Source organism: Halobellus clavatus, assembly GCF_900107195.1.
In the GTDB taxonomy this organism is placed as follows: domain Archaea; phylum Halobacteriota; class Halobacteria; order Halobacteriales; family Haloferacaceae; genus Haloquadratum; species Haloquadratum clavatum.
This window is the reverse complement of the sequence record NZ_FNPB01000003.1, coordinates 276,709-329,000: the sequence shown is the minus strand read 5'-3', so window position 1 is coordinate 329,000 and position 52,292 is coordinate 276,709. Positions and strand designations below refer to the sequence as shown.

The 52,292-nt window shown below is 65.5% G+C and carries 41 protein-coding genes and 1 pseudogene (1 of these 42 running past the window's edge); 22 read left to right on the top strand and 20 right to left on the bottom strand.

The features are described 5' to 3' along the window. Positions 1-310 (top strand): annotated as a pseudogene (locus tag BLU74_RS07130) (IS4 family transposase); the annotation flags it as partial. Between the two features lie 821 nt (positions 311-1,131). On the opposite strand, the gene BLU74_RS19290 reads toward BLU74_RS07130, so the two are convergent. After that, positions 1,132-1,380, bottom strand: a complete 249-nt coding sequence (locus tag BLU74_RS19290) for a hypothetical protein (protein ID WP_245705751.1) — start codon at positions 1,378-1,380, stop codon at positions 1,132-1,134. After that, entirely contained in the window at positions 1,381-1,995 is a 615-nt protein-coding gene (locus BLU74_RS19285) for a DUF7342 family protein (protein ID WP_245705750.1), read from the bottom strand. Between the two features lie 254 nt (positions 1,996-2,249). Between BLU74_RS19285 and BLU74_RS18880 the strand changes: the two genes are divergently transcribed. From BLU74_RS18880 to BLU74_RS07105, 4 genes are all read left to right on the top strand, one after another. Beyond that, on the top strand, positions 2,250-2,402 hold the full coding sequence (locus BLU74_RS18880; RefSeq protein ID WP_175454583.1) for a hypothetical protein: 153 nt from the start codon (positions 2,250-2,252) through the stop codon (positions 2,400-2,402). Beyond that, positions 2,399-2,788, top strand: coding sequence for a type II toxin-antitoxin system VapC family toxin (locus BLU74_RS07115; RefSeq protein ID WP_089766569.1), 390 nt, complete (start codon positions 2,399-2,401; stop codon positions 2,786-2,788). Before BLU74_RS18880 ends, BLU74_RS07115 begins: the two co-directional genes overlap by 4 nt. A gap of 128 nt (positions 2,789-2,916) precedes the next feature. Continuing rightward, positions 2,917-3,111, top strand: a complete 195-nt coding sequence (locus BLU74_RS07110; RefSeq protein ID WP_089766568.1) for a hypothetical protein — start codon at positions 2,917-2,919, stop codon at positions 3,109-3,111. A 953-nt stretch (positions 3,112-4,064) separates the two neighbouring features. Further along, complete coding sequence (locus tag BLU74_RS07105; protein ID WP_175454582.1) at positions 4,065-5,399, top strand: hypothetical protein; 1,335 nt, start codon at positions 4,065-4,067, stop codon at positions 5,397-5,399. Between the two features lie 319 nt (positions 5,400-5,718). On the opposite strand, the gene BLU74_RS07100 is transcribed toward BLU74_RS07105, so the two are convergent. Both BLU74_RS07100 and BLU74_RS07095 read right to left on the bottom strand, forming a co-directional pair. After that, entirely contained in the window at positions 5,719-6,318 is a 600-nt protein-coding gene (locus BLU74_RS07100) for a hypothetical protein (protein WP_089766566.1), read from the bottom strand. Between the two features lie 257 nt (positions 6,319-6,575). After that, positions 6,576-7,586 (bottom strand): NADP-dependent oxidoreductase, encoded by a 1,011-nt coding sequence (locus BLU74_RS07095; RefSeq protein WP_089766565.1) that lies wholly within the window; start codon positions 7,584-7,586, stop codon positions 6,576-6,578. A 504-nt stretch (positions 7,587-8,090) separates the two neighbouring features. Between BLU74_RS07095 and BLU74_RS07090 the strand changes: the two genes are divergently transcribed. After that, complete coding sequence (locus tag BLU74_RS07090) at positions 8,091-9,344, top strand: inorganic phosphate transporter (protein ID WP_089766564.1); 1,254 nt, start codon at positions 8,091-8,093, stop codon at positions 9,342-9,344. A gap of 231 nt (positions 9,345-9,575) precedes the next feature. Beyond that, a complete protein-coding gene (locus tag BLU74_RS07085; RefSeq protein ID WP_089766563.1) occupies positions 9,576-10,781 on the top strand; it encodes an inorganic phosphate transporter in 1,206 nt (401 codons plus the stop codon). Between the two features lie 11 nt (positions 10,782-10,792). Here BLU74_RS07085 and BLU74_RS07080 read toward each other — a convergent pair whose 3' ends face one another. Continuing rightward, positions 10,793-11,224 carry a universal stress protein gene (locus BLU74_RS07080; protein WP_089766562.1) on the bottom strand — a complete coding sequence of 144 codons (432 nt, stop codon included), beginning with the start codon at positions 11,222-11,224 and terminating at the stop codon, positions 10,793-10,795. Positions 11,225-11,361: 137 nt separating this feature from the next. Beyond that, a complete protein-coding gene (locus BLU74_RS07075) occupies positions 11,362-13,386 on the bottom strand; it encodes an ATP-binding protein (RefSeq protein ID WP_245705749.1) in 2,025 nt (674 codons plus the stop codon). Positions 13,387-13,599: 213 nt separating this feature from the next. On the opposite strand from BLU74_RS07075, the gene cutA reads away from it, so the two are divergent. The 5 genes from cutA (at position 13,600) to BLU74_RS07050 (ending at position 17,071) form a co-directional block, all read left to right on the top strand. Further along, a complete protein-coding gene (gene cutA / locus BLU74_RS07070; protein ID WP_089766590.1) occupies positions 13,600-13,935 on the top strand; it encodes a divalent-cation tolerance protein CutA in 336 nt (111 codons plus the stop codon). Positions 13,936-14,000: 65 nt separating this feature from the next. Then, positions 14,001-14,306, top strand: a complete 306-nt coding sequence (locus BLU74_RS19280; protein WP_245705748.1) for a DUF7999 family protein — start codon at positions 14,001-14,003, stop codon at positions 14,304-14,306. A 53-nt stretch (positions 14,307-14,359) separates the two neighbouring features. Continuing rightward, positions 14,360-14,767: an acyl-CoA thioesterase gene (locus BLU74_RS07060; protein WP_089766560.1), complete on the top strand. Its 408-nt coding sequence runs from the start codon at positions 14,360-14,362 to the stop codon at positions 14,765-14,767. A 171-nt stretch (positions 14,768-14,938) separates the two neighbouring features. Then, the gene (locus BLU74_RS07055) at positions 14,939-15,856 is read left to right on the top strand and encodes a cell division protein CdpA domain-containing protein (RefSeq protein WP_089766559.1); all 918 of its coding nucleotides are present in this window, start codon (positions 14,939-14,941) and stop codon (positions 15,854-15,856) included. 186 nt (positions 15,857-16,042) lie between these two features. Beyond that, entirely contained in the window at positions 16,043-17,071 is a 1,029-nt protein-coding gene (locus tag BLU74_RS07050) for a disk-shape morphogenesis protein volactin (protein ID WP_089766558.1), read from the top strand. Between the two features lie 171 nt (positions 17,072-17,242). On the opposite strand, the gene BLU74_RS07045 is transcribed toward BLU74_RS07050, so the two are convergent. The 3 genes from BLU74_RS07045 to BLU74_RS07035 form a co-directional block, all read right to left on the bottom strand. Then, entirely contained in the window at positions 17,243-17,707 is a 465-nt protein-coding gene (locus tag BLU74_RS07045; protein WP_089766557.1) for a hypothetical protein, read from the bottom strand. A 41-nt stretch (positions 17,708-17,748) separates the two neighbouring features. Beyond that, positions 17,749-18,228, bottom strand: a complete 480-nt coding sequence (locus BLU74_RS07040) for an SRPBCC family protein (RefSeq protein ID WP_089766556.1) — start codon at positions 18,226-18,228, stop codon at positions 17,749-17,751. A 64-nt stretch (positions 18,229-18,292) separates the two neighbouring features. Next, positions 18,293-22,840, bottom strand: a complete 4,548-nt coding sequence (locus tag BLU74_RS07035) for a DUF7997 domain-containing protein (RefSeq protein ID WP_089766555.1) — start codon at positions 22,838-22,840, stop codon at positions 18,293-18,295. A gap of 141 nt (positions 22,841-22,981) precedes the next feature. Between BLU74_RS07035 and malA the strand changes: the two genes are divergently transcribed. The 3 genes from malA to BLU74_RS07020 all read left to right on the top strand — a co-directional run bounded on the left by malA (position 22,982) and on the right by BLU74_RS07020 (position 28,103). Continuing rightward, positions 22,982-25,099 (top strand): alpha-amylase MalA, encoded by a 2,118-nt coding sequence (malA, locus tag BLU74_RS07030; protein WP_089766554.1) that lies wholly within the window; start codon positions 22,982-22,984, stop codon positions 25,097-25,099. Between the two features lie 22 nt (positions 25,100-25,121). Further along, positions 25,122-27,788 (top strand): glucosylglycerol hydrolase, encoded by a 2,667-nt coding sequence (gghA, locus tag BLU74_RS07025; protein ID WP_089766553.1) that lies wholly within the window; start codon positions 25,122-25,124, stop codon positions 27,786-27,788. Between the two features lie 63 nt (positions 27,789-27,851). Continuing rightward, positions 27,852-28,103, top strand: a complete 252-nt coding sequence (locus BLU74_RS07020; RefSeq protein WP_089766552.1) for a hypothetical protein — start codon at positions 27,852-27,854, stop codon at positions 28,101-28,103. Here BLU74_RS07020 and BLU74_RS07015 read toward each other — a convergent pair. The 7 genes from BLU74_RS07015 to BLU74_RS06985 all read right to left on the bottom strand — a co-directional run bounded on the left by BLU74_RS07015 (position 28,087) and on the right by BLU74_RS06985 (position 39,066). Then, on the bottom strand, positions 28,087-30,306 hold the full coding sequence (locus BLU74_RS07015; protein ID WP_245705747.1) for a DUF7846 domain-containing protein: 2,220 nt from the start codon (positions 30,304-30,306) through the stop codon (positions 28,087-28,089). The genes BLU74_RS07020 and BLU74_RS07015 overlap by 17 nt on opposite strands. A gap of 2 nt (positions 30,307-30,308) precedes the next feature. Next, the gene (locus BLU74_RS07010) at positions 30,309-31,547 is read right to left on the bottom strand and encodes an ABC transporter ATP-binding protein (protein WP_394327867.1); all 1,239 of its coding nucleotides are present in this window, start codon (positions 31,545-31,547) and stop codon (positions 30,309-30,311) included. Further along, entirely contained in the window at positions 31,534-33,138 is a 1,605-nt protein-coding gene (locus tag BLU74_RS07005) for an ABC transporter permease (RefSeq protein WP_089766550.1), read from the bottom strand. The genes BLU74_RS07010 and BLU74_RS07005 overlap by 14 nt, the downstream gene beginning before the upstream one ends. Before the next feature lie 25 nt (positions 33,139-33,163). Beyond that, positions 33,164-34,336, bottom strand: coding sequence for an extracellular solute-binding protein (locus BLU74_RS07000; protein ID WP_089766549.1), 1,173 nt, complete (start codon positions 34,334-34,336; stop codon positions 33,164-33,166). A gap of 102 nt (positions 34,337-34,438) precedes the next feature. After that, complete coding sequence (locus tag BLU74_RS06995; protein ID WP_089766548.1) at positions 34,439-36,211, bottom strand: sensor histidine kinase; 1,773 nt, start codon at positions 36,209-36,211, stop codon at positions 34,439-34,441. Positions 36,212-36,225: 14 nt separating this feature from the next. Continuing rightward, on the bottom strand, positions 36,226-37,701 hold the full coding sequence (locus BLU74_RS06990) for an ATPase domain-containing protein (RefSeq protein ID WP_089766547.1): 1,476 nt from the start codon (positions 37,699-37,701) through the stop codon (positions 36,226-36,228). Positions 37,702-37,893: 192 nt separating this feature from the next. Next, positions 37,894-39,066: an alpha-1 4-glucan-protein synthase gene (locus BLU74_RS06985; RefSeq protein WP_089766546.1), complete on the bottom strand. Its 1,173-nt coding sequence runs from the start codon at positions 39,064-39,066 to the stop codon at positions 37,894-37,896. Positions 39,067-39,174: 108 nt separating this feature from the next. Here BLU74_RS06985 and BLU74_RS06980 point away from each other — a divergent pair, with 108 nt between their 5' ends. Next, positions 39,175-40,800 carry an FAD-binding domain-containing protein gene (locus BLU74_RS06980; RefSeq protein ID WP_089766545.1) on the top strand — a complete coding sequence of 542 codons (1,626 nt, stop codon included), beginning with the start codon at positions 39,175-39,177 and terminating at the stop codon, positions 40,798-40,800. A gap of 14 nt (positions 40,801-40,814) precedes the next feature. Here BLU74_RS06980 and BLU74_RS06975 read toward each other — a convergent pair whose 3' ends face one another. Further along, positions 40,815-43,220 carry a DEAD/DEAH box helicase gene (locus tag BLU74_RS06975; RefSeq protein WP_089766544.1) on the bottom strand — a complete coding sequence of 802 codons (2,406 nt, stop codon included), beginning with the start codon at positions 43,218-43,220 and terminating at the stop codon, positions 40,815-40,817. A gap of 260 nt (positions 43,221-43,480) precedes the next feature. Between BLU74_RS06975 and BLU74_RS06970 the strand changes: the two genes are divergently transcribed. Beyond that, positions 43,481-43,909, top strand: coding sequence for a DCC1-like thiol-disulfide oxidoreductase family protein (locus BLU74_RS06970; RefSeq protein WP_089766543.1), 429 nt, complete (start codon positions 43,481-43,483; stop codon positions 43,907-43,909). Positions 43,910-43,911: 2 nt separating this feature from the next. Continuing rightward, positions 43,912-44,454 carry a GIY-YIG nuclease family protein gene (locus BLU74_RS06965; protein ID WP_089766542.1) on the top strand — a complete coding sequence of 181 codons (543 nt, stop codon included), beginning with the start codon at positions 43,912-43,914 and terminating at the stop codon, positions 44,452-44,454. A gap of 245 nt (positions 44,455-44,699) precedes the next feature. Here the strand turns inward: BLU74_RS06965 and BLU74_RS06960 are convergent, their stop codons facing one another. Further along, complete coding sequence (locus tag BLU74_RS06960) at positions 44,700-45,689, bottom strand: PLP-dependent cysteine synthase family protein (RefSeq protein WP_089766588.1); 990 nt, start codon at positions 45,687-45,689, stop codon at positions 44,700-44,702. A 120-nt stretch (positions 45,690-45,809) separates the two neighbouring features. Between BLU74_RS06960 and BLU74_RS06955 the strand changes: the two genes are divergently transcribed. Both BLU74_RS06955 and BLU74_RS06950 read left to right on the top strand, forming a co-directional pair. After that, positions 45,810-46,202, top strand: a complete 393-nt coding sequence (locus tag BLU74_RS06955; protein WP_089766541.1) for a thioredoxin family protein — start codon at positions 45,810-45,812, stop codon at positions 46,200-46,202. Positions 46,203-46,253: 51 nt separating this feature from the next. Beyond that, positions 46,254-47,645, top strand: a complete 1,392-nt coding sequence (locus BLU74_RS06950) for a PAS domain-containing sensor histidine kinase (protein ID WP_175454581.1) — start codon at positions 46,254-46,256, stop codon at positions 47,643-47,645. A gap of 59 nt (positions 47,646-47,704) precedes the next feature. On the opposite strand, the gene BLU74_RS06945 is transcribed toward BLU74_RS06950, so the two are convergent. Then, positions 47,705-49,957, bottom strand: coding sequence for a thioredoxin domain-containing protein (locus tag BLU74_RS06945; protein WP_089766540.1), 2,253 nt, complete (start codon positions 49,955-49,957; stop codon positions 47,705-47,707). Positions 49,958-50,095: 138 nt separating this feature from the next. Between BLU74_RS06945 and purD the strand changes: the two genes are divergently transcribed. Together purD and BLU74_RS06935 are read left to right on the top strand one after the other, a co-directional pair. Further along, positions 50,096-51,394, top strand: a complete 1,299-nt coding sequence (purD, locus tag BLU74_RS06940; RefSeq protein ID WP_089766539.1) for a phosphoribosylamine--glycine ligase — start codon at positions 50,096-50,098, stop codon at positions 51,392-51,394. A 101-nt stretch (positions 51,395-51,495) separates the two neighbouring features. Next, complete coding sequence (locus BLU74_RS06935) at positions 51,496-52,188, top strand: acyltransferase (protein ID WP_089766586.1); 693 nt, start codon at positions 51,496-51,498, stop codon at positions 52,186-52,188. Here the strand turns inward: BLU74_RS06935 and BLU74_RS06930 are convergent. Continuing rightward, positions 52,185-52,292, bottom strand: partial view of a mechanosensitive ion channel family protein gene (locus BLU74_RS06930; protein ID WP_089766538.1) — the final stretch only. 741 nt of this gene lie beyond the right edge of the window; 108 of the gene's 849 nt are visible here — the last part of the coding sequence; its start codon lies off the right edge, out of view; it ends in the stop codon at positions 52,185-52,187. The two genes, BLU74_RS06935 and BLU74_RS06930, sit on opposite strands and share 4 nt — an antisense overlap.

Sequence of the window (52,292 nt, the reverse complement as noted above, 5' to 3'; positions counted from 1 at the left end):
CGACACGAGCGACCCGGATGTCGTGAAGATTCTGTTGTACGCGGCGTTGCTGTCACTGCTGGTGAGTCGTGATCTGTTGGGTCTGGTCACCGAGCAGGCCGCCGATGAAATCGTGTTTCCGCCGGAACGCTGGGCGGCGACCTTCCGGTCGCACGCCCAGCTCATCCTCCACGAACTCGGCGAGTTCCTCGGCTACTCGCCACCGCCACTGCTGGAGCGACTGATCGAAGACGCACAGAAGATCCACCAACAACGACCGATCCTGCAAGAGACGCTCGCTACCGCTACGCAACCGAGGTGTGAGTCTTAGCTAAAGACGAATGATCGACGGGCCGGTACACCCCTGGGGCAGCTGTATCGACGAGGTAGCCGTCTTTCATTAGCTTCCTGTTCACCCGCTCTAAGTAAAAGGCTGTGCCAAACCGTTTTCCTAGATCCTCCCGAGTACGTTTGAGTAAAGCGGCTCCGAGGATTGTTTTTCTAGACGTCTATATGGTATCTGAGTAAACGCCTCTGCGGGTCTGTTTTCTAGATCTCTGTCGGTCGCGTTTGAATAAACGGATCGTGGGTGCTCTTATCTTAAATCAGGATTCTACTGACTGCTTCAATTCTCTGATTGCCTCTTTGATTTCTTCGGAGATGGATTCTTTCGGGATATTTCGCGCGATTAGCATACCGTGCTGATTCTTATCATATTCCTCTCCGAGGTGTTGGAGGAATATTTGTTTAGTACCTCGGCCTTGTCCGGTTTGTCCGAATTTTCCTCAATAATCTCCGACGGCGGTATCTGGATTCCCTCGAGCGCTACGGATTGATCGAGCAGCGAGGCTCGACGCGGGATTCGAGCTACGAGATAGCAAAGCCGTAGGTCACCGGGGTATTATTGCTGTTCTTCTCTGGATGCCTCCCGGTTCCTTCCGATCCGCTACGGCGGATTCTCGGCCTCGTTCAACAGCGCGAGCGAGTCGGCCTCGTACGCGCGGCGCTAGAGGCTATGCACCGCTCGCGCGACGACCGTCGGTTCGGAGGCGACGATGCAGGACGGCTCGGGATCGCTCGAACGAGCCTCCGGCGGTGCGTGGAAGTGTCTGTCCGGAGCGTTCGGCTTCGGGTGGTGGTCGAACCGGAAGTTCACTCCTCGGTGGTCCGTGTAGTGGAAGCAGTAATACCGCGCTGGACCCACCGGACGTCGAAGCGACACCAGTCGGCGTCTCCGATCCCGTCGGCAAACCGTATTTCGAGGGCCGTGGGGTCCAATCGGCTGTCGAACCCCGCGTCTTCGACGAGGCCGTCGACGCTACGGAACACCTCCCGGATCTGTTCCAGTGCGACGTCGTCTAACGGTCCCACGTTCCCCTCGACGTCCGTTTCGGGGGCCATCTACGCGGTCGAGTGGGTCGAGTCGCCGCCCAGCGCGCCCCGTTCTTCGACGGACGAGCCCGTCTCCGACGCCCGGGCAGCCGCCGAGCGGCTATCGTCCGGGTCGAAGTCGTAGAGCGACAGCGCCGCCTGCGCGATATCGAGGTTCTGTTCGACCTGCTGCCAGCGGGCGACGTCCTCCCAGCCGTCCTCACCCGGTTCGAGGTCGAGCGTGAGTTCGTCGACGTCGTCGACGTCGTACCGCTCGCGGAACTCCTGCAGCTCGGCCTTCAGGTCCCGAATCGCCTCCCGGATCTCGGCCTTCGTGTGTTCCCGGTGGATGTCGGCGATCCGGCGCATCGCCAGCATCTGCGGGGCGCGCATATAGCGCGTGCCGGCGTCGGTCGCGATCGTCTTCACGCGGCCGGTCTCCGCGAGCGCGGACAGGTGCTTCCGCGCGGTCGGATCGCTCACGCGAGCCCGCTCGCCGATCCGGCTCGCGGCCTGGGGCTCGGTGGTCACGTCGATGACCTGGCGAACGCGCTCGAAGGTCGTCGTCTCGGCCTTCCAATCGTCGACGGCGGCCTCGTTGACGCCGCCCTGCCAGCGATCACCGGGGGCGTCGGGAGCAGTCATGCCTCCGTGTTGGGCTGGGTGATTAAAATATTTTTCTGGAGATAAGTATATTTTAAAGGGTCAGAGCATCTGCTGTAACAGACCGGTGTTCTGCATCGGTGCGTGAGTATTCCGGACCGCCTCAAACGAGAGGACCGAAGACTGCTGTGTTCCGCCAGCCCTGAACCTGCTGGGGCGTGGGTCGGTCGATTTCGCCGCGGATCTTTCCCTTGTTCACCAGCAACTTTTTCCAAATAGTAGTACAATCTGAGGGTATGAGCCTCACTACGGAAGACTTTCGGGAGTTCCTCGGATCGGATCCAGAGGACGATGAAACGGTCGCGCTTGGTGATGCGCTCGCAGAGCTCGCGATCGACGCCGAGGTTGATTCCGTCAAGGCTGTCCGCGACGTCCGCGAGCGGTTATGAAACTGCTTCTCGATACGAACGTTCTCGTCGCCGCGGTGATGCGAGATACTGAGCGATCCGACACCGCAGTGGAGTTACTTAACGAAGCGGAGGAGACGTACGTTTCAGTTCTGGGTCTAATGGAACTCCGGAGCGTGCTCACAAAGAAAAAACAGATCGAACGCGACCGGATCACCCAGATCGAGAACCGTATTACGTCCCGCACAACGGTCACGTTCCCCGATGCGTCAGATATGATATCGGCCAATCAACTCCAGTCGGAAACGCTCCTCTATCCGATGGATGCCCTCATCCTCGCGGCCGCTGAAGCCGTCGATGCGACGCTCGTCTCCTTCGATTCCGAACTTCGCGAGCACGGAGCCGAACACCCTGCTGACGTTCTGTAGCCTGGGAGTAACACATACTGCTATCACGGAGTAACTCTCGGGACTTCTTGACCGCGGTTCGGTAGAGTCGTTCGACTTTCGCTCACGCCCCCCACAGCCGCTTATCAGTACACTCGGTAGTGAGAGCTATGTCGCACTCCGAACACGGCAGTCAGTCCGACCCGAGAACGCAGTTCTCCCTCGACCTCGCGGCGCACGGCTTCGAGCCCGGTGCGACGGCACCGAGGCGCGTCGCCGTCGATTTCGTCCGCGACAGTCGAGGATTCGCCCTGGACGTCGGCACGGAAGCCCGCGGGTATCGCGTCGAGTTTGCTGCTGAATAGACCCACCCTTTTCAGCAATTCGTTTCCGACAGATTCTGAGTGCGTGACGATCCGATGTGATAACCGTTTGTCTGCACTGAGCGGTTCCTGTTGGATATTTGATGGCTTCTCTGACACCCTCTGGTTATACTGTCAATCGCCTGTTTTCCCTGTTCTGTAACGCTAGTTCCGCAGCGTACCGGACGAACGGCGCTGGATACTCAAGCTCTCTTTGAATCAGTGGTTCGACTGAGCAATCCCCAACACACTGGTGATCACCGTACTGGGCCCGATTCGGTGCAACCAAACAAGCGGAGTTGCAGCGGTCTACCAGATCAAGAGGGAGAGGGAGTAGCGGCTGTTCCCCTCAGGATGAGTGTCCTGTCGTTGGAAAGACAGTAGACCATCGTCGCTAAGCAGCGAGGGATTGGCTTCTGGAGCGGACTCACCGTCTACGAAATATACAAACCTGTTCTCACATATGCTGGGTTATGCGCGTTAGTCGTCGCCACTTCTGTTCGACCGTCGCGATCGGTTCGTCGGCGACGCTACTCGGTACTGCCTCAGCACAGACGGACATCTCCGTCACCGGTACTGTGCAATCGGCAGCGGGAGCCGATTTGAGCGGTGTCGAACTTCGGTTTTCACACGAGAATACCGGTGCCCGCCGCACCGTCACACTCTCCTCCGACGGGGGCTTCGATCTGAGTCTCCCGGAGGCTGGCACGTACAGAACGACGCTATCCAACACGGAGAACCCAACCGATGGCGTACCCCTGATATACTCGTTCGAGAGCGTGGTAGTGGACAGTACTACCAACACGGTCGATCTCACTGTTCCCCGAGCAGACGAGATTCAGATTCGGTGTGTCGACTCGGAAAGTTCCCCAGTTGCGCGACTCCCCGTAAACTTCCGAGCGGCGAACGGCACCGGAGCGTCTCCGGGGCTGTTCACGACGACCGAACAGGGCTATGTGTCACGCTTCGGGGCCGATCGGCCCGGCGTCGAACTGGCCGGAGAGACCCAAGTCGAGGTTCAACCACCGGCGAATCCTGAGACGTCGATCGAGCTGGGTACCGTCTCGGTATCTCAGTCCGACGAGTTCGAATTTACGATCACGAATCCGGAACGGTACACCTACAGTTTCCAGTTGATCGAGGGCAATCCCGACGCGGGATTTCATTTCCCGTATTTTATTTATACGCCGCCGCTCGCTGCGGACGCGAACGACGACACTACTCTAACCCGTCCGTTCGTCGTGGGATTCAGGCTGAAAGACGTCGACACGACATGGGAGCAAAACGTCGCAGAGGGGCGAGACTTCATTCGGTCAGGTCGTGTCCGGACCATCGCTGACGAACTGCGTGCGCCCGCGCTCGTTGCGTTGCTGCCGACGAATCCGCCGGATGAATCGTTCGAGCTGCTGGACCACAACGCTCTGCAGGTCACCGAGCCTCCATACGAACGGCTCGATCGCCAATTGCTGTCGATGATCAGTGATGCACGGGAGCGACTGGCCGACGAGCCGTACGAGATCGCCACGAAGATTCATCTGCTTGGGTTTTCTGACGCGGGACGGATGGTCGATCAGTTCACGATGTTACATCCCGACCGAGTGAATGCTGCGTCCAGCGGTGGCAACGGATTCGCCACGATTCCACAAGATCGGCTCACCGAGGATATTCCGAGAAGGCGTCCCCCGACGATGGAGACGCTTCGGTGGCCCGTGGGTACTGCCGATCTCGAACGATTGACGGGTGAAGCGTTCGATTCCGAGTCGTGGGTGGACGTAGATCAATTCCGATACATCGGCGCCGAAGATCAGGGAGATCCCGAGGATCTCGAGCACCCCAGCGATTACACGCACGCCAAGTCGTATCGTCACTTCGGTGACTCACGGCAACAGTTGCTCCTCGACATTTTCGGCTGGAAACAAGTCGACGAGCGGTTCGAGACCAGTCGAGAGATATTCGACACCGTCGGGGCAACTGCGGACTTCACCGTGTACGACGGCGTCGGGCATTCTGTCCCGGACACCGTGCGAAGAGGGGTTCTGGACTTCCATCGACGATCGATGAGAGACGAATACGGGCCGATACCCGACACCGAGACACAGGGCGACGCCCGGGACTCGAGCAGTGCTGAAACACGAAGCGACTCCGTGGACTCGAGCGGTAACGACACACAGGACGAGGAGGCCGTGTCGGTCACCGGCCCCGGGTTTGGGCTTCTGAGTGGTGTTGTGGGCGTCGCCGGCGCGGGGTATCTACTCAGATCGTGGTTACTGGAACAGGACTCCGATTCGTGAGAGGCGAACTACAGCAAGGAACGAGCGGCTGGCGTCAGGTGCCCCGGAATACGTATCTCACTGCTGGATAGGGGTTTATACGAGTGATCTCCGAGCGACACGCACTGTAATCAACGACTGATTTCGAGCAGCTATCGAGAGATAGCGAGCCCGGTCGGTGCTAGTGTTGTATACGTTGAGACCTCTTGCGGGACCATTATCGTCTGAACAGGCGCTGTGTACCTGTCTGCTATTGGTATGTCTCATCGACTGATGATCAGTTTACCAACCACCTCGGTGGATGGCCCACGTCGGACCGACGCGTCAGACTCGGTTCTCACTACCCGCCGAGCGACGAAAAGTCGCCTTCGCGAGTGTAGACGTAAGCGGGAGAGCGCCAGAAGCCCTCGTCGATCGCCTCGTCGTCACTCACCTTTCGTAGTGCTGTCATCTGGAACGGCTCATCGAGCTTGCGGCCGTGCTCGACGATGTACGTCGTCGTATCGAGTTCCTCGTTGTAGTCCGCATAATCGTCGTCCTCACTGACTTGAGATCGAAATTTCTCTGCCTTCTGGGACTCGGGGTCCGGATCGAGGATGAGATCTGTGATGATTCCCGTGTGGGTCACCATATCGCCGGTCCGATAATAGATCGGCAGTTGGCCGTGGGCATCGAATGCTGCGGCCGCGGAGACGAGTCGGCTCCCGGACCGATGGGTGATCTTCTCACGGGTGACGAGTTCGTCGAGCCGATCCGAATAGTTCTTGGAGAGAATTGCGACGTTGCGCTGCGTTCGGACCTTCCGCTGGAGGCCCGACCACTGCGTTTGGTTACTTGTGAGCGTAGATTTGTCCAGTTTCTTTGCCTCGCCAAGATGTTGCATCATCTCGTCGAGGGAGGCTCCATCCGCTGACTCGGCGGAATCATCTGGATCATCCATTGTCTATCGGTGGATCGCATCCGCGTATAGATGTTTGGTGAGAGACGGCAGAGTCCTGTGGAATTCAAACCGTTCTTCGATGCCTATCCTGGTGAACGGTTGAATTGAAGCGGTGAGATTCCACGAGACTGCCAGTGTGCATCTCCCGACAAGAAGATTGAAACAACGACTCCCGGAGAACACGCGAATCCGCGTCTATACGACCAGCCACGCACGGCGACTGGTGGTGCTATCGGTACCGAGTGGCTGCAGTACAGTCAGTCGCGGACGTGGACCACTTGCTTCCCGATGTTGTCGCCGGAAAACAGACCGAGGAACGCATCTGGAGCGTTCTCTAAGCCTTCCACGACTGATTCGCGGTGCTGGATCTGGCCGCTTGCAACCCACGTTGCGAGCTGTTCGCTCGCCTCTCCGAACCGTGTCGCGTAGTCAGCGACGAGCAGGCCCTGCACCTTCGCGCGTGGTGCGATGAGCTGTGGCAGCTTCCGTGGCCCGGTCGGCAGCTCCTCGTCGTTGTAGTGCGCAATCTGTCCGCAGACGGCCACGCGAGCGTCGAGGTTCAGTTTCGTGAATACGGCGTCGGTGATCGGTCCGCCGACGTTGTCGAAGTACACGTCGACGCCGTCGGGTGCGGCCTCGTCGAGCGCAGCACCGTAGTCGTCGGTCTCTTTGTAGTTGATCGCCGCGTCGAACCCAAGGTCGTCGGTGAGCCAGCGAGTCTTCTCGTCCGCCCCGGCGAATCCGACGACGCGGCAGCCGTTCAGTTTCGCGATCTGTCCGACGACCGATCCGACCGCACCTGCGGCCCCGGAAACGACGACGGTATCGCCGGGCTTGGGGTCGCCGACCTCGAGCAACCCGAAGTACGCGGTCCGCCCCGGCATTCCGAGGACCCCGAGGTACGCGGGCAGGTCGGCGGTCTCGGGATCGACGAGGGCGACGTCATCTGCGTCGAGGAGACTGTACTCAGCCCAGGATCCGTTTCCGGTCACAAAGTCGCCGACGTCGTACTGCTCGCTGTGGCTCTCGACGACCTCGCCGACGATACCTCCTTGCAGAACGTCTCCGACGTCCCAGGGCTCTGCGTACGATTCACTGTCTCGCATCCGGCCGCGCATATACGGATCGACAGAGAGGTACTCGACACGGACGAGTAGTTCGCCGTCGGAGGGCGCTGGGACGGGATCTTTCCTCAGTTCGAAACAGTCCCGGTCTGGTTCACCGGTCGGTCGCTCTCCGAAGTACCAACTACGGTTCACGGGTTCCATATCGTTCTTCGATTCGGTGTGTGCAAGAGCCTTCGGGAGGTCGCCGAAACGGCCTTCGGGAGGTCGCCGAAACGGCCTTCGGGAGGTCGCCGAAACGGCCGCACTGATCGCAGACGAGATCGACTCCGCGGGACTGTCCTTCGCCCGGGGAGGACGGCCTCGATTTTCGGCCGAACTGTCGGACATCGAGAGTCTCGTCCACAGAGTTCCGCAGCCACCGATTTCTCTCCTCAGGCGCTGAGACGATGGTGATCTGCTGTGTTGGTTCGGTTGTCTCCACACTCGCTGTGCGATTCGAAGACCCCAGCCGTGAATTCGCCAGTACGAAGTGAAGGCCCCTCAGAGTCGGATTGTACCCTGATTCCGACATCGGATCACGGGGACGGACACCGCGCAGTGAACGTGAACAGAATCGATACCCACCGGAGCCACGTCCCGAACGGTCGAATACAAATAGGTGGGTCATTATGTTTGGATCTGAAACGGGGCTGACAACACAGTCATATGGTTACGCTACTCCTCTTCGTTGGGCTACTCGTCGCCGCGTTCGTCGGGTTCAACATCGGTGGCTCCTCGACCGGCGTCGCGTTCGGTCCGGCCGTCGGGAGCAAATTAGTCAGAAAAGTGACCGCGGGAGCACTCTTCAGCGTGTTCGTGTTCGTCGGCGCGTGGACGGTTGGACGCAACGTCATCGTCACGATGAGCGAAGGGATCGTGCCCGCCGCACAGTTCACTCCCGTGGCCGGCGTCGGCGTCCTGTTTTTCACCGGCGCTTCGCTCTTGGTCTCGAACATCTACGGCGTCCCCGCCTCCACCTCGATGACGGCAGTAGGAGCGATCGTCGGGCTCGGCCTCGCGACGGGGTCGCTCAACGAGGCTCTGATGTTCACGATCGTCTCCGCGTGGATCGTCGCCCCGCTCATCGGCCTCGGGATCGGGGCCGTCATCGGCCGGTACATCTACCCGCAACTCGAGGCTCGCCTCTCGTTTACGCGCCTCGAACGACAGTTGGTACAGATCGATCGGTCCGATCGATTTCCCCGCGTCCGGCTCAACGAGAACGCGTCCCCGCGTGACCTCGTTGGATCGGCGCTGGTGCTGGGCATCGCCTGCTATATGGGGTTCAGCGCGGGGGCCTCGAACGCGGCCAACGCGGTCGCGCCACTGGTCGGCAACGGGGCCGTCACGGTCGAACAGGGCGTTCTCCTCGCCGTCGGTGCGATCAGCGTCGGAGGATTCACGATCGCCAGGCGAACCCTCGCGACGGTGGGCGACGGAATCACGGACCTCCCGATCCTGGCGGCGCTCATCGTCTCCACCGTGGGGGCGACGATCATCACCGTCCTCTCGTACTACGGCATTCCGGCGAGTCTCGCGGTGAGCACGACTTGCTGTATCATCGGCCTCGGGTGGGGCCGAGCGAGTCGTGCCGCCACCCTCGCGGAACTCGCCACGCCGCCGAGTGAGGCGGAACCCGGCCCGAGTCTCACGACCAATGCGCTCGCTGCACCGTCGACGAAGGAGGCGGCTCCGGGGGGACCGACGGTGGGTGAACTCGCGACCGGGGAGGCCCCCGAGGCCGACGAGATCCCGGACGAAACCCCGTCAGTTCCATCGATCGGCGAGGAGGACATCGAGGAACTGACCGCCGAGAGCCTCTTCGACCCCGCTGCGACGAGCCGGATCGTCGTTCTCTGGATCCTGACTCCGACGATCTCCGTCGTGGGGTCGTACCTCCTCTTTAGGCTTCTGCTGTGAGCGGTTCCACCGATGAGTCGACCGCTGGGGTGGGTGAATGCGAAAGCCTCGATGACTATTGTGTGGGGCTTCGATGACCAGTGCGGGGCTTCGATGGTCAGTGCGGGGCTTCGATGACCGATCCGGAGAGTGACGTCTTCGCTCCGTTGACGCGCCGGACGAACGTTTAATGCCCTCGTCCATCGATTTGTCTGGTATGGTTCGTACCCCCGTCCGTGGAGGGCGCTGAGCGTGGCGGGAGTCCTCTTCTGGACGCTGGTGGTGCTGGCGACACTCACCAGTCTCGCCACAGCGTGGGCGCTCGGCGCCAACAGCAACTCGCCCCCGTTCGCCCCGGCGATCGGCGCGAACGCGATTTCGACGATGCGAGCGGCCTTCCTTATCGGGATTCTCGCCGCGCTCGGCGCACTCACCCAGGGCGGAGCGATATCCGAAACCGTCGGCGCGGGGCTCATCAACGGCGTCCAGATCACGTCCCTGGCGGCGACGGCCGGCCTGCTGACCGCGACCGGATTTATGGCGTTCGGCGTGTACACCGGCTATCCGGTTCCGGCCGCGTTCGCGACGACGGGGGCGATGGTCGGCGTTGGCCTCTCGCTCGGCGGTGATCCCGCCGTCGACACGTATCGCCGCATCGCCGTCTTCTGGGCTCTCGTACCGCCCGTGTCGGGCGGTCTGGCCTACCTCACTGCGACGCTCCTTCGCCGGGATGATATCCCAGAGACCGTCGGCGTCCCGGTGCTCGCGGCGGTCGTCGGCGGCATCGTCGCCAACGTCCAACTGGGAGTCATCCCCTCGCCGCCGGATGCCTCACAGAGTTCGATCGCGGGGTTCATTGCGCGGCAGATCACGACGCCGACGGTCGCTGGGATCGATCCCTTGGCTGTTGTCGTGACGCTGCTGGTGGCTGCAGCGGGATTCCGCTTCATCCGCAGACGGACGCAGACGTCGGTCGAGGACGGCATCCGCACGTTCCTCGTCGTTCTCGGGAGCGTCGTCGCCTTCTCCAGCGGCGGGAGTCAGGTCGGGCTGGCTACCGGCCCACTCGAGAACCTCTACGGAGCCGAACTCGGCCTACCCGGGATCGTCCTGCTGTCGCTCGGTGCGGTCGGTATACTCGCGGGTGCGTGGATCGGCGCGCCCAGGCTGCTCCAGGCGACATCGCGCGAATATGCACAGCTGGGGGTGCGGCGCTCGATCGCCGCGCTGGTCCCCGGCTTCATCATCGCTCAACTGGCCATTGCGCTAGGAATCCCGATCTCGTTCAACAACATCATCATCTCTGGGATCATCGGTGGCGGGCTCGCGGGTGGCTCTGCGGGTGTCTCGCGCCGGAAAATCGGCATCACCATCAGCTTCTGGCTCATCACACTCGCTGGCTCGACCGCGATCGGGTTCGGCCTCTACAGGGCCTTCGCCGCCGTGCTCGGTGGGTGACGAGAACCGAATCAGCGGACGACCGTCACGGTCATCGGCGCCTCGCCGACGACCCGCGTCGCCACGGTTCCCAGCAGCCGACGGGCGATGCCGCTCCGCTGGCCGCCGTGTCCACCCATCACGATGTGGTCGACGTCGTGGGCGGTGCTGTACTCGAGAATCACTTCGGCTGGGTCACCCGTCTCCACGGCTGTCTCGATCGTTCGATCCACCTCTGCGGCCTGCGTTCTCGCCCGTTCGACGAGGCGATCGGCCCGCTCTTGTGCGGTCTCACGGCGATCGGCCCCGGGGTCGAGGATCCCTCCCTCGCTCATCGCCCCGTCGAGCGGCGTCACCACGTTCAGGACTGTCACCCGACAATCGAAGAGTTCGAGCGCCTTCTTGAACGCCTTGTCAGCCAGCGGAGACCCATCGAGGGGGACGAGAACGTTCGACGGTGGCATACGACGAATTGAACGCCCCGGCATATATCGCCAGTGGTCGTCGTTCCCCGGGTACTTCCACACCTCAGGAACCAGAGCCCGGAGGTCCTGAGCCTTGTCTCCCCTGCTTGACGAAGTGGTTGGGACCCAGATGGCGGCTACGCTTCCTGGTATCTGGGGAGACGGATCGTCACTGCCGTTCCCGCAGATGACGACTCCGCTTTCGTCTCACCGTCGAGGCTCGTGACGATCCAGTACACCAGCCAGAGTCCGAGCCCATCGCCGTGGACGAGCGAGGTTTCGGTGTTCGACCGCAGGACTTCCTGTTCCATCTCGGGGAGGCCGGGCCCGCTGTCTCTGACGGTGATCGCGACACTCGTGTCATCGACCGTGACGTCGATATCGACGGACGGAGGGTCCTCACCGTGTTTTGCGGCGTTGTCGAGGACTTCCCACAGCGCGGTTTCCAGACGCTCGTGCGTGTTCGCGACGACAGTGTCGGGGGCCTCGATCGTGATTTCCGCCTCCGGATACTGGAGCTGGATCTGAGAGACGGTGCGATTCAGGACCGGGACGATGTCGATCGGTTCGAGGTCGGGCGAGAGATCCCGGTTGTTCTCGATCTCTCGGGCGGATTCGCTGAGGTCGAGCAGCCGATCTGCTGTGTCCCCGATGTGTCTGGCCTTCGTCGCGTCGTCCCCGTCGAGTTTCTCTTCGAGCATCGTTGCGTAGCTGGTGATGACGTTCATCCTGTTTCGCAGGTTGTGCCGGAGCACCCGATTGATGACGCTGATGAGCCCCTCGCGCTGTCGCCGCTCCGTCGCGTCACGGACCATCAACTGCACGCCGATGATGTCGTCCGGCGTGCGGTCCTCGCGTGGGACGCTCCCGTCGTAGATCGGGACGGCCCGGATGTCGGTGAACACGGTCGTCCCGGCCGCCGTTTCCAGCGGGAAGTCACGCACCTTGTTCGATTCCCCGTTCAACACCGGCTCGATCTGTTCCCAGGCCCGGTCGGTCGACGCTTCGTTGGGAATCGTGGCCGAGATTTGGTTGCCTTCGAGTTCGGCCGGCGAGTACCCGAGGAACTCCTCGATTGACGGCGAGACGAAAGTGAACCGGCCGTCGAGATCGACCCGGAACACGAAGTGCTCGTCGAGTTTCCGCTCCCGTTCGGCGAGTTCGCGCCGCTGGCGTTCGGTCTGTGTCACGTCGGACAGTTGGATCACCTGCGCGCCCGTGTCACCGAGTGTGAGAGATCCCGTCGAGACGAAGTAGTACCGCGCTTCCTCCGCCTCTTCACTTTCGTCCGCGTCTTGACGCTCGATGATCTGGTCGTCGCCGTCGATCACGTCCGTGACATCCGGAGCGACCGCTGAGAGGCGGTCGCCGGTCGATCCGTCGAGTTCCGGGATTACCTCCCGAGCCGCGTTCGTATAATCGCGAATCCGGCCGCGTTCGTCGAGGTAGATCGACAGATCCTCGCTGCTCGCGGTCCGTTGGACCGCGAGGAAGCGGCGGTCGAATACGAACAAGACACCGATGGCGAAGGCTGCGACACCGATGGGCGCATAGATGACCTCGATCAGCCACGGCGTGAACTGCGACCCGATATCTAACACGACTGGCAGCCCCAGCAGTGCTGTCAGGCCACTGAGTGGACGGGTGTTGTACCCCGACTCCAAGAACAGTTGAAAGATGAGGAACAGTCCGACCGCCGACAACACGTACGACAGGCCGGTCGCAGTCCAGTGAAGCACGTTGTGCTCGATGGCGAGGTAGGTGAACGGTGCTGTCACTTCGGTCGTGCTGAAGTACGCTCCGTGTATCGGGTTCGTGACCTTGACCAGGACCACGGAGACGAACACGACGACACTGAGCCGCCGAATCGACCTGTTTCGATGATACGTCTGGCCGGTGTACGCCGAACAGAAGTACAGCCACGCCCAGACCGTCGCGAACCCGATGGCGAGTCCGACGATGTACGCCGGTTCACGGAGCGGTTTGGGGAGTACGAAGAACGCCGTCTTGAGGAGTGCCCACGTGCCGGACGTGGCGAGGAGCCATACGAGTCCACGTCGGACCGAGGGATCGTCGAACTGTCGCGCACGCGTGATGGCAGCGAGACACAGGATGCCGCTGAGGGCGAAGACGCCCACGTAGAGTTGTCCGACGGTGTTCACAGTTGGGATAGCGTATCAGATCATAGGTCTTGATAAATAAATAGCGTTCGTTACCAACCACCCGGTCACCTGGAAATCTGGAGCGGAAGAGACACCGCAGAAGCGCAACGCTGCGTCCGCCCAGTGCGCGGCCACCACTTCGGTGGCTTCGGATCTCTGCAGGTCTCGATCAGCGACGGTGATTTACGCGGATCGGTCCCAATCGTCGATCCGATGCCGACAGTCTACATCACAGCCCCTCGCGATGCCGCCCGAGAACTCGCCTCGTTCCTCGTCGAAGAACGGCTGGCGGCCTGCGTGAATGTCGTCGACTGCGAGTCGTTCTATCGGTGGGACGGGACCGTCCACGAGGGCGACGACGAGTCGATCCTCCTCGCGAAGACGACGGCCGAACGGTATGGGGACCTGAAGACCCGGCTCGAAGCGGTTCATCCGAACGACGTCCCCTGCATCGAGCGGTTCGACGAGGCGGACGTGCTCGATAGCTTCGCCGGCTGGATCGATGAGGAAGTCCGCGAGCCGTCACCAGAGAACTCTGAGACTACGTAGCGCTCCGGATCCACCCGTATCACTCATATATTCGCTTAAGCGGGTAGCGACGTCTGACGTTCGTAATGGCCCGCGCAGATTCCCCAGTGCGCGTCGTCGTGCTGCGGCCGATGAACGATCACGGCACGATGACCGTCGAAGTCCCTGAATCGAACGAGATCCGACACATCTGTGCGTACGAGACACCGGAGATCAGGCGGACGCTCGGGACGCTCCCCGTCGAGGCCACGGTCCCAGTCGAACTGTCTCGAATCGGTGTCCGCGGGGACGTGTGGCGCGCGGTCGGCCTCACCGCGCGGCAATCGGCGACTGGAAGCCAGCCCGTCGCGTCGGCCGAGTGCGACGGAGGCCCCCAGGCGAACGGTCCGTAAGCCGTCTCGGGCTCGATCGGTCATCTTTCCCGTTGGCGGATCGAGACGGCAGTATGTCTGTCGATTCCGCTGGATTCCCGTACGTGACGACACACGAAGTCCGGTTTCGCGACCTTGACGCCGTCGGCCACGTCAACAACGTCGTGTACGCCACCTACTGCGAGCAGTGTCGCGTCCGGTACCTCGAAGCAGAACTCGACGAGCGGGCCGCCGACATCAGCGTCGTCGTCGCGCATCTCGAACTCGACTACCGCCAGCCCATCGGGGGGATGGGAACCGTCTCGGTCGCGATGGAGCCTACGAGCGTCGGCGAGTCCTCGTTCGAGTTAGCGTACGAACTCACGTTCGAGGGCGAGGTCGTGGCCACTGGCTCATCGGTGCAGGTCGTCGTCGACCCTGAAACCGGCGAATCGAGACCGCTCCCGGACCGCTGGGTTGAGGCACTCGACGCCGGGGTCTGATCACTCCCCGACGCCGGCGTTCATACGGGGTCCTCTTCGCCGGATGATGAGCGCTTTCGGCGGACCGCTGCACCGTTGATCGGCGGGAGCGGCGGGCCCCGTCTGACGGCCCGCCGTGGACAGCCTGACGAGGGGCGAAATTATATGACGCTCGTCCCAATCGGTGTATATATGGAACGAACCCGGCCTGGAGCCTTCCTCCACTCCCTGTACCGCCGGTACGTCGGACCGGTACGCGACAGCCGCGACCTCTATGCAGGGTTCGGGATATTCTTCACCGGTGTCGGACTCGTCGTCGTCTCGATAACCGCCTTCCTGTGGAGCACCACGCTCCCGCCCAGTGGGACGTTCAAGTTCGTCGTCCGCGAACTTGCGGTGACGGCGGGGGCCTGCGGACTCCCGCTGGTCCTCTTCGGGATCACCGTCCTGCTCCCGGTATCGCGCAGAATCGACGCGGCGTCCGCCGTGGGCGTCCTCGCCTGTGTGGTCGCCGCCGTCCGGTTTACGCAGATCTACCCGCAGGCGTGGTACACCTACAGCAGCACCGTCGTCGGGGTGTACGCCCTCGGTGCGGTCATTGTCGTGGCCACCGCCGGGACGGCGCTCTCGGGCTACCACGTCGAGCGGGCGACGGTCCGGACGGAGACCGAACTCTCCGGCGAGGCCGAGACAGGGGCATCGGGATCCAAATCTGAGTCGACAGCGACTGAGAGTACGGAGATCACGGACGAGCAGGTCCGTCGTGACATCGAGGACGCGATGGAAGACGCCGAGATCAACTGGGGCGGCGTCGAGCGCGACAGCGGACAAACCCTGACGCTCACCGACTCGTCCCTCGACGACGCCGACAGCATCGGCCTCGACAACGCCTCGGCGAACGAGTCCCGCGGCGGGAGCGTCGACGACGCGGTGGCGGGTCTACAGGGCCTCCGCGGTGGACAGCGCAAGACCGCCACGAGCGAATCAGACACCTCCGAACAGGCGAATGCGCTCGCAGAACTGCGGGCCAAGCAGCGCGAGCGGGAAGAACAGGAGCAAGAGGACACCTCCGGCGGCGTGATCGACAGCCTGCGCAACCTGTTTTCGTGAGGCCGGCTGTCTCACGGTCCCGACTGGTAGCCAGTCCATAAGCCGTCCGGACTTTTTGCGGTCCATAGCCGACCGGACTTTTTGCGGTCCATAGCCGACCGATACGCCGTCCACGGTGTGGGGTCCGTGAAATATGACAACAAAAAACACAGTGCAATTTTTGTGGTATCCAATCGAGTGTTATCTATGGCCAAAGGCCTGGACGTCGGTACGATGAACATCCTGTCATCGAGCCCTGAAGGTGACGGGACGAAGTTCGTACAACAGCGGAACTCCTTCGTCGAAATCGAGTATAGCGATATGGCCGAACAGATGTTGTCGCGGAGCGAGGTCCTCCACATCCGGAAGGATGACAAGGTGTACGTCGTCGGCGACGACGCCCTCAACTTCGCGAACATCTTCAACAAGGAGACGCGCCGACCGATGCAGCGCGGGATCCTCTCCAGCGAAGAGGCGTCGGCGATTCCGATGATCAAACTCATCACCGAACAGGTCGTCGGCGAACCCGACTCGCCGGGCGAGAACCTGTTCTTCTCCTCACCCGCCGATCCGATCGACTCGGAGCTCTCGACGCTCTATCACCAGAAGACGCTCGAGTCTATGCTGGGGGATATGGGCTACGAACCCGAGCCGATCAACGAAGGGATGGCCGTGATCTACAGCGAACTGGCAGATCACAACTTCACCGGACTCGGTGTCTCCTTCGGTGCCGGGATGACGAACGTCTGTCTGGCCTACTACGCGGTGCCGGTGATGAAGTTCTCGATCGCTCGGGGTGGTGACTGGATCGACCAGCAGGCCAGCCAGGCCACCGGGACCCCGGTCGACAAAGTGACCTCGATCAAGGAGGACGACTTCGCGCTCGACTTCCAGACCGACGTCGGCGGCGTCGAGGGCGCGCTCTCGATCTACTACGAGAACCTCTTGGACTACGTCGTCGAGAAGCTCTCCGCAGAGGTCGACGAGGAGGACGTTGAGGAGGATCTGGACGTGCCAGTCGTCGTGACCGGCGGGACCTCGAGCCCGGACGGATTCGAGAAACTGTTCGAGCAACACCTCGAGGACGTCCAGATTCCCTTCTCGATCAGCGACGTCCAGAGCGTCGACGACCCGCTCTACAGCGTCGCGCGCGGGGCGCTCGTGGCCGCTCGTTCGGAGGAAGAATCCGACGGCCCCGGGGCCGCCGGAGTGGGCGCGCCGGAACCGGAGGACTGAGCCCCAGCGCTTTCGGATCGACGCCGCGGCCGCGATCGCGGCTGCGACCCCGATTCGGTGGAGTTGGCCACTGGTGCCTGAGCCTCCACCTGGTGTCTGACCCTCCACCTAGTGCCTGAGCCTCCACCTAGTGCCTGACCGCCGAGTACCGACAGGCGAGACCTGTCGGCATCAGGTCGTGCTCTCGTCGGCGGACCCGTTCGCAGATTCCACATCCTCGCTTTCTTCACCCTGTTCCGGTCCGGACCCTCCGCTCTCCCCGTCTTCGGTTCGCGCCTCCGTTCCGGCTGGTGACGGAGACGCGTCGGATTCCTCGGATGCCGACTCATCACGCTCTTCAGCCTCGGCCTCGTTGGAGCTCTCGGACGCCGACGTGTCGCCTTCCTCATCTGCTGCTGCTTCCGATTCGAGGCTCTCGGATGCTGACTCGTCCCCGGCGTCTCCTGGGTCCGATCGAGAGGCGGCCGACCGCCTGAATCGTTCGACGGCTTCGTCCCAGGATTCCGCAGTTTCGGGCGACGATTCGAACTCCGAGGTGACGCCTGAGAACCGACAGTGCTCGCAGTACGCCGCTTCGCTGTCTCCACCCGCGATGGCGATCGTCGTCAACGGGGTGCCGCAGCGGGGACAGTCCATACCTCTCCGTTCAGGCCCCTGGTAGTTCAATATAGTCGCCGTTACTCCAGCAGCGCTTTCGTCTTCCGGTGTCGCCCCCGAAACATCGGCTCGAATCCGACGACGGCGAGCGGAGAGACCGATCGACCGATCCCACCGCCCGGGAGTTCGTACTCGACCTCGTCGTCGATGATGGTCTCCTCGCCGTCGGCGACGAACCGGTGGGTGTGGATCCACGTCGCGAACGGGCCGCCGCGCATCTCGTCGCGGAACATCGCCTGGTCGATGCCCTCCTCGCGCTCGGTGATCACCGAACGCCACTCCTGCCGGGGGGCGATCCCGAACGGCTGCATCGACATCTGGATCTCCGACCCCTCGGTCAGGAGCTCGGGATCGGGGTCGCCGTCCGGCCCGGTCACCGCTTCGATCTGGAGGTTCATCCAGTCGGGCGTGAGCGCTTCGAGGCCGGAGACGCGTGAGTGAAAGTCCCAGACTGCGGAGAGTGGTGCGTCGACGCGCGTCAGTCGTGAGTACGTGGCCATACCGGAGAGAGGAGCCACCGGGGCAAAAGCGCCGCGGCGGATTCGGCGTCGCTGTCGGCGGCGATTACAGCGTGAGCCGGGTCACGTTCGTCCCGGCGACCGAGAGGTCCTCGTCGCTCGCGGCGGCAACGGTGATCTGGTTCTCGCCGTGTTCGATGTCGAGAGAGGCCTCGAAGGATCCCTCGTCGGGGTCGACAACCTGCGTCTCGGTCGGGGTTTTCACCGCGACGACCGCCCCGTCCGTCCGGCCGGAGACGACGATTTCGTCGCCCATAAACCGCGTGCTGACCTGGAGACGCGGCGCGTCCTGGCGATCGGTTTCGAGGAAGCGTTCGCGGATGACCGACGGCATCTCGATGGGTTCGCCGGCGTCGACGCTGTGGGCGAGTCGGACGTACTGCGCCATCGACCAGGCCAACGGGGTCGCCGCTCCGGTTCCCTCCCCGAACGCCCAGTTGTACTCCGTGCTGTGCTGTCGGTCCCACACCTGCTCGGCGAGCATCCGCCCGGAGTTCGCAAAGCCCGCCATCGTCTCGAGCATATTCTGCGGTTCGAGCGCCTCCTCGTCGGGGTCGTGGAGGAGTTCGTACTCGCCGCGCTCGCCCGTGAAGATCGGCCAGAGTCGGCCCTTGCCCTTGGCCTCGATCGACCACGGAGCCCCCTCCTCGTCGACGGCCCGCTCGCCGTAGCCGTCGCCGTTGTACCGGTAGAACGCCGGACCGTGCGGCGTGTCGACCCGGATGGTGTCGTCGACCTCCTGTACCGAGTTCACCATCGTGTCGTCGTCAGCGGGCTTGATCCCGAGTCGCGCGAGTTCGAGGAATCCCGCGTCGATGATCTCGCGCTCGTCGAGCGTCGGACCGTTGTTCGCGAGCGTCCGGAGGTGACCCGCGTCGGGGTCACCGTCGCGAGTGATCCGGACGTAGTACGGCGTGTTCGTGTGGCGCTTCGACCCCGTTTCGGTCGCGGTCCACTCCTCGACGCGGTCCCTCCAGTCGTCCGCGAGGGACTGCCAGATGAGCGCGTCCGCGTCGTGGCCCTCCTCCCGAGCGATGTCGGCCGCGCACGTGAGTCCGGCGATCTCGGCGGCGATCGAAGACGGCGAGTAGCCCGCTTCCTCCTCCCAGCGCTCCTGGGCCGTCGGCGGTCCGTTGCGGGCGACGTAGTCGGCCGAGCGCTTGACGTTGCTGTAGTCGTACCCGGCGTCATCGAAGCCGACGCCGTGCTGGCGGAGCATCCAGGCCATCACCGCCGGGAACGAGATGTTGTCCATCTGCTCGCCGCCCCAGCGAGTCCGGCCGTTCAGGTAGGTGTTCTGCGGGATGAACCCGCGATCGTCCTGTTGGTACTGATAAATGTACTCGAGCGCCAGCCGGCCTGTCTCGATGTCGCCGACCGCCTCGAAGGCGGTAAACACCTGATAGAGGTCGCGCGACCAGACGAAGTTGTAGCCGTACCCCTTGGCCTCCTCGGCGGTGACGGCCTCGCCCCACGGCACTGACGGCGAGGCGATCCCGGCCCCCAAGAACGTCTTGTCCTCGACGGCGCGAAGGCTCATCAGACAGGCCTTGTACTGGTTTGTGAGTCTGTCGTCGCCGCGGACCGACTCCGGGAAGTCCTTGTCCGCGAGGAACGAGGCCCAGGCGTCGATGTACCCGGCCCGAACCGACCCGTACTCGCGGCTGAGGGCCCCTGCGGCCTCGCCGAGCGCGGCCGCCGTGTCGGCGTCCTCGGCGAAGCCGAGTGCCAGTCGGTTTCCGACGGTCTCGCCCGTCCCGACCCGGCCGACCAGCACGACGTTCTCGTCGTCGACGCTGCTCTCGGGCGTCGGAGCGGTGCCGTCGGAAAACAGTTCCGAGAGGTACTCCGAGCCGGCGACGCCGACGGTGGCCCACTCGAACCGGTTCGCCGCTGCCATCGCCGCGGCGACGCTGTACTCGTCGCCCTCCTCGTCGATGAGGAGCGGTTCGGTGTCGCCCTCCTGATCGTAGGCGCTCGCGTCCCGCGCGACGAGATGGTAGCCGTTCGGCCCGCCGAGGCGAAGCCCCCGGTCAGTCGTGCCGGTGTTGACGAGCGCGGCGTCCGCCACAGCGTACAGTTCGTACTCGTTGTCGTCGTCGGCCTGGAAGTCGACGTCGACGAGGACGGCGTCGTGTTCCGGATCGGGCACGTACTCGGCCTTGAGCGTCCACTGATGACCCCGTCCGTCGCCGGTCTCGGCGATCACGTGTCGGTAGAGCAGCGCGTCGTCGTCAGCGACCTCGACTCGCCGCTCGATGGTGTCGGCGTCGTCGTCGCGACGCGTCTCGTTGTGCGTCCGTGCGGTGTAGTTCGAGTCCTCGTCGACGACGAGGAAATCCAGCGTGCGGAGGTTCATCAGGTCGACGCGCGGGAACCGGACCTCGGTCAGGGATCCTTCGGTGAGCGTGAACCAGATCCGGGAGGGATCCGTCTCAGTGTGGTCCGGTACCGTCGCGACTCCGTACTTCTCGCCGGTCGTCCAGCGTGGACGCCCTGACGGCCCCGAGGGGGCCGCCTTCGGAGCCGGAAGCGCGTCCTGTTCTCCGAGCACGCCCGTGGCGCGGAGTCGCAGCGCGTGCGACCAGCCGAGGGGGACCGCACTGTCGGCCGTCCCGTCGTCGAACACCTGCTCTGCGAGGTACCCCGCATCGCTGGCGAACGGGCCGTCGGCCCCGAGGAGTTCGTAGAGTTCGGTGGCCGTCTCTCTGAACGCCGCCCCGGCCTCCTCGTCTCCGTAGGATTCGAGCAGTTCGGCGAAGTCGGCCGCGGCGTTGGCCCCCCACGCGGTGGACACTGACCACACCTTCTCGTCGTCCTGCTCGGCGCTGCGCCAGTAGTCGCCCTCGAAGCGGATCAGCCCCTCGACGTCGCCGTCGTCGGATTCCCGACGGAGGTCGGTGAACGCTCGATCCAGATGCATCTTGAGCCGCTCGAGTTTCGCGGCCGGGATCTCGTCGACCTGGTCGAGTTCGTCGTAGGCGGCGAACGCTTCGACGAGCGCGAACGATCCGGAGTCGAGGCGGGCGTCGCGGTCGTCGCCGTCGCGGAGACGAAGCGCGTACACCTCGTAATGGTCGTCCCACAGCCGATCGAGGCCCTCGAACACGGCAGTGGCCTGCTCCCCGGCGCGGCGTTTAAGATCGTCGTCGACCGGGCCCGCCGCCACGGTCGCGTACGCGTGGAGGTAGGTGGCCGCCGTGTGGACGAAGCGCCCGGTCATATTCTCCCACGCGTTCTGACACGTCTCCGGCAGGCCGTCGTCGCCGAGCGTGTCGTCGAGGACGTCGACTCCGTCGCGGACTGCGTTCCGGATCCGCGCTTCGAGCCCAGCCGAGAGTTCCTTCGAGCGCTCTGTCAGGAGCGTTGTGAGGAACGAGACGACGCTGGCCGTCTGGTCGGCCTGATACTCGGGCACCCCGGACGCTTCGACGCGGGCGTTCGCCCACCCCGGCGCGAGCGATCCGTCGATGGCCCACGCGCGGTGCGGCCACGAGCCGTCGTCCAGTTGGGTATCGCAGAAGAACTCCGCAATCGCGGTGAGCCGCGCGCCGGCGTCGAGGCCGAGCAGGTCGTCGGCAGTCGCCAGACACCGGCCCACTTCTGCCTGATCACGGAACCAGGTGTAGCCGTACCCGCCGGTGTGGGTGTAGAAGGGGTCGAACTCGGGACCGGCGATCTGGGCCCCAGACGGCGCTGTCAGGAGAGACAGCGCACGGAGATCAGAGCGCACGGCACTGGGACGCGAGACGCCATCGGGGACTGACACCTCGGCGCGCTGGCGCGCGGCCGCACGGATGTCGTCGGCCGTCGCGTGTTCGAGCGCGCAGTGACGGAGGTCGCGGAGTGCGTCCTCGCGGTCGACCTCCTCGTGGTCGGATAACTGGGTGACGAGCGTCGTCTGAACGCCGCGATCTTCGGGTTCGAGCGGCGCGGAGACGACGATGTCGCCGCTGAGGTGGGTGTCTTCGTAGCGTTCGAGGACGGCGTCTCGGGGGAACTCGAAGGCGTCCTCGGAGAGCATCTCCTCGAACCGCTCGGGGATCTGGCCGCGGACGTCGTCGATGCCGGTCGACGCCGTGACGTAGTCGTGTTCGCGGCGGTGGAATACCTCGACGGCCTGGGCCTCGTTCGGGCCGCCCGTCTCGTGGATCAGTCGGCTGACTTTGGTCTCGCGGCCCTCCGGAGCCAGCGTGAGAAACGCCGTCAGGTGCGCGTCCGTGGGGATGGCCCCGCGGAGTTCGACGTGTGTGACGTGTGCCCGGCCGAGCGTCAGATCGTACTGGTGGACGGTGTAAGAGCCCGCATTGTACTCGGTCTCGACGAGGCTCGTCTCCCGGTAGTAGTGCTGTCGGACCAGCTCGAGATCGTCAAACCACCGTATTTCGCCCTCGGCTTCGATAGCGAACCGGGAACGGTCGATGCCGTACAGCCCTGAAAGCGCAGACGAGTAATCGCGAAGAGCGCCGTCGCCGCCGACGTAAACGAGCCGATCGCCGTGCCCGGAGAACGCGCCCCCGCTCGTGGGTAACTCCCCCGGAAAGCGCTTATCGCGGTCGCGCTTATACTCGTTCAGCACGGTTCGAAGTCTCATACAAACGGACCTGTGTGCCCGCGACATAAGTATTGGCGTAACCGGCGATACGTCGACCCTCCCGCCCGAAATCCACACGAATGATTACTGTAAACGCCGATCGGGGCAAAGCCAAAGTCCCAACGTAACGATGGGACCTGTATGGAACATCCTGGCCCGCCCCGGTTCGTCGCCGTCGGCGACGCGATCGAACTCGCCCCGCGCGATCCAGACCCGACGGAGACGTACGCCTGGCACCTCCGTGCCGCACCGGTGGATAGTACGATCGAACTTCCGGACGATGAACCGGTCGTCGAGTTCGCCCCGGACGCTCCCGGGACGTACGAACTCGAACTCGATGCGTCCGACCGGCGACACCGCCTCACCGTCCGCGCGTTCCCCGGCGATCTCGCCCCGGCCGGCCGGGGCGTGGGCGCGAGCGGGGGGAGCGGGCTGAGTGGCTACCAGAGCGGATCAGCCCGGACGTCCGGTGAGAGCGGCGGCGTCTCCGGGTCCGGCTCCGGGACGCACTCCGAAGGAGGTGGCGGCGGCCGGCCCCGCCTGCAACTGCACGGCGACGTCGAGGGAACCGAACTCGTCGTCCGCGCCGATCCCCAGCCACACCCAGACAGCGACGCCGACCGCGACGACGTCGTCGTGGAGTTCCTCGTCGACGACCGCGACGACGTCGACCGGGACCAGATCGCCATCGAGGGGTGGGAGCTCAGGATTCCGACGAGCGTCGTCGGCGACCGCGTCCGTGTCCACGCCGTGGCGGTCGAGGAGTCCTACAGCGTCCCCGACACCATCGAGTTCGCTCGAGAAACCGTCCCCGACGGCGGCGACGCGCAGGGTCGAATGGTGACGGTCCCCGACGCGAGCGCCGAAGGGCAGGGGTCCGAGGCATCGGACGCTGATGCCGCCTCCGATGGGGGACACACGGCCGCCGATCCAGAGAGCGCAACCGGAGACGCGCCGGGCGACGACGCCGCGGGGTCCGACGCGTTCGAGGTCGTCCGCACGAACGACCCGCCGGCGTGGTCGACGGACGTCACGCTGTATGAGATCTACGTGCGCGGCTTCGCGGGCCCCCCGGAGGACCAGCAGGCCGACACCGTCTTCGCGGCCATCGAGGAGCGACTCGACTACCTCGAATCGTTGGGCGTCGACTGTCTGTGGCTCACGCCCGTCCTCCAGAACGACCACGCGCCGCACGGCTACAACATCACGGATTTCTTTTCGATCGCCGAGGATCTCGGGGATCGCGAGGATTACGAGCAGTTCGTCGAGGCCGCCCACGACCACGGAATGAAGGTGCTCTTCGACCTCGTGATGAACCACTCCGCCCGCGACCACCCGTTCTACCAGGACGCCTACCGGAACCCCGATTCGGCGTACTACGACTGGTACGACTGGAAGGACGACGGCGAGCCCGAGACGTACTTCGAGTGGGAGTACATCGCCAACTGGAACTTCTCGAATCTCGCGGTCCGCCGGCACCTGCTCGACGCCGTCGATACGTGGTTCGAGATCGCCGACGGCTTCCGGTGCGATATGGCGTGGGCGGTCCCGGACTCGTTCTGGCGGGAGCTCCGCGATCGGGTGAAATCCCGCGACCGGGACTTCCTGCTCTTGGACGAGACCATCCCGTACATCGCGGACTTCCACGACGGGATGTTCGACATGCACTTCGACACGACGCTGTACTTCACGCTCCGGCAGGTCGGCCGCGGTGACGAACCGGCCTCGGCCATTCTGGACGCGATCGATCAGCGCGCCGAGGTGGGGTTCCCGCCGCACGCGGCGTTTATGCTCTACATCGAGAATCACGACGAGACGCGGTACGTCGTCGAGTGCGGCGACGACGCCGCGATGGCGGCCGCCGGGGCGCTCGTCACGCTCCCCGGCGTCCCGATGCTCTACGGGGGCCAGGAACTGGGTCAGCGCGGCCGCCGCGACGCGCTCGCGTGGGACCACGCGCGCGAGGCGTTCCACGAGCACTACGAACGCCTGCTCGAGGTCCGCGAGGAGATCCCCGCACTCGGCTACGATGGCGACCTCAAGCGAGTCGACTACGGGACAGACTCCGACCGTGCGGTGGCGTTCGAGCGCTCGCTCGACGACGAGGCGTACGTCTGCGTCCTGAACTTCGGCGAGTCGACGGCGACCGTGACACTCGACACCGTGTCGGTGGACCCGACCGACGCAATCACGGGCGAGTCGCTCGCGACTGACGAGGGCCTGGCAGTCGACGACGTGGCCGTGTTCCCCGTGGCGTGAACCCGGGTCGCCCAAGAGTCGAATGACGGCCGCTGATTCGCCCCGTCGGCTCGACGACCGGACGGCCGATCTGGTCGCGTGGCACCGCTCACGAGCGCCTGCCACCGCCGTCGATCCGCACGAAGCGGCATCGGAACTCGCGTCGCGGTTGGGCGCGCGCGTCGTCGACGACACGACCGCTGAGTTCGGGTTCTGGACACCGGACGTCGTCGACGAGGGCGTGCCCGAATCCGCAGTGTCTCTCGAGGTGTTGACTCCGCCGCCGGACGTCGACCCGGCGCAGACCGTCGCTCGCGACGTGCGATTCGAGCGGACGCTGATACCGACTGCACGACACCGCCAGTGTCACTGGGTCGCCGTGGAGGGTGTGCGCCCGGGGACCCGCGAGGATCTCGGGTCGCTCTATCGACTCGTCTACGAGACGGCCGAGGGCCGCGAGACGAGTATGGATCCGCTGTGTGCTTCGCTCCCGTTCGGAGCGTTCGGTCCCGCGGAACTGTACGACCTCGACCGACTGGACGCGACGCGCGCGGACCGGTCGTACTTCGAACGCCTCGGCACCGCTGACGGCGGCGCAAGCGCGGTCGGCGCTGACGCCACCGTTGGCTCGGCCGACAGGGCCGGAGGAGAGACTGATGAGTCGACGGACGAAGCAGCCGGGCCGGCTGACGAAGCAGCCACACCGACGGACGGTGTTGATTCACCCGCAACCGGGACTGACGCGCCGACAGACGTGACGAACGGCCACCGGAGTCCGACGGCGGAGATTCCGCGGATCGCGCCGCCGACGAACGTCCTCGAACTCCACGTCGGGACGGCCACGGAGCGGGGCACGCTGTCCGGACTCGCAGACGTCCTCGGGACCGTCGCCGAGAAGCGCGCCGCTGACGACCCGCTGGAGCCGTGGGAGCGGAACTTCGCGGGCTACGACGCCGTCGAACTCCTCCCGATCGAGCCACTCACCGAGAGCCGTCAGACGCACACGTTCTGGACCGAACGCGAGGTCGACATCGAGGGGCTGACGGCGCGCGTGAGCCGACCGGAGATCCAGAACTGGGGCTACGATCCCGTCGTGGCGGGTGCCGCCGCACCGAACCCGTCGCTCTTGGGGACCGGCCGGCCGGACGAACTCGTCGAGTTCATCGCGACGTGTCACGCCGACCCGAACCCGATGGCAGTCGTCTTCGACGTGGTGTTCGGCCACGCGGCCAACCGCGCCGTCGAACGCCTCCCGGACCGCTTCTTCGCCGGTCCCGGGCCCTTCGGGAAGCGACTGAACTACGCCGATCCGACCGTCCGCGCGATCCTCCTCGAGATGCTGCGCCGAAAGGTGTCGTTCGGGGCGGACGGGATCCGGATCGACGCCTCCCACGATATCCGTCGTCCCGATTCGGGCACCACGACCGGCGGGATGCCCCCCATCGACGACGACTTCCTCGCGTCGATGCACGATATCGTGGTCGAGACCGCCGGTGTCGCCTACCGCCCGTGGACGGTGTACGAGGACGCTCGTCCCTGTCCGCAACCCGACTGGCCGCTGACGGCCACCTACCGCGACGTCACCGACACCCACCCGGACGCGTTCCAGTGGTCACCACTCACATTCGGCGACAACACGCCCGCCCTCCTGACGTACTGGGCGCGAAACTGGTGGCGCGTTCGAGAAGTCGCTGCTCACGGTGCGAACTGGATCACCGGCGTCGCCAATCACGACACGGTTCGCCGCGGGACGCAGTTGGCTCCGCACGGGCAGGCGGGTCGCGTTCCGGTGAATCCCCACCTCGGCGATCACGCCCCCGAACGACTCGCGGCGGCGTACGACACCGCCGCGGCGTCGATCCTCTTTCACGCGTTCCTGCCAGGCGTCCCGCTGGACTTCGCACACGCGACGATGCGCGCTCCGTGGGGATTCTTCCGCGACACCGACGGCGAGGGCAGCGCGTCAGTCCTCGCCGACGAGGCGACGTTCGCCCACTGGGCGGTCCGCCCGGCCGCGTTCGACGAGGCCCGGTTCTTCCGGCGGACGAAGTCGTTCGGCGTCGACGCTCTGTCCGAGTTGCGCGCGACCGTCGAGGCGCTGTCGTCGGTGCTCGCGGCGACGGGTGGCGACCGCGAGGCAGCGGCCGCATCGCTCTCTCCGATGGAGACGCCGCTCGGGACGACGCTCTCGGCGGACGACCTCGACGCGTTCGCCGATGCGTGGTTACGGGACGTCCGCGACTTTGCGACCCTCAGCCACTGGCACGAGCGCCAGGACGACGCCCGCAGCGCGTTCCGACTCCGGACCCGAGAGTTCCGGCGGACGCGGGGCTGGCTCGCAGCCGACCTCCGCGACGACGAGTGCTTCACCTACCGCCACCCGGTCGACGGAACAGTCCGCTACTACGGGTACCGACGCGCGCCGGACACCGCAGCAACCGACGAGGAACTCCTCTTCGCCGGGAATATGGAAGGGCCTCCGGTGACGGTCACGCTGGCAGGAGTCACGAGTGCGATCGCAGCCGACCACGGGGATCGCTCGGTTTCGGCCGACGGATGGAGTCCGCTACTCGTGCCGCCGGGGGTCGATACGGCCTCAGGAACCGACGCGATCGACGGCGATGCTGCCGAAGGCGTACCCGCTGCCGACGGTGCGAGTGAGGTGACGCTCGAAAACGGTGACGCGGTTCTCTGGCGACGGACGCCCTGAGTCCCTCAGCAACCCCCGGTCGAAACCCACAGATACGAGTTCCCGCCGTTCGTACGTCCGGTAGTGACCGAATCGTACGTCTGTCCGCGCTGTGAACGAGTCGAAGAACGCTCGTACAAAGTGCGCTTCATCATCCTCACTTGTCCCGACTGCGGGGAGAACGGCCGGTTCCTGCACGAGTCGTTCGTGGGTCGACTCGAAGCGATTCCGGAGTCGGCGCATCCGGAGAACTGGGCTGAGATGCCGCTCGACGAACGGCTGCTGTACGCGATCCGCGAGGGGCTCCTCGAAGTCGATATCACGGGACCGATGTGAGACCGGCGGTCCGCGACGCGTTCTCGACGCCCCGGGCGCTCGTCTCCACGGCGATTCCTCGGACGTAGTCGCCGTCGGGACCGACCCAGGTGCCGTCGTAGCCACACTCGGTGGTGAGTCGGCAGACCCGGGTCTCCGGCGGCCAGACGGCACGGACGCCCTCGCCCCGTCCGTCGACAGTGACCTCCTGGCGATAGGTGACGCTCGAACCGCCGACGCCGACGAAGGTCACCACGAGGTCGACCTCGGCGCGGTCCGACGCGAGGGGGACATCGCGGAAGCGTGATCCGCTCTCGAAGGGGAGGTTCCGCACCTGTGCGGTCTCGGGGCCGATGCTCCAGGTCACGGTGACGTTGCCGTTGTCGACGGCCGCCGTCGGCACACTGTAGCGCGCGTAGCCCTCGGGCGTCTCGATTCGAACGCTCGCGCTGGTCGCCTCGGTAGGTACGCCCACGCTGGTCTCGGCCCGAACCGAGGCGGCTTCGATGACGCGGAGCCGTTCGAGTTTCGGAGTCACTGGCGTCGTCGCCCCGGTCCACGTCCCGCGGTAGGTGAAGCGGTACGGCGTCCGATTCGTCGCGTTCAACACCCGGAGGTCGCGCTCGGGTCCGCCGTCGGTGGCGTACACGACAGCGCCGTCGTACCCGGGGTCGGATCTGAGGTACTGGAACGGGTGCGCCTGCCAGTCGCCGTAGGGATCGGGCGTGAACACGACCGCATCGTCGAACGAGCGGCCCTCGAAGGGCTCGTAGGTCGCCGCGAGGTTCTCGCTTCGGCGCTCATTCGCCGCCAGCGGCCCATCGACGACCGCCAGTTCTGCGGAAGCCACGGCGGGCGCGCTCGCGACGAGGGCCACGAAGACGACGAGACGGGCGTAGTGGGTGGTCGTCCACCGGGCCACCACGCTGACGCCGCGACGAGCGATGGCAGCCACCCCCGCGGCGGCGAACACGGCGACCGGGACCAGGGCGTCGAAGTGATAGAAGGGACCGAGCAGGTCGATGAGGCCGTTCCGCAGGCCGTTGTGCGTCCCCCAGAAGTACGCTTCCCCGAGGAAGACGGCCGGGACGACTGCACCGAGCAGTGCGGCTACCTCGCCGTCTCGCAGTCCACTCGCAGGCTGGAACCGTGAGCGGACGCGTTGCAGGCCGCGCGATCGCCACACCGTCGCTCCCGCGCCGACCGCGGCGAGTCCGGTGCCGATGGCGCCCGCCGGAACCCACGACGTGAAGAATTCTTGCGTGATCGTCACCGTCGTTTCGAGCGCCAGCGCGGGCGTGTAGTTCCGCTCGTAGTTGAGGATCTCGTGCGGGCCGAACCCGATCCCGTCCTCCGGCGCGAAGGCGGCGTACGGGAAGACGAGCGGGTCACCGGTCACGATGACGTTGTACGCGAGCGTGACGCCGACGAGCGCCGCGCCCGGGACGGCGACAGCCAGGGCGCGGGTGAACACCACGCTGAAAGACTCCCCCAGTCCGCGCCGTCGCCAGACCACGCCGAGCGAGAGCAGCGTGTGACCGATGAACGGCGAGGCGAACAACACGGCCGTGTACGGCCGGCAGAAGAATGCAAGGCCGATCGCGGTTCCGGCGGCGACGGCCCACACCCGGCTCTCAGTTCGCGCCGCCTTCACGTACGCCACCGCGAACGCGACGTTCAGCATCGTCGCCGGCGCGTAGGAGAGAAACGTCGCCGAGGTGAGCAGAAACAGGGGTGCGCCCGCCAGCGTCGGGATCGCGAGGAGGCCGACCCGGCGGTCGAACGCGGCGGCCGCGAGCCAATAGACGCCGGCGGCCGTGCCGGCCGCAACGACCCCGAGCGCGAGGTTCCAGTCACCGAGTAGTCGGCCGACGGCGAAGATCGCTGGCGCGACCGGCGAGTACTTCCCGTACATCCGCACGCCGCTGTCGGTGCCATCGACGACGAAGAACCACGGACGGACGGCCTCGAAGGGAATCTCTCCCGGCCGGAGGAAGAGCTTCCCCTCGAGCAGCATCGCTGCCTGATAGAGGTAGACCCCTTCGTCGTCGTTTACCGAGTGGTAGGGGAAGAGGTCGATCGCCAGGAAATAAATCAGGAGGCCGACGCCCAGAACGAGTCCGGCCGCCGCCACGCGTTCCGGGTGGTCGAGCGCGGCCGAACGAATCCGAGCGGACAGTCGGTCGAGGGCGTCGCGTGCGTCCCCAACGGCCCCACGGAACACGATCAGCCGCTGTAGCGGTCGTCGTCGGGGCGCTGTTCGCGTGGGAACCACGCGAGTTCGTGATCGGCGGCGAGTTCGAGCCCGACGGGCCCCGAATCGGGGACGTTCTCGTCGTGGTTGTGCATACACTGGATCGATTCGCCGGTCTCGAGTTCGACTTCGTAGAGGAAGGTCGGACCGAGATACCGGCGCGTGACGACCTCCCCGCAGGTCTCGAACTCACCATCTGGTGGGTGGGCGCTCACGTCGTCAGGGCGGACCAGCAGGTCGATCTTGGTGTGATCGTACTCGGGCGCGAGCCCGTGGATCTGTGCTCTGGGGACGGTCCCCAGGTCGGTCTCAACGCTGTCGCCGGAGACGTACCCCGGAACGAAGCTCGCGTAGCCGAGGAAGGCCGCGACGAAGCGGGATTCGGGGTGCTGGAAGACGCCTTCGGGGTCACCGACCTGTTCGATCCGGCCGTCGTTCATCACGGCGACGCGGTCGGAGATCGACAGCGCCTCTTCCTGATCGTGCGTGACGGACACCGCTGTCACACCGGTCTCTTTGATGATCTCGCGGACTTCCTCGCGCATCTCGACGCGGAGGTCGACGTCGAGGTTCGAGAACGGTTCGTCGAGCAGGAGAATCTCCGGTTCGGGGGCGAGCGAACGCGCGAGGGCGACGCGTTGCTGCTGGCCGCCGGAGAGTTGATCGGGATAGCTGTCGCCCTGCCCGACGAGGTCGACCAGTTCGAGCAGTTCGTCGACTCGGGCGTCGACCTCGTCGTCGGGTCGGTCCTTCAGCCCGAAGGCGACGTTCTCGCGGGCGGTGAGGTGTGGAAAGAGAGCGAACTCCTGGAAGACGACGCCAACGCCGCGTTCTTCGGGTGGAACGAAGGCGGACCCGGGATCGGAGACGGACCGACCGTTCAACCGCACCACGCCGCCGTCCGGCCGCTCCAGCCCCGCGATGACGCGGAGCGTCGTCGTCTTCCCGCACCCGGAGGGGCCCAGCAGCGTGAGGATCTCCCCTTCGGAGACCGACAGCGAGAGCCCCTCGACGACGGTTTCGGAGCCGTAGGACTTCTTGAGGCCGTCGAGTTCGAGCACGACGTCATCGTCTGCGTCGGCCGGACCGTCCGCTGCGGATGCGTTCCCGCCGGCAGTCTCTGGGCTGGCCGCGACACCGTCACCGCGACCCGTATCGACGCGATCCTCCGCCTTTGATTCCACCGCAGCCTGTGTGCTATTTGACATCATATCCCTCCTGTCTGAGAATCACGAGCATCGAGAGTCCGGACACGAATAGTAAGACCAGCGCCGGTATCGCCGCCTGTCCGAAGTACCCCGACTCATACGCTGTCCAGATATGCGTGACCAACGTGGTAAAACCCGACGGTCGAAGAAGCAGGGTCGCGGGGAGCTCTTTCATCGTTGTCAGGAACACGAGCGCCGCACCGCCGAACAGCCCCGGCGCGACGAGCGGGAGCGTCACGTGCCGGAACGCGCCCGCCGAGGTCTGCCCGAGCGTTCGCGCGGCCTCCGGCAACGAGGGGTCGACCGAGAGGAACGAGGCTCTGAGCGACCCGACCGACTGGGGCAGAAACCGGATCACGTACGCGAAGACCAGGAGATACAGCGTCTGATAGATCGGGGTCGCGTACTGGCTCCCGAAGTAGACGAGCGCGAGGCCGAGGACGACGCCTGGAACCGCATAGCCCACGTAACTGATGCGTTCGAACGTCGCGGGGAGAATGCCGTCGTATCGGGCTGAGAGGTAGGCTACCGGCAGCCCCGCGACGACGGCGACAGCCGCGGCTGCGGCAGCGACCAGCACCGAGTTGCTCACGTAGGACCACTGAAACGCCAGCGACTGGTTCACCGACGCGGATCCCGTCCCCACCCACGAGAGCAGGATCGCGACGGGCACGACGAGCGCCAGGCCGGCGATCAACGCGGCGAATCCCATCGCCAGATAGCGCCAGCGCCCGAGTGAGACGGTCGCCCGCGAGCGCCCGCCGGCGGTGGTCCGCTCCTCTCCGCGCACTCGCGCCTCCAGCCAGAGGATGAAGACCGTGACTGCGACGAGTTGCAGCGAGAGCAGGATCGCAGTGTCGCGGCCGAAGCTCCCGAACTCGACGAAGATTACGCGTGTGAACACGTCGTAGCGCATAATCGACGGGGTCCCGAAGTCCGCGAGAACGTACAGCCCCGAGAGCAGCGCCCCGGCCGCGACTGCCGGACGGATCTGTGGGAGCGTCACCCGTCGGAACGTCTCCCAGCGGTCGTGTTCTAACGTCCGGGCGGCATCGATGAGGGTCGTGTCCATCGACTTCAGCGACGCCCGTGCTGTGATGTAGACGTACGGATACGTGTACAGCGTCAGGATCAACACCGATCCCTGCAGCCCGTAAATCTCGGGGATCTTCGCCACGCCCAGCGGCGCGAGCAGTCGCTGGAAGCCGCCCTGCGGGCCGAACGCTGAGACGAAAGCGAACGCCCCGACGTAACTCGGGATCACGAGCGGCAGCGACACCATCACGGTCCAGAAGCGACGGAACGGGATGTCGGTCCGGACAGTGAGGTACGCGAGCGGGACGCCGATCAGGACGCACGCGGCCGTCGAGAGCACCACGAGCACGGCGCTGTTGACGAACACCTGCAGCGTCGTCGGGCGAGTGAGCAGCGCGAGGGATTCGGTGAGGCCCACTGATAGTCCGGTCCGGAACAGCCAGAGGACGGGGAGCAGCACACCCGCCGCGACGGCGGCCGCAGCGATCGAGACGCCGAGCGGGGGGCTGGCGTCGTCGTCTGTGTCGCCGTCGGCCGTGCGCTGGTGTTCGGTGGCCATCGTGGGGTGTCCGCTCCTCGGAAACTCAGAGGACGCCGGTCTCCCGCAGGAGATCGATCGTCGCCTCGAGGTCCGACAGTTGTGAGAGGTCTATCTCCTCGGGGGGATTCAACTCGTCGATCGTCGGGAGGCGACCGATCGGTTCGACCGCGGGGACCAGCGGATACTCGAACGTCGTCCGGGCGAAGTAGTCCTGCGCCTCCGCCGAGAGGAGGTGCCGGACGAAATTCGCGGCGAGCGTCGTGTCCGCGGCGGTATCGAGAACACACGCTCCGGCGACGTTGAAGATCGCGCCGGCGTCGTTCTGCGTGAACGCGGTCCGGACCGGTGCCGAGAGCCCTCGTCGCGCCAGCACGCGCTGGATGTAGTAGTGGTTTGTCAAGCCGGCGGAGATTTCACCGTCAGCCACCGCGCGTGCGACCTGGAACTCGTCACCATACTGGCTCGCCCCGAGCTCCTGCATTCCGGTGAGCCACTCGCGGGTCGCCGACTCGCCCTCGAGCAGCCGCATCGCGGTGATGAACGCCTGGAACGACGAGTACGTCGGGGCCCACCCGAATCCGTCTTCGAACGCCGACTCGTCCGGGAACGACATAATGTCGGTCGGGACGTCAGACGCTGAGAGCACGTCGGTGTTGTAGGGGACCGAACGGGCGCGGCCGGAGGTCCCGATCCACGCACCGCTGTCGGCGCGGAAGTTCTGCGGGACGAACTCCAGTACGTCCTGCGGCAGCGACTGCGTCCGTCCACGGTTCTCCAGCGCGCCGAGCGCACCGGCGTTGACCGAGTAGAACACGTCCCCGGGGCTGTTCTGCCCCTCGGTCTCGAGTTGGCTCACCAGTTCGGCCGCATTGTTGTACAGCGGCCGGACCGTGAGGTCCGGATACAGATCCTCGATGTACGAGATGAGTTCGCCGACCAGGGCCTCGCCGCGTCCGGAGTACAGCGTCAACTCACCCGAGAGGTCGGGCATCTCCGACATCGACACGCCCGAGACAGTCCGATCGCCGAACGGTGATCGACCCGAGCCGATCTGCTCGGACGACTCCGCCGCCGGGGTCGCCGTCGAGGTCTCCGTCGCTGTGCCGTCGGACCCCGGCGTATTACAGCCTGCGACGCCGATGATTCCCGCAGCCGCAGCGGCTTCGAGGAACCGGCGCCGGCTCGGTCCGCCCGAGGTTCCGGATGCTCCGTCCATACCTGATTTAGGTCTGCCTAAAACGTATATACCTTCCGGTCTCTGACGATCGGTGACCGTGGCTACTCCCGACGAGCCCGACTGACACCGTGCCACAGCAGGCTACTCCCGTGTCGGTACGGTCACACGGATCTCGGTGCCGTCGTGGTCGGCGGTGATGTCGATCGTCCCGCCGACGTACGTGATGAGCCAGTAGGCGAACCACAGTCCGAGTCCCGACCCGTGTTCGAGTGGATCCTCGGTTCCGGCCTCGATGACCCGTTGTTCCTCGCTCGGGAGGCCGGACCCGTTGTCCACGACGGTGACGGTCGCCGTCGTGCCGTCGAGCCTCGCCGAGATGAACACCTGCGGCGACGGTGCGTCGCAGTGCTTGGCCGCGTTCTCGATGAGTTCACGAAGCGCCGGCACCACCCGCGTGTCCACAGCGGGCGAAGGTGACGGGCCACCGTCGACGACCACCTCGGTGTCCGGATACGAGGACGCAATGCCGTCTCCGAGTCGCTCCAGGATTTCTGTGAGTTCCCGATTCGAGTCCTCCTCCAGCGTCCTGTTGAACGCCTGCCGAGCGTGCCGCGCTTTCTCGCCCATCTCGAGCAGCGACCCGACGTTATCCTGAATCGCCCCGAGGTGATCGAGGACCCGGTCCTCGTCCAGCGTCCGCTGGAGCACGTCGGCGTATCCCTGGATCGCGGCCCCCTTGTTGCGGAGGTTGTGACGGAGCACCCGATCGAAGACCGCGAGCTGCTGTTGGCGCAGTCGGTGATCGGTGATATCGTCCTGGATAGCGACGAACCCCTGGACGACGCCGTCCTCGGCTTTGATCGGCGCGATGGTCTGATTCAACACGAGTCGCTCGCCGGATTTACGCTCGTTCACCGTCTCGCTGTTCCACACCTCGCCGCTGAGGATCGTCTCCCAGAGTTCCGTGTAGAACGCGTCGCCGTGCGCACCGGATTTGAGAATACTGGGGTCTTCGCCGATGGCCTCGGCCGCGGTATATCCCGTCATCTCCTCGAAGGCCGGGTTCACATACTGGATCGTGCCCTCGTCGTCGGTGATGAGGATCGCGTGCCCGGCGTGTTCGACAGCGTTCTTGAACCGTCGCAGATCCTGCTCGCGCTCTTTCCGCCGGCTGATGTCCTGAAACAGCGCCAGCACGGCAGGCGCACCGTCGTAACTGATCCGAGACGCCCGAAGATCGATCTGCTTTCGACCCTCCGGTGTCCGGATCGGCACTTCCGCCCGAGTCTGGGCGATTTCACCGGCGATCAATCGGCCGTACTGATCGCTGATGAACGCCCGTTGCTCGGAGGTGAACAGTTCGAGTGGGGGCATCTCCCTGAGGGCGTCACTGTCACGGCCGGTGATCTCCTCCATCCGCCCGTTGACGAACGCGAACGCCCCGTTTTGTACGACTGCGATGCCGTTCTGGCTCCGTTCGACCAGCGTCCGGTACTTCGTGTGCTCCTCTCTGAGCCGGTCGTTCCGCTCTCTGAGGTCCGCGGTCAGTTCTTCGGTCTGTTCACGGCGGACGAGGTGATTCGAGATGGTGCGGAACAGCGCCTGTTTCTCGACCGGGGCCGACACGACGTCGTTCACCGCGAGCGGCGGCTCACTCGTCTGGATATCCGACAGCGTGACCGAGACCGGAGACGCTTCCCGACGGACCAGGACCACTGGACAGTACACCGGATCCTGCGCTCGCTTGTATTCTATGATCGCCTCGCGGTATCGGGGGAACGACTCCTCGCCGACGAGAGAGAGGTCGACGGATTCGAGCGTCTCTTCGACGACCGGCGAGTGGAGCTCCGAGAGCAACGACGCCATCGCGCGACGGTTTCCCTCGTCGGCGAGGAGCAGTTGGATTCTGGCCATCGGTGCCTCCGATCTCACTCCGAGGAGCGCGTCGCCCCATCCGTTCGTTGCGGTATCCCCTCGAAGACCCCGTGAATGCCGGTCACTGGCTCGCCGACCTCCAGGCCGTCACCGGTGATCCGATACCGGCGCGGAACTGTCTCGAATCCACCGAGGCGTTTCTTGAGCACGCCGACGATCCGCTGGAGGTCCCCCTCGAGTTCGATGTAGTTCTGGAAGATGATGTTGTCCGCGATGTAACTCACGTTCTCGCTGGTCGCTTGCGGAAGGCCCATCACGTCGTTCCGTTGATCGATCAGGATCACGGAGACGTTCATATTCGTCAGGTACTGCGTCAGGGCCTGCAGCCGCCGTCGCAGGCCGACGCCGTTCTCGTCGCCCTTGATCGCCGTGTTGTACCCGGCGATCCCATCGATCACGACCATCTCGGCGTCGTTCTCTTCGACGTGCGTCCGGACGCGGTGCGCGAACTCCTCGGGGGAGTTCGAGAGTGAATCGACCGCATCGACGTAGAGCGACCCCGACTCGCGCTGGTCGGTGATCGGGTACCCGAAGGTCTCAGACCGCTGGGTGAACATCTCCAGCGATTCCTCGAAGAGGCACGCGATGGCCGTCTGGCCGTTCGCCGCGGCGGTCGACAGGAACGCGGTCGCGGCCGTCGTCTTCCCCACGCCGGTCGGCCCGCTGACGATGGTCACCGTCCCCCGCTCGAGACCGCCGCCGAGGAGCGAATCGAACGCGCTGCTCCCGGACTCGAACTGATCCGGTTCGAACCGCCGTGCGTGGTTCTCCGGCCGGAGTGAGGGATAGATCCGCAGGCTGTCTCCGCGGATCTCCAGTCCGTGTTTCCCGTCGCGCTGGCCGACCCCGCGGTGCTTGGGCACGCTGATGCGCCGGCCCGCCTTTTCGTCCTCGTATTCGAGCGCGATGACCCCGTCGCTGAGCGATCGCAACTGCGTGTCCATCTGTTGCCGCGGGGTCTTGGTCGCGAGGACAGTCGTCCCACGGTTCTTCAGAAACCGCGCGAACGAGATGATGCGCCTGCGGAACTGGTACTCCGTCGGTTCGAGATACTGGAACTGCGTGATCGGATCGATCAACACGCGGGACGGATCGAGAGTCTCGATCGATTCCCGGATGTCCGAGATCAGGTTCCGGTCTTCGAGATCGGCCGGATCGACGACGTCGTACGACTGCGCGGACGTAAAGAAGTCCGATTCGGGGCCGATGTCGAGGAACTCGGCTCCCTCGATGTCGATCCCGAGTTCGGCCGCGTTGGCGCGGAGGTCCCCGACGGACTCCTCGCCGTGGATGAACAGGACCGTCTCGTCGTCGGCGAGCCCCTCACTGAGGAACTCGGTCCCGAGGAGCGTCTTCCCGGTTCCGGGTTCGCCGAGAACCAGATAGAGTCGCCCCCGGACGAATCCTCCCTCGAGAAGCGAATCGAGGCCGGGAATCCCACTGGAGAGTTGATTGAATGACGAGTCCATATAAATCAGGTTGTACTTTTCCCAGTACGGTGATAAGGATTTTCTTCGCGCTATCTCCGTTGACAGGGACAGCGCCGGAACGTCGCTTCTACGGGCGGTACAGTGTTATCTAAGAAACATAATGGAGGTTTCACATACACCGTCGCCCGCGACCGCAGACGAGTCCGGGCGGCCGATCGGAGCGAGGGGTCCTCAGTCGTCCGCGATGGCCGGATCCTGCTGTGGCCGGACTGTCGTGTCCGCCAGTCGATCCAGACAGTCGAGCCAGTCGAGCCAGTAGGCCCCGCAGTGGTTCAGGAACGCACCGTTGATCCAGTCATCGAAGTCGCCCTCGGCGAACGCGCGAGCCATCGTTTCGGCAGCGGTCCACCAGGAGTCGGCGTCGCCCCCGACGTCGTCGACGACCTCCCAGACGTGCTCGTTGAGTTCCAGCCCGGGGACCTCGTTGTTGAGGTCGTCGAACGTCGGCCGCGGGGCCTTGTTGTGCGCACAGAGAGGGTAGCCGTTGACGATCTGTTTGTCCAGTACGTCGGCCGCGCGCTTCAGGAACACCCCCGACCAGATGTCGTCGAACCGGCCGACGTCCCAGTCGTTGTCGTCCATCGGGAGTTGGTAGAACGCCGGGATCACCTCGCGCTCGAACGCGAGATTCATCGAACAAACGGTGAGGTACTGCCCGGATTCGGCGACGAAGTCGCCGTCGAAGTCCGCCTTTTCGGTCCGGGTCTGCGCCTGTCCCTGCAGGTCGCCGTCCATCAGGATCCGGACCGCATCGAGGTCCGGAACGTTCGTCCACAGTCCCTGGGAGGCCACCACGTCGGTCAGTTCCTGCCGCCCGGTCTCGACGGTCTCGTCCATCGCCGAGTAGGGGTAGCCCCGCGGATACAACCCGTGCTCGTCGGCGTGCTGATAGAGGACGTTCACCCAGCGCTCGTCGGAACTGACGGACTCGACCTCGTCGGTGCGGTCGAGATTCGCCAGGTGGCGACCGAAAAAGTCCCACTCCTCGTGCGGGAGCGTGTCGTCGTCGATGAACACGCCCCGCTCGAAGCGCGGGTGGGCCCACATATACAGGAGCCCGAAACTGGTCTGCGCGTGAGATGCGGCGGGGACGAGGTGTGCGAACTCGCCGACGTCGTGCGTCTCGAACCACGCCTCACGACGCGATCCGTCGTAGACTGCACCGTCGACGCCCTCCTCTTCGAGCAGCTGTTCCATCGCGTCGACGTCGCAGAAGTCCTCGGTGACGAGGAGCACGAACAGTCGATCGAGGTCGAACCCGTGGGCCCGCGCGTTCTCGAAGTACGCTCGCATACACTCGTACTCGCGAATCGTCGGGACGACGACACAGACGTCCTGATCCATTGCCACCATTTCTTTAGGCTGCCCTAAAAGATCTGTCGCTCCGCCCTCGCGGCGAGATCAGCGGGACGGCCGAAAGACAGTGGTTGCCGCAGTCCGTTCACTCCGAGAGTGTCGAGCAGCGAACTCACTCCGGAGGCGTTGCGTTCGCGGACCCGAGAGACGGGAGTCCCGACACTGCCGGCCGACACGACAGGGACCGTCGTCTGGCACCGGGACGACTTGCGCCTCGACGACCAGGCGGCCGTCGCCGCGGGCGCGGAGGCCGATCGGCTGCTGCCGCTGTTCGTCTTCGACCCGTCGTTCTACGGGTCCGACGGGCTCGCGTGCGACGCCCGACTCCGCTTCCTCCACGAGTGCCTCGACGACCTCGATCGACGATACCGCGAGCGGACCAACGCGGGGCTCTCGTACGCGGTCGGTGAGCCGATCGACCTCCTCGAGCGGTTCCGCTCGGCCGGCTGGAACCTCGTCGCCACAGCGTCTCCGTCGGGCCGCTACGGCCACGAACGAGACCAACGGGCCTACAGGGAACTCGACGCGACGTTCGTCCCCGGCGACGGTCTCGTCCGCGACGCGGAGCGACCGCGCCGGGAGTGGCAGGACCGAACCGAGGCGTGGTTCGCCGCCGACCAGTACGACTGGGACCCCGACTCGGTCCGCGTGGTCGAGTTCCCCACGGGGCTCGATTCCTCGGACGTCGAGCGCGCGTACGACGTCGACCCGACGAAGTCGCGGGTCCCGCAGGGGGGCGGACAGCAGGCGCGAGCGCGGTTGCGCTCCTTCGTGGATCAGATCCACGAGTACCCGGGCGCCATCTCCTCACCCGTCGACGCCCGCGAGGGGACCAGCGGGCTCTCGCCGTACCTCAAATTCGGCTGCCTCTCCGTCCGGCAGGTGTACCAGTACGTCGATGCACACGCACCGGATGCCCGGGGCACGGAAATGTTCGTCTCCCGACTCTTCTGGAACAGACACTACGAGCAGAAACTGGCCGACTGGCCCGGGTGGACCGACCGCGCCGTCAACCCCGTGCTCAGAGGGTTCAATGCGGACCGACGAGACCCCGAGTTGATCGCGGCGTGGAAACGCGGCCGCACCGGCTATCCGATGGTCGACGCCTCGATGCGGTGTCTTCGCGAGACCGGCTGGCTCAACTTTCGGATGCGAGCGCTGTGTGCGTCCTGTTATTTCCACGTGCTCCAACAGCCGTGGCGGATCGGGGCCGACTGGTTCTATCGCCACCTGATCGACGCGGAGGCATCGATCAACTACACGCAGTGGCAGTCGCAGTGCGGCCTCGTCGGGCGACCGACGCTCCGGCTGTACAACCCCCGGAAGCAGGTCCGCGATCAGGATCCCGAGGGTGAGTTCATCCGCGAGTGGATACCCGAACTGGCTGCGCTGCCAACCGAGTACCTGGACCGACCCGAACATACACCCCTCGCCGTGCAGGCGGAGTGCGGCGTCAGGATCGGCGAGGAGTATCCGCGGCCGGTGGTCGACTACGAAGCAGCCCGCCAGGAGTTCCGCGAGCGCCTCGAGGACGTCCGCGCCAGGGCCGCCGACGCCCTCGCCCGGCCGGCGGTGGCGGACCGCGCGTCGCTCTCCGGGGGCCGGTCCGCAGCGCGGTCGATCGCTCGGAATCACGGGACCGAGACCGAACAGAACGAGTCAGACGACGGCACACAGGCCAGACTGGACGCGTTCGGCGAGTCCGAGTTCCGCCCGGAGTGAGTCGCCGCGGCCCGTCATTCGCTGAGCGCGTCGAGGAGGTGGACCGCTTCGGCTTTGGACAGCGGGTCGTTGGCGTTGCCGCAGTGCGGCGACTGCACGCAGGCTGGACAGCCGTCCGCGCAGTCGCAGTCGGCGATCACCTCGCCGGTCCGCCGGAGCAGCGTCTCGATCTCCTCGTACCCGCTCTCGGTCAGACCGACGCCGCCGGGGTAGCCGTCGTAGATGAAGATCGTCGACTGCCCGGTGTGGGGGTGATGCGGCGTCGACAGCCCGCCGATGTCGCCGCGATCACACAAGAACGACAGCGGGAACAGTGAGATCATTCCGTGCTCGGCAGCGTGGATCCCACCGTTGAAGCCGTATTCGCCGCCCATCTCTCGCATCTCCCGCTCGACGTCGCGTGGGACAGTGACGTACAGCGCGCTCGTGCGCAGAGTTGTCTCAGGCAGATCGAGCGACTCGCGACCGATCGTCTCGCCGCGCTTCGGGTCGCGCCGCTCGAAGCCCGTGATCTGCTTTCGCATCGTCACCTCGGCGAATCGGACCTCGGTGTCCGGTCGGGCCGACAGCGACTTCGCCCGCTCGTCGGCTTCGACGGTGATCGTCTTGTCGTGGCGGACCCGCGTGTAGTAGTCCGCCCAGGTGGGCTGCAGGGTGGCGACGTCGCGATCCAGATCCAGGGTGCGCACCTCGTAGGTCTGTCCCTGGTGGTGGTAGATGGCGCCCTCGTGGGCGTCGCGAAGCGCCTCGGCGAACGAGAGCGACGCGACGACGTCGTTCGACCGCGAGTCCAGCAGGTCGATCTCTCGACGTTCGATCGTCCGCAGACTCATCTCGTGCTGCGGGCTCCCGTCGCCGTCGTGGAGCCAGCGGATCCCCCGGTCGGTCTCACGGCGGTCGAGCCGTCCAGCCGCCGTGAGATCACTCACGACCGACGCGAACTGCGAGCCGAAGTGCGCGTCGTCGGCCGTGTTGAGCCAGTTTTCCGCCGCCGCCGAGGCGACGTGGTCCGGAAGCAACTCCTCGTTCTCGGGGTCGCAGACGGCGCGCTCGGGATCGCCCTCCCAGAACTCCTCGGGGTGTCGGAGCAGGTACTGATCCAGTTGGTCCTCGCCGCCGAGGAGGATCACGAGCGCCTCGTCGTCGCCGCGGCCCGCGCGACCCGCCTGCTGGAACGCGGACATCCGCGTCCCTGGATAGCCGTCGATCAGAACGGCGTCGAGTTCGCCGACGTCGACGCCGAGTTCCAGCGCGTTCGTCGACCAGACCCCGCGGACCGAACCGTCGTGGAGCCCCGCCTCGATCTCTCGCCGCCGATCGTTCGTGAGCGCCGCTTGGTAGGCAGTCACCGACGACGCCGCGTCGTGGTGGCCGCGCTCGCGGAGGTCGGAGGCGCTCTCTGTCGCATACCGTTCGGCGGCCTGCCTCGCGCGGGTGAACGCGAGCGTCTGGAACCCCTCGGCGACGAGGTCGACGAAGAGGTTCTTCGTCTCGACGTGGCTCGACCGACGGCGGCCGCTCCCGCCGGTGGTTCCGTTCGACGCCGCCGGCCCGTCGGTCGTCGCACCGTCACCCGTCGCGTCCCGTCCGTCCCCGTTGGCGTCGTACTCCGGTGGGTTCCACAGGAGCCAGTGCTTCGGGCCAGTGGCACTCGCGTCCTCGTCGATCAGACGGAACGTCGACGCCTCGCGGCCGGTGACCCGGGCAGCGTGCTTGATCGGGTTCCCGATGGTCGCCGAGCAGCAGACGTACTGCGGATCGCTGTCGAACCGCTCACAGAGTCGGTTCAGCCGGCGCAACACCAGCGATACGTGGCTCCCGAACACGCCCCGATAGCCGTGGATCTCGTCGATCACGACCGTCTCGAGCGACGAGAAGAACCACTCCCAGAGCCGGTGCGCGTGCGGTAAGATTCCGTAATGGAGCATATCCGGATTCGAGAGCAGCACCGTCGGGCCGCGGTCGCGAACGTCGCGCTTCTCCGACTTCGACTGTCGCCCCGTGTACTCCGCGACGGACACGCGACTCCCGAATCCGAGGCCGCGGGCCAGCGACGAGAGCGTCTCCGCCTGATCGGCGATGAGAGCGTTCTGGGGGCCGAGATACAGCGTCCGACCGCCGTGGTCCATCGCCCGTTCGAACGCCGGCACCGTGTACGCGAGGCTCTTCCCGCTCGCAGTCGGCGTCGCGAGGACGACGTTGTCGCCGTCCCGGACGGCCCCGATCGCCGCCGCCTGGTGGTCGTAGAGTCGGTCGATCCCCGCGTTCGAGAGCGCGGTTTCGAGCCGCGATTCGAGGTCGACATCGGCGTGTGTCGCCTCGCGACCCTCGACGCGCCGGTGGTCGCGGATCTGGTCCACGTAGTAGGGGCGGTCTCGGAGGTCGGCCACGAGTGCGTCGACCGTCGGGCGTTCGTCCACAGTCGTTTCTCCGTCGGGCCGAGAGCCCCCTGACCGTTACGATCGCTGGGTGACTGGGTGGCTGAACCGCTGGGTCACTGGGTGGCTGAACCGCTGGGTCACTGGGAGGCAGAATCGCTGGATCACTGAGGGGCTGGGTGGCTGGGTCGCGAACGACTGACCGGGGGCGGCGACGACGGTCCCGCTGACTGCGCCGGCGGCCGCCGGGGCGGATCCACGGCCGCCAGCACGATTTTGCCTATGCAGTGCCAAGTACAGATATGACCCAGTACGACTCCATTCTCATCTACGACGGCGAGTGTCCCTACTGCTCGATCGCCGCCCGGGCGCTCGAACGGCTCGACGACGTCGGGGCCATCTCGTGGTACGACGACGCCGCCCAGGAGTTCTTGCAGGCCCAGTTCGACGAGACGCCGTTTGCGATGTTCCTCGTTGATCGGCGGCGGCGACGCGTCTACGCCGGACGCTCGGCGGCCAAGGAATTAGCCGACCGGGCCGGGACGCCCGGCATCGTCGGGTCACTGGTGCGCGACAACTACGAGACGATCGCCACGGTCGTCGGCGTGGCGAGCGGCCGCGGCCGCGAGGCCGCCGACTATCACGACATCTACCCGCTCGGTGACGACGCGGCGGACCTGTTCGACGGGCTCGGCGCGAACGCCGAACGACAGCCCGAAGCGCTGGCCTGAGGATGAGCGACGCCGGACGTCCTGATAGCAACATCGTCGACATCGACCCCGTCGACGTCGCGGCCGAAGACGACGCCGTCGGAATCGGAGCAGGCGCGGCCCCGCCGGGGACGTACGTCCTCTTGCTCTCGCTCCCCGCTGCCGAAACCGTCTCGATCGGCGCGCTCGGGACAGCGCGAATGCCACCCGGTGCGTATGCCTACGTCGGCAGCGCGTTCGGATCCAACGGCCTCGCTCGCGTCGACCGGCACAGACGGGTCGCGGCGGGCGAGCACGACGTCACCCACTGGCACATCGACTACCTCGGCGGTCATCCCTCCACGTCGCTCGACGGCGTCGTCGCCGCGCCGCACGCGGACGTCGAGTGCCGACTCGCGTCCTCGCTGCGGGCGGAGGAGGCGCGACTCGAATCCGCACCCGTCAGCGGGTTCGGCGCGTCCGACTGTGACTGCCCGACGCACCTCTTCGTCGCTGACGATGTGGAGACTCTACGCTCGGCAGTGAACGACGGATTCCGTGACGCGGTGAGCGGTATCGCCGAGTAGAACGATCCGGCCGACCCCACACCGGTCCGGGCAGAGCCGGCACGGGGTCGGCAGGGGATTCGGCCAAAGGGCTAGTCGATACCGATTTCGCCCCCGGTGAACCCACGCAATTGCCGGTTGTCAGAGGCACCCCGGCAGTGCAATAATTGCTCTCTCGGTACTTATAATCACCTACCGTTGTGGAGACGAACCGGGATTCCGGCGTCAGTCTCGGGTGCAGGTTTATACCTGAGACTCTAGGATCGTCACTCGAACATCCCGGTCGACATGTACCGTTCACCGCTGTCCCAGAACACTGTGAGCACCAGCGGGGGATCATCCGCCGCCCGGGCATCCCGTTCAGTCGGTCCATCGTGGTCCGCTTCGGAGTCGATGATGTACCCGGGATCGGGGTCTGTATCCGCCGCGTCGGGGTCGGCGAGTCGTTCGGCAACCCGCTTGGCGGCGAGGTTCGATGCGCCGGAGGACTGCCCGACGAGGATGCCCTCCTCGCGGGCGAGGCGGCGGCACTCGGCCTCGGCCGCGTCGATGGTGACCGTCTCGACGTCGTCGAGCAGCTCCGTATCGAGGTTGGGACTGACGAACCCCGGCCCCATCCCCTGGAAGTCGTCGATCCCGGGCTCGCCGCCCGAGAGGACGGCGTTGTCGGCGGGTTCGACGGCGACGATCTCCATCTCGGGGAACGCCTCGCGCAACCGACGGCCGATCCCGGTGATCGTCCCGCCCGTTCCGACGCCCGCGACCAACGCATCGACCGTGCGATCACCGATCTGATCGAGTATCTCCTCGCCGGTGGTCAGATAGTGTGCGCGGGGGTTCGCGGGGTTCTCGAACTGCCGCAACTGGATCATCCCCTGCTCTTCGAGTTCGTCTGCCCGCTCTTTCGCATCGGAGATGTCGCCGTCGACGAGTTCGATGTCGGCCCCGTAGGCCGCCATAATCTGCCGCCGTTCGGGAGACTTCGAGCCAGGCATCACGACTGTGAGGTCGTACCCTTTCGCGGCCGCGACGACTGCGAGGCCGATGCCAGTGTTCCCGCTCGTCGGTTCGACGAGCGCGTCGCCGGGGGAGATCTCGCCGTCGCGCTCGGCGCGCTCGACCATCGCCAGCGCCGGCCGATCCTTCGCCGATCCGCCGGGGTTCTTCGACTCGAGCTTCGCCGCGACGGTCGCCCCCGGCGGCGAATCGACCCGGACCAGCGGTGACCCGATCGTCTCCAGCACGTTCGCGTTCATATGCATCCGTTCGTCGGAGGGGCACAAGACGATGACGACGGCGGCCACACCGTTCCGGTATCGCTGTCGCCCCCAGAAGCCACCGCGAGGTTTACCCGCTCGCCCGTCGTACCCGAGCGTATGTCAGAACCCGACACCGACGTCGACGCCGGAGAACTCGACACGATGCAGCCGAATCCAGCCTGGAGCGCGGACGCACACGAAGACACCGTCGAAGCGCTGGCCGAAGACGGACTCGTCTTCCGCATCTGGGGCGGCGACTGGTGTGGCGACTGTCGCGGCCAACTCCCGGACTTCGGGGCCGCACTCGCGGCGGCCGAGGTCCCCGACGAACGCGTCCATCACTACCCCGTCGAGAAAGAAGACGACGGGAGCAAAACCGGCCCGCTCGTCGAGGCGTACGACATCGAACTGATCCCCACCGTCGTCGTCGAGCGCGACGGCGACGAAGTCGCTCGCTACGTGGAGAACGAGGACCGGCCGATCGCCGCCTATCTCGCAGCGCGACTCTGAGGGACAGCGGCCATAGATATTTTGTAGGGGTCTGGTCATCGTTCAATCGTAATGGACCGGCCGGATTTCACCGGCATCCTACTCGATCGCGCCCAGGACAAGGTGGCGGTCCTCGACGAAACCGGGACGTTCACCTACGTCAGCGGCGCCGCGAAGCGGCTTCTCGGATTCGACCCCGATGATCTCGTCGGCGAGAACGCCTTCGAGTACATCCATCCCGAGGACCGCGAGACCGTGGTCGACGCCTTCGAGGAAACCATCCAGGCCGGCTCCTTCGCCGACATCTCTGTCGAGTATCGACACCGCTCCGCAGACGGTGGCTGGGTCTGGCTGGAGAGTCGGATGTCGAATCTCAGCGACGCCGCACTCGACGGCTTCGTCGTGAGTTCACGCGACATCACCAGACGGATCGAGGCCGAGCGTGAGCGGCAGGCAACGGCGGAACGACTGGAGGAGATCGCGGCCGCCTCGGGCGACGTCCTCTGGATGTTCGATGCAGACTGGTCCGAGGTTCTCTTCGTCAACCCCGCGTACGAGGAGTTGTACGGGCGTCCCGTCGAGGAACTCGAGGGAACCCCCCGGACGTTCCTCGACACGATCCACCCCGAAGACGTGCCGCAGGTCGAGGAGGCGATGGACCGTCTCAGTTCGGGGACGTCAGTCGACATCGAGTACCGAGTCAACCCCGCGGAGGACTACGACCGCTGGGTGTGGGTGCAGGCCGAACCGATCGTCGAGGACGGCGACGTGCGCCGGATTACGGGGTTCACCCGCGACGTCACCGATCGGCGACGTCGCGAACGGCAACTGTACGTGATGGACAATCTGCTGCGACACAACCTCCGCAACGATCTCAACGTCATCCTGGGGACGGCGACCGTCATCGAAGACAGCATTCCGGAGGCCGCCGAGCAGACCGCCGTGATCCGCCGGACCGGCGAGGCCCTGTTAGAGAGCGCCGAAAAGGGGCGGGAGATCATCAACATCGTCACCAAGCGGGCGGCCCGAGAGCGCTTGGACCTCCAGGGAGTCGTCGAGGATGGCCTCACGGACATCCGTCGACGGTTCGAGGCGACGAATCTCGAATACGACCCGCGTGAGTCCTGTCCCGTGTACGTCCGACCCGAACTCAGACTCTGCGTGATCGAACTGCTCGAGAACGCGATCAGACACGCGGAATCGGACTCGCCACGGGTGCGGATATCGACGCGCTGCTGGAGCGATCACGCCGAACTCGTCGTCGAGGACGAGGGGAGCCCGATTCCGCAGATCGAAGCGGACGTCCTCGAGGGAAACCACGAGATGAGTGACGTCTATCACAGCAGTGGCCTCGGATTCTGGCTCGTCTACTGGGCCGTCGAAGTCTCGGGTGGGTCGGTGATCGTCGACTCCGGAGAGAGCGGAAACCGGATCACCCTTCGTTTGCCGCTGGCCGATCGGTGATCCGGCGCGGTCGGTCCTGATCACTCAGTGGACGCGGGCGCTTCGGCGTGCGGTAGTACTCACTCGTCGTCCGTGTCCGCACTGAACCACGCGAGCGCCTCCGAGAGCGAGTGCGTCGGCGGCGAGCAGACCCGCCCCTCACACAGGTAGATTGTGGGCTCGCCGTCCCGTTCGGTCCGGCCACGCCAGATGGGCGGGGCCTCCTCGAGGCCGAGCGTCGTCAGCCAGGCGTCGAGGTCGTCGTCGGCCCCGGGCCGCGGTGCGACGACTGCGTCGGGCAGGTACGTCGAGGCCAGCGAGGACCGCACCGACTCGGGGAGGCCGCTGGTCCGCCCGTCTGTCGATGTCAGTCCCCCGGTCGCGAGGACGACCTCCGTCCCGCCCCGCGCCCGCGACGCCGCTGCGAGTCCGAGCGAGACGTGTTCGAGCGGCCGACCGCGGATCGTATCCGCGTGCGTGTCGAGGACCGATCCGGCCACGCGCCCGAAGTCCGAGTCGGGGACGAACGAATCGAGATGGAGCAGCACCGACGCCGCGACGCCGGCGCTCGACGGCGTCGATTGATCCATCAGTTCCTGGGGCCGCGCGACCAGCGACTCGCCGTCGGCGGGCGTGAGATACAGCGTGCCCGCCTCGGCGTCGTAGAACTCCGAGACCATCACCTCGGCCAACTCGACGGCGAAGGCGAGGTGGGCGACGTCGCCCGTCACCTGATACAGCTCGAACGCGCCCCGCGCGAGGAACGCGTAGTCGTCGAGGTACCCGTCGCCCTGCACGTCGCCGTCCTTGTACCGTCTGGCGAGCCGCTGCTCCGATGCATCCCAAAGGTGCTCGCGGACGAACGAGAGCGCGTCCGCAGCGAGATCGGTGTACTCGTCGTCGCCGAGGACGAGACCGCCGCGGGCGAGGCTGCCGATCGCGAGGCCGTTCCAGGAGGCCAGGATCTTCTCGTCACGGGCCGGGCGGACGCGCTCGGCGCGGGACTCGAACAACGCCTCACGGGCGTCCGCTAAGCGGTTGGCGACGTCCGACTCCGAACAGTCGTAGGCGTCGGCGAGGTCGGGAATCGAGGTGTCGATCGTGAGGACGGTGTCGCCCTCGAAGTTCCCCGACTCCGTCACCCCGAACCGGTCGAGAGCGATCTCAGCAGTCCGCTCGTCGTCGATCGCGGCCGTGACTCCCTCTGGCGTCCAGACGTAGAACGCGCCCTCCTCGCCCTCGCTGCGGGCGTCGAGCGTGCTGAAGAAGCCACCGTCCTCGTGGCGGAACTCCCGCCGGAGGAACCCGAAGGTCTCCCGGACGATCGTCGCGTACCGCTCGCGCCCCGTGAGCTGATACGCCGACAGGTAGACCCGTGGGAGTTCGGCGTTGTCGTAGAGCATCTTCTCGAAGTGCGGGACCGTCCACTCCCGGTCGGTGGCGTAGCGGTGAAAGCCGCCGCCGACGTGGTCGTACATCCCGCCGGCCGCCATCGCGTCGAGCGTTCGAGTCGCGGCCGTTCGCGCGTCGTCGGTATCCGACGCCGCGTACGAGCGGAGGAGCGCGTCGATCCGCCCCGGTTGTGGGAATTTCGGACCGCCGGAGCCGAACCCGCCGTACTCCCGGTCCGTGGCTCTGAGTGCCGATTTCGCGAGGCTCCCCAGGACCTCCGAACCGAGCCCATCCTCGCCCGCGGTGTCGGCATCGGGACCGGATTGCTGACCGGCCTCGGCCCCGACTTCGGGGGTCTCGCCGTCGGCAGAGCGAGAGCCTTCGGTGCCCGCTGGAGTCGCGTCCGGCGTCGTCTCCAACTGGTCGCGGATCGCGTCAGTCCACTGCGACGCCCGGTTCTGGATCTCGCCCCGATCGGTCTCCCAGGCGGTCGCGAACGACTCACAGATGTCGAGAAAGCCGGGGACGTTGCCGCGTTGGGGGTCCTCCCGTTTCGGGAAGTAGGTCCCGACGTAGAAGGGTTCGCCAGCAGGTGTGAGCCACACCGACAGCGGCCACCCGCCGCCGCCGGTGACGCGCTGGCAGATCGTCTGGTAGATTCGATCCAGATCTGGTCGCTCCTCGCGGTCGACTTTGATCGGGACGAACGACTCGTTGAGCACCTCGGCGACCGCCTCGTCCTCGAAGCTCTCCTCGGCCATCACGTGACACCAGTGGCACGCCGAGTAGCCGACCGAGAGGAAGATCGGGCGGTCGGTCGCCTCGGCGGCTTGCAGTGCCGCGTCGTCCCACGGTTGCCAGTTGACGGGGTTGTCCGCGTGTTGTCGGAGGTAGGGACTCTCCTCCTCGTCGAGGCGGTTCCGGGACAGCGGATCGTTCATAGGCCGTATACGGCCGTGCCGGGGAAAAGCGGTGCGACAGGGCCGTCCGTGCGGAACGCAATCGGACAGTCACGAACGTGCACACACGAGAGCGCACAAAGAGCAACCTTTACACTCTCGTGTGCAGGTCCTCCGGATATGTCTGCTTCGGAGACGGTCCTGCTGATCGGCGGCGGCGGCCGCGAGCACGCGATCGCTCGGTCGCTGACCGCTGATTCAGCCTGTGACCTGTACGCCTGTGCCAGCAACCGGAATCCCGGAATCGCTGCGCTCGCCGCGGGCTTCGAGACGATCGCCGAGACCGACGCCGCCGCGATCGTCGAGTACGCCGACCGAATCGGCGCGACGCTCGCAATCATCGGTCCAGAGTCGGCGCTGCAGGCGGGGGTCGCCGACGAACTGGACGCCGCCGGCGTCTACACGTTCGGCCCCGGCGCGGAGGCCGCACGCATCGAGACGGACAAGGCGTTCCAACGGGAGTTTATGCAGACCGAGGAGATCCACGGCTGTCCCGACTTCGCCGTGTTCGACGATATGGACGCCGCCTGCGAGTACATCGACGAATACGACGGCGACCTCGCGGTCAAGCCCGCGGGCCTCACGGGCGGGAAGGGCGTGAAGGTCATCGGAGACCAGGTCGACCGGGAGGGAGCGAAGGCCTACCTCAGAGAGAACGACTACGACCGGGTCGTCCTCGAGGAGCGACTCGTCGGCGAGGAGTTCACCGTCCAGGCGTTCGTCGCGAACGGCGAACTCCGGACCACGCCGGCCGTACAGGACCACAAACGGGCGTACGAGGGCGACGAGGGTCCCAACACGGGCGGAATGGGGAGTTACAGTGATGCGACGCCAGCGCTCCCGTTTATGACCGGCGAGGAGTACGAGGCCGCCGTCGACATCCTGGAGGCGACCGTCGAGGCGCTTCCCGACTACAAGGGGATCCTCTACGGACAGTTTATGCTCGGCGCCGACGGCCCGCGCGTGGTCGAGTTCAACGCCCGCTTCGGTGACCCCGAGGCGATGAACACGCTCCCCGTCCTGGAGACGTCGTTCCTCGACGTCCTGACCGCCGCCCGCGACGAAGACACCCTCCCGGAACTCGAGTTCAACCGAGCGGCGACCGTCTGTAAGTATGCCGTCCCCGACGGGTACCCGACCGACCCCGACAGCGGCGCGCAGATCGCCGTCGACGAGGGGAACGTGGGGGACGCGCTGCTGTTCTACGCCAGCGTCGACGCCCGCGAGGACGGACTCTACACGACCACCTCTCGCTCGTTCGCGGTCGTCGGCGTCGCCGACACGATCGAAGCGGCCGAAGCGCAGGCCGAAGACGGCCTCGCGGCCGCGGGCGACGGACTCCGGATCCGCCACGACGTCGGCAAGCCCGATCTGGTCCAGCGGCGGATCGACCATCTGCGCGAACTCCGCAGCGAGTAGCGGTCGGGTGTGGCCCTGTCGACGCAGCGGCTCCCCCGCTCGGCCCCGGACTCCGACGCCGACGAGGGAACCTTTTGGTCGGTGCACACGAAGGAGCGGTCGTGAGCGAGGACGCCGAGGAACGCGACGGACGTGAAGCCGGCGGCAGCGACGGTCGGAGACACGACCGACTGGGACGGCACTCCACGCCGGGCGTGCGGAATTCGCTGTGGCACTGGACGGACGCGAAGCCGATCACGCGAGTCGCGCTCAACTACCTCCTCGTGTGGCTCGCCCGGGTGGTGCCCTCCCTCCGCCTCAGGAACTGGGCGCTGCGCCGACTCGGCGTGACCGTCGGCACGGGCGTCGCGTGGGGACTGGAGGCGACGCCGGACGTCTTCTGGCCGGAACTCATCACGCTCGGCGACCACGCCGTCGTCGGGTACGACTCGGTGCTCCTGTGTCACGAATTCCTGCAGGACGAGTACCGAACGGGCGAAGTCGTCGTGGGCGATCGCGCGATGATCGGTGCGAAGGCGGTGGTCCTCCCCGGCGTCCAGATCGGTGAGAACGCGCAGGTGGCCGCCAACTCGCTGGTCACTCGCGACGTCCCGCCGGACACGACGGTGGCCGGGATCCCCGCGAGACCGGTCGAAGCGGGAGTTGGCGCGGACGCGGCGCAGGATGGTCCCGCCGAACCAGCCGGTGACACCTCCGAAACGGACGATGACGACCCCGAACCAGCAGATGACGCAGCGAGTGACGAGGCCGACGACGACGACGCCTCCGGGCAGCGCGACGAGACGGCGACCTAATCCCGGATCCGCACGACGCCGTCCTCGAAGACCGCGCGGTTGGGAACGATGAACTCCTCGCCGTCGTTCTCGATGTGCGTCACGAAGAGGTTCACTTCCTGGAC

Bases quoted from the DNA above. Each gene is read 5' to 3' on its own strand.
- BLU74_RS19290 (WP_245705751.1), bottom strand. From the start codon at position 1,380: ATGGCCCCCGAAACGGACGTCGAGGGGAACGTGGGACCGTTAGACGAC.
- BLU74_RS19285 (WP_245705750.1), bottom strand. From the start codon at position 1,995: ATGACTGCTCCCGACGCCCCCGGTGATCGCTGGCAGGGCGGCGTCAAC.
- BLU74_RS18880 (WP_175454583.1), top strand. From the start codon at position 2,250: ATGAGCCTCACTACGGAAGACTTTCGGGAGTTCCTCGGATCGGATCCA.
- BLU74_RS07115 (WP_089766569.1), top strand. From the start codon at position 2,399: ATGAAACTGCTTCTCGATACGAACGTTCTCGTCGCCGCGGTGATGCGA.
- BLU74_RS07110 (WP_089766568.1), top strand. From the start codon at position 2,917: ATGTCGCACTCCGAACACGGCAGTCAGTCCGACCCGAGAACGCAGTTC.
- BLU74_RS07100 (WP_089766566.1), bottom strand. From the start codon at position 6,318: ATGGATGATCCAGATGATTCCGCCGAGTCAGCGGATGGAGCCTCCCTC.
- BLU74_RS07095 (WP_089766565.1), bottom strand. From the start codon at position 7,586: ATGGAACCCGTGAACCGTAGTTGGTACTTCGGAGAGCGACCGACCGGT.
- BLU74_RS07090 (WP_089766564.1), top strand. From the start codon at position 8,091: ATGGTTACGCTACTCCTCTTCGTTGGGCTACTCGTCGCCGCGTTCGTC.
- BLU74_RS07080 (WP_089766562.1), bottom strand. From the start codon at position 11,224: ATGCCACCGTCGAACGTTCTCGTCCCCCTCGATGGGTCTCCGCTGGCT.
- cutA (WP_089766590.1), top strand. From the start codon at position 13,600: ATGCCGACAGTCTACATCACAGCCCCTCGCGATGCCGCCCGAGAACTC.
- BLU74_RS19280 (WP_245705748.1), top strand. From the start codon at position 14,001: ATGGCCCGCGCAGATTCCCCAGTGCGCGTCGTCGTGCTGCGGCCGATG.
- BLU74_RS07060 (WP_089766560.1), top strand. From the start codon at position 14,360: ATGTCTGTCGATTCCGCTGGATTCCCGTACGTGACGACACACGAAGTC.
- BLU74_RS07055 (WP_089766559.1), top strand. From the start codon at position 14,939: ATGGAACGAACCCGGCCTGGAGCCTTCCTCCACTCCCTGTACCGCCGG.
- BLU74_RS07050 (WP_089766558.1), top strand. From the start codon at position 16,043: ATGGCCAAAGGCCTGGACGTCGGTACGATGAACATCCTGTCATCGAGC.
- BLU74_RS07045 (WP_089766557.1), bottom strand. From the start codon at position 17,707: ATGGACTGTCCCCGCTGCGGCACCCCGTTGACGACGATCGCCATCGCG.
- BLU74_RS07040 (WP_089766556.1), bottom strand. From the start codon at position 18,228: ATGGCCACGTACTCACGACTGACGCGCGTCGACGCACCACTCTCCGCA.
- BLU74_RS07035 (WP_089766555.1), bottom strand. From the start codon at position 22,840: ATGAGACTTCGAACCGTGCTGAACGAGTATAAGCGCGACCGCGATAAG.
- malA (WP_089766554.1), top strand. From the start codon at position 22,982: ATGGAACATCCTGGCCCGCCCCGGTTCGTCGCCGTCGGCGACGCGATC.
- gghA (WP_089766553.1), top strand. From the start codon at position 25,122: ATGACGGCCGCTGATTCGCCCCGTCGGCTCGACGACCGGACGGCCGAT.
- BLU74_RS07010 (WP_394327867.1), bottom strand. From the start codon at position 31,547: ATGATGTCAAATAGCACACAGGCTGCGGTGGAATCAAAGGCGGAGGAT.
- BLU74_RS07005 (WP_089766550.1), bottom strand. From the start codon at position 33,138: ATGGCCACCGAACACCAGCGCACGGCCGACGGCGACACAGACGACGAC.
- BLU74_RS07000 (WP_089766549.1), bottom strand. From the start codon at position 34,336: ATGGACGGAGCATCCGGAACCTCGGGCGGACCGAGCCGGCGCCGGTTC.
- BLU74_RS06995 (WP_089766548.1), bottom strand. From the start codon at position 36,211: ATGGCCAGAATCCAACTGCTCCTCGCCGACGAGGGAAACCGTCGCGCG.
- BLU74_RS06990 (WP_089766547.1), bottom strand. From the start codon at position 37,701: ATGGACTCGTCATTCAATCAACTCTCCAGTGGGATTCCCGGCCTCGAT.
- BLU74_RS06985 (WP_089766546.1), bottom strand. From the start codon at position 39,066: ATGGATCAGGACGTCTGTGTCGTCGTCCCGACGATTCGCGAGTACGAG.
- BLU74_RS06970 (WP_089766543.1), top strand. From the start codon at position 43,481: ATGACCCAGTACGACTCCATTCTCATCTACGACGGCGAGTGTCCCTAC.
- BLU74_RS06965 (WP_089766542.1), top strand. From the start codon at position 43,912: ATGAGCGACGCCGGACGTCCTGATAGCAACATCGTCGACATCGACCCC.
- BLU74_RS06960 (WP_089766588.1), bottom strand. From the start codon at position 45,689: ATGAACGCGAACGTGCTGGAGACGATCGGGTCACCGCTGGTCCGGGTC.
- BLU74_RS06955 (WP_089766541.1), top strand. From the start codon at position 45,810: ATGTCAGAACCCGACACCGACGTCGACGCCGGAGAACTCGACACGATG.
- BLU74_RS06950 (WP_175454581.1), top strand. From the start codon at position 46,254: ATGGACCGGCCGGATTTCACCGGCATCCTACTCGATCGCGCCCAGGAC.
- BLU74_RS06945 (WP_089766540.1), bottom strand. From the start codon at position 49,957: ATGAACGATCCGCTGTCCCGGAACCGCCTCGACGAGGAGGAGAGTCCC.
- purD (WP_089766539.1), top strand. From the start codon at position 50,096: ATGTCTGCTTCGGAGACGGTCCTGCTGATCGGCGGCGGCGGCCGCGAG.